48 protein-coding genes (1 of these 48 running past the window's edge) are annotated in these 57,671 nt (G+C 72.3%); 24 read left to right on the top strand and 24 right to left on the bottom strand.

The window, feature by feature from the left end:
* A protein-coding gene (glgA, locus tag EAD96_RS09075) for a glycogen synthase (RefSeq protein WP_120570690.1) crosses the window boundary here: on the bottom strand, positions 1-151 show its beginning. The gene continues 1,043 nt to the left of window position 1, outside the view; 151 of the gene's 1,194 nt are visible here — the first part of the coding sequence; the start codon lies at positions 149-151; its stop codon lies beyond the left edge, outside the window.
* A 94-nt stretch (positions 152-245) separates the two neighbouring features.
* Here glgA and glgC point away from each other — a divergent pair, with 94 nt between their 5' ends.
* From glgC to EAD96_RS09055, 4 genes are all read left to right on the top strand, one after another.
* Positions 246-1,478, top strand: coding sequence for a glucose-1-phosphate adenylyltransferase (gene glgC, locus EAD96_RS09070; RefSeq protein ID WP_091423661.1), 1,233 nt, complete (start codon positions 246-248; stop codon positions 1,476-1,478).
* A 36-nt stretch (positions 1,479-1,514) separates the two neighbouring features.
* Entirely contained in the window at positions 1,515-3,158 is a 1,644-nt protein-coding gene (pgm, locus tag EAD96_RS09065; RefSeq protein ID WP_121683935.1) for a phosphoglucomutase (alpha-D-glucose-1,6-bisphosphate-dependent), read from the top strand.
* Between the two features lie 87 nt (positions 3,159-3,245).
* Complete coding sequence (locus EAD96_RS09060) at positions 3,246-4,118, top strand: GNAT family N-acetyltransferase (RefSeq protein WP_121683947.1); 873 nt, start codon at positions 3,246-3,248, stop codon at positions 4,116-4,118.
* Complete coding sequence (locus EAD96_RS09055; RefSeq protein WP_121683934.1) at positions 4,115-5,167, top strand: DegT/DnrJ/EryC1/StrS family aminotransferase; 1,053 nt, start codon at positions 4,115-4,117, stop codon at positions 5,165-5,167. Before EAD96_RS09060 ends, EAD96_RS09055 begins: the two co-directional genes overlap by 4 nt.
* On the opposite strand, the gene EAD96_RS09050 is transcribed toward EAD96_RS09055, so the two are convergent.
* A complete protein-coding gene (locus tag EAD96_RS09050) occupies positions 5,136-6,065 on the bottom strand; it encodes an NAD(+)/NADH kinase (protein ID WP_121683933.1) in 930 nt (309 codons plus the stop codon). The two genes, EAD96_RS09055 and EAD96_RS09050, sit on opposite strands and share 32 nt — an antisense overlap.
* 364 nt (positions 6,066-6,429) lie before the next feature.
* On the opposite strand from EAD96_RS09050, the gene EAD96_RS09045 reads away from it, so the two are divergent.
* The 3 genes from EAD96_RS09045 (at position 6,430) to EAD96_RS09035 (ending at position 10,481) form a co-directional block, all read left to right on the top strand.
* Positions 6,430-7,674, top strand: coding sequence for an O-antigen ligase (locus EAD96_RS09045; RefSeq protein WP_233585574.1), 1,245 nt, complete (start codon positions 6,430-6,432; stop codon positions 7,672-7,674).
* 47 nt (positions 7,675-7,721) lie between these two features.
* Complete coding sequence (locus EAD96_RS09040) at positions 7,722-8,996, top strand: lipopolysaccharide biosynthesis protein (protein ID WP_158614783.1); 1,275 nt, start codon at positions 7,722-7,724, stop codon at positions 8,994-8,996.
* 168 nt (positions 8,997-9,164) lie between these two features.
* Positions 9,165-10,481, top strand: coding sequence for a glycosyltransferase (locus tag EAD96_RS09035; RefSeq protein ID WP_158614782.1), 1,317 nt, complete (start codon positions 9,165-9,167; stop codon positions 10,479-10,481).
* Positions 10,482-10,621: 140 nt separating this feature from the next.
* On the opposite strand, the gene EAD96_RS09030 is transcribed toward EAD96_RS09035, so the two are convergent.
* Positions 10,622-11,263, bottom strand: a complete 642-nt coding sequence (locus tag EAD96_RS09030) for a sugar transferase (protein WP_121683929.1) — start codon at positions 11,261-11,263, stop codon at positions 10,622-10,624.
* Positions 11,260-12,549, bottom strand: a complete 1,290-nt coding sequence (locus EAD96_RS09025) for a glycosyltransferase (RefSeq protein ID WP_121683928.1) — start codon at positions 12,547-12,549, stop codon at positions 11,260-11,262. Before EAD96_RS09025 ends, EAD96_RS09030 begins: the two co-directional genes overlap by 4 nt.
* 336 nt (positions 12,550-12,885) lie before the next feature.
* On the opposite strand from EAD96_RS09025, the gene EAD96_RS09020 reads away from it, so the two are divergent.
* From EAD96_RS09020 to EAD96_RS09005, 4 genes are read left to right on the top strand one after another with little or no spacing between them, the layout of a single operon-like run.
* Entirely contained in the window at positions 12,886-13,614 is a 729-nt protein-coding gene (locus EAD96_RS09020; RefSeq protein WP_121683927.1) for a sugar phosphate nucleotidyltransferase, read from the top strand.
* Entirely contained in the window at positions 13,611-14,525 is a 915-nt protein-coding gene (locus EAD96_RS09015; protein WP_121683926.1) for an NAD(P)-dependent oxidoreductase, read from the top strand. The genes EAD96_RS09020 and EAD96_RS09015 overlap by 4 nt, the downstream gene beginning before the upstream one ends.
* A 3-nt stretch (positions 14,526-14,528) precedes the next feature.
* Positions 14,529-15,845 carry a nucleotide sugar dehydrogenase gene (locus EAD96_RS09010; RefSeq protein ID WP_121683925.1) on the top strand — a complete coding sequence of 439 codons (1,317 nt, stop codon included), beginning with the start codon at positions 14,529-14,531 and terminating at the stop codon, positions 15,843-15,845.
* Positions 15,845-16,858, top strand: coding sequence for an NAD(P)-dependent oxidoreductase (locus EAD96_RS09005; protein WP_121683924.1), 1,014 nt, complete (start codon positions 15,845-15,847; stop codon positions 16,856-16,858). The genes EAD96_RS09010 and EAD96_RS09005 overlap by 1 nt, the downstream gene beginning before the upstream one ends.
* A 62-nt stretch (positions 16,859-16,920) precedes the next feature.
* Here EAD96_RS09005 and EAD96_RS09000 read toward each other — a convergent pair whose 3' ends face one another.
* Positions 16,921-18,165 (bottom strand): glycosyltransferase family 4 protein, encoded by a 1,245-nt coding sequence (locus EAD96_RS09000; RefSeq protein WP_121683923.1) that lies wholly within the window; start codon positions 18,163-18,165, stop codon positions 16,921-16,923.
* 92 nt (positions 18,166-18,257) lie between these two features.
* Positions 18,258-19,388 carry a DegT/DnrJ/EryC1/StrS aminotransferase family protein gene (locus EAD96_RS08995; RefSeq protein ID WP_121683922.1) on the bottom strand — a complete coding sequence of 377 codons (1,131 nt, stop codon included), beginning with the start codon at positions 19,386-19,388 and terminating at the stop codon, positions 18,258-18,260.
* A 218-nt stretch (positions 19,389-19,606) separates the two neighbouring features.
* On the opposite strand from EAD96_RS08995, the gene EAD96_RS08990 reads away from it, so the two are divergent.
* Complete coding sequence (locus EAD96_RS08990; RefSeq protein WP_121683921.1) at positions 19,607-20,638, top strand: DUF389 domain-containing protein; 1,032 nt, start codon at positions 19,607-19,609, stop codon at positions 20,636-20,638.
* Positions 20,639-20,641: 3 nt separating this feature from the next.
* On the opposite strand, the gene EAD96_RS08985 is transcribed toward EAD96_RS08990, so the two are convergent.
* From EAD96_RS08985 to EAD96_RS08975, 3 genes are all read right to left on the bottom strand, one after another.
* Positions 20,642-21,724 carry a GNAT family N-acetyltransferase gene (locus tag EAD96_RS08985; RefSeq protein ID WP_121683920.1) on the bottom strand — a complete coding sequence of 361 codons (1,083 nt, stop codon included), beginning with the start codon at positions 21,722-21,724 and terminating at the stop codon, positions 20,642-20,644.
* 68 nt (positions 21,725-21,792) lie between these two features.
* Positions 21,793-22,224 carry a hypothetical protein gene (locus tag EAD96_RS08980; protein ID WP_225853079.1) on the bottom strand — a complete coding sequence of 144 codons (432 nt, stop codon included), beginning with the start codon at positions 22,222-22,224 and terminating at the stop codon, positions 21,793-21,795.
* A 17-nt stretch (positions 22,225-22,241) separates the two neighbouring features.
* Positions 22,242-24,689: a Tex family protein gene (locus tag EAD96_RS08975; protein WP_121683919.1), complete on the bottom strand. Its 2,448-nt coding sequence runs from the start codon at positions 24,687-24,689 to the stop codon at positions 22,242-22,244.
* Between the two features lie 101 nt (positions 24,690-24,790).
* Between EAD96_RS08975 and EAD96_RS08970 the strand changes: the two genes are divergently transcribed.
* Positions 24,791-26,302: a deoxyguanosinetriphosphate triphosphohydrolase family protein gene (locus EAD96_RS08970; RefSeq protein ID WP_121683946.1), complete on the top strand. Its 1,512-nt coding sequence runs from the start codon at positions 24,791-24,793 to the stop codon at positions 26,300-26,302.
* Between the two features lie 49 nt (positions 26,303-26,351).
* On the opposite strand, the gene EAD96_RS08965 is transcribed toward EAD96_RS08970, so the two are convergent.
* The 5 genes from EAD96_RS08965 to EAD96_RS08945 all read right to left on the bottom strand — a co-directional run bounded on the left by EAD96_RS08965 (position 26,352) and on the right by EAD96_RS08945 (position 31,662).
* Positions 26,352-27,497 (bottom strand): MBL fold metallo-hydrolase, encoded by a 1,146-nt coding sequence (locus EAD96_RS08965; protein WP_121683918.1) that lies wholly within the window; start codon positions 27,495-27,497, stop codon positions 26,352-26,354.
* A 124-nt stretch (positions 27,498-27,621) separates the two neighbouring features.
* Positions 27,622-28,566 carry an SDR family NAD(P)-dependent oxidoreductase gene (locus tag EAD96_RS08960; RefSeq protein WP_121683917.1) on the bottom strand — a complete coding sequence of 315 codons (945 nt, stop codon included), beginning with the start codon at positions 28,564-28,566 and terminating at the stop codon, positions 27,622-27,624.
* The gene (locus EAD96_RS08955; protein WP_091423722.1) at positions 28,563-29,747 is read right to left on the bottom strand and encodes a zinc-dependent alcohol dehydrogenase; all 1,185 of its coding nucleotides are present in this window, start codon (positions 29,745-29,747) and stop codon (positions 28,563-28,565) included. The genes EAD96_RS08960 and EAD96_RS08955 overlap by 4 nt, the downstream gene beginning before the upstream one ends.
* A gap of 74 nt (positions 29,748-29,821) precedes the next feature.
* The gene (locus EAD96_RS08950; protein WP_121683945.1) at positions 29,822-30,397 is read right to left on the bottom strand and encodes an isoquinoline 1-oxidoreductase; all 576 of its coding nucleotides are present in this window, start codon (positions 30,395-30,397) and stop codon (positions 29,822-29,824) included.
* 65 nt (positions 30,398-30,462) lie between these two features.
* A complete protein-coding gene (locus EAD96_RS08945) occupies positions 30,463-31,662 on the bottom strand; it encodes an oxygenase MpaB family protein (RefSeq protein WP_233585570.1) in 1,200 nt (399 codons plus the stop codon).
* Positions 31,663-31,784: 122 nt separating this feature from the next.
* On the opposite strand from EAD96_RS08945, the gene EAD96_RS08940 reads away from it, so the two are divergent.
* A complete protein-coding gene (locus EAD96_RS08940; protein ID WP_233585568.1) occupies positions 31,785-32,591 on the top strand; it encodes an SDR family NAD(P)-dependent oxidoreductase in 807 nt (268 codons plus the stop codon).
* A gap of 204 nt (positions 32,592-32,795) precedes the next feature.
* A complete protein-coding gene (locus tag EAD96_RS08935; protein WP_121683915.1) occupies positions 32,796-34,658 on the top strand; it encodes a long-chain fatty acid--CoA ligase in 1,863 nt (620 codons plus the stop codon).
* Here EAD96_RS08935 and EAD96_RS08930 read toward each other — a convergent pair.
* A complete protein-coding gene (locus EAD96_RS08930) occupies positions 34,566-35,537 on the bottom strand; it encodes an oxygenase MpaB family protein (protein WP_120573863.1) in 972 nt (323 codons plus the stop codon). The genes EAD96_RS08935 and EAD96_RS08930 overlap by 93 nt on opposite strands.
* Before the next feature lie 153 nt (positions 35,538-35,690).
* On the opposite strand from EAD96_RS08930, the gene EAD96_RS08925 reads away from it, so the two are divergent.
* A complete protein-coding gene (locus EAD96_RS08925; RefSeq protein ID WP_091423732.1) occupies positions 35,691-36,908 on the top strand; it encodes an oxygenase MpaB family protein in 1,218 nt (405 codons plus the stop codon).
* A gap of 13 nt (positions 36,909-36,921) precedes the next feature.
* On the opposite strand, the gene EAD96_RS08920 is transcribed toward EAD96_RS08925, so the two are convergent.
* Together EAD96_RS08920 and EAD96_RS08915 are read right to left on the bottom strand one after the other, a co-directional pair.
* A complete protein-coding gene (locus tag EAD96_RS08920; protein WP_233585567.1) occupies positions 36,922-38,115 on the bottom strand; it encodes a TetR/AcrR family transcriptional regulator in 1,194 nt (397 codons plus the stop codon).
* A 63-nt stretch (positions 38,116-38,178) separates the two neighbouring features.
* Entirely contained in the window at positions 38,179-39,387 is a 1,209-nt protein-coding gene (locus tag EAD96_RS08915) for a TetR/AcrR family transcriptional regulator (protein WP_121683913.1), read from the bottom strand.
* Between the two features lie 162 nt (positions 39,388-39,549).
* On the opposite strand from EAD96_RS08915, the gene EAD96_RS08910 reads away from it, so the two are divergent.
* Positions 39,550-40,764, top strand: coding sequence for an acetyl-CoA C-acetyltransferase (locus tag EAD96_RS08910; protein WP_121683912.1), 1,215 nt, complete (start codon positions 39,550-39,552; stop codon positions 40,762-40,764).
* A 9-nt stretch (positions 40,765-40,773) separates the two neighbouring features.
* Entirely contained in the window at positions 40,774-42,921 is a 2,148-nt protein-coding gene (locus EAD96_RS08905; RefSeq protein ID WP_121683911.1) for a 3-hydroxyacyl-CoA dehydrogenase NAD-binding domain-containing protein, read from the top strand.
* A gap of 6 nt (positions 42,922-42,927) precedes the next feature.
* On the opposite strand, the gene EAD96_RS08900 is transcribed toward EAD96_RS08905, so the two are convergent.
* Entirely contained in the window at positions 42,928-44,874 is a 1,947-nt protein-coding gene (locus EAD96_RS08900) for a GMC family oxidoreductase N-terminal domain-containing protein (RefSeq protein ID WP_121683910.1), read from the bottom strand.
* Between the two features lie 32 nt (positions 44,875-44,906).
* Positions 44,907-46,058: an acyl-CoA dehydrogenase family protein gene (locus tag EAD96_RS08895; RefSeq protein WP_121683909.1), complete on the bottom strand. Its 1,152-nt coding sequence runs from the start codon at positions 46,056-46,058 to the stop codon at positions 44,907-44,909.
* 76 nt (positions 46,059-46,134) lie between these two features.
* On the opposite strand from EAD96_RS08895, the gene EAD96_RS08890 reads away from it, so the two are divergent.
* Entirely contained in the window at positions 46,135-47,625 is a 1,491-nt protein-coding gene (locus EAD96_RS08890; RefSeq protein WP_121683908.1) for an aldehyde dehydrogenase family protein, read from the top strand.
* A 1-nt stretch (position 47,626) separates the two neighbouring features.
* Here EAD96_RS08890 and EAD96_RS08885 read toward each other — a convergent pair whose 3' ends face one another.
* Positions 47,627-48,307, bottom strand: a complete 681-nt coding sequence (locus EAD96_RS08885; protein WP_121683907.1) for a GntR family transcriptional regulator — start codon at positions 48,305-48,307, stop codon at positions 47,627-47,629.
* A gap of 55 nt (positions 48,308-48,362) precedes the next feature.
* Between EAD96_RS08885 and EAD96_RS08880 the strand changes: the two genes are divergently transcribed.
* The 4 genes from EAD96_RS08880 to EAD96_RS08865 are packed head-to-tail and all read left to right on the top strand — an operon-like array spanning position 48,363 to position 52,482.
* Entirely contained in the window at positions 48,363-49,142 is a 780-nt protein-coding gene (locus EAD96_RS08880; protein WP_233585565.1) for an enoyl-CoA hydratase-related protein, read from the top strand.
* The gene (locus EAD96_RS08875) at positions 49,139-50,299 is read left to right on the top strand and encodes a CaiB/BaiF CoA-transferase family protein (protein ID WP_121683905.1); all 1,161 of its coding nucleotides are present in this window, start codon (positions 49,139-49,141) and stop codon (positions 50,297-50,299) included. The genes EAD96_RS08880 and EAD96_RS08875 overlap by 4 nt, the downstream gene beginning before the upstream one ends.
* A complete protein-coding gene (locus tag EAD96_RS08870) occupies positions 50,299-51,327 on the top strand; it encodes an LLM class F420-dependent oxidoreductase (protein ID WP_121683904.1) in 1,029 nt (342 codons plus the stop codon). The genes EAD96_RS08875 and EAD96_RS08870 overlap by 1 nt, the downstream gene beginning before the upstream one ends.
* Positions 51,328-51,348: 21 nt before the next feature.
* Positions 51,349-52,482, top strand: a complete 1,134-nt coding sequence (locus tag EAD96_RS08865; RefSeq protein WP_121683903.1) for an acyl-CoA dehydrogenase family protein — start codon at positions 51,349-51,351, stop codon at positions 52,480-52,482.
* Here EAD96_RS08865 and EAD96_RS08860 read toward each other — a convergent pair.
* From EAD96_RS08860 to EAD96_RS08845, 4 genes are all read right to left on the bottom strand, one after another.
* Positions 52,468-53,175 (bottom strand): TetR/AcrR family transcriptional regulator, encoded by a 708-nt coding sequence (locus EAD96_RS08860; RefSeq protein WP_121683902.1) that lies wholly within the window; start codon positions 53,173-53,175, stop codon positions 52,468-52,470. The genes EAD96_RS08865 and EAD96_RS08860 overlap by 15 nt on opposite strands.
* 137 nt (positions 53,176-53,312) lie before the next feature.
* Complete coding sequence (locus tag EAD96_RS08855; RefSeq protein WP_030499798.1) at positions 53,313-54,065, bottom strand: succinate dehydrogenase/fumarate reductase iron-sulfur subunit; 753 nt, start codon at positions 54,063-54,065, stop codon at positions 53,313-53,315.
* Positions 54,062-55,999, bottom strand: a complete 1,938-nt coding sequence (locus EAD96_RS08850) for a fumarate reductase/succinate dehydrogenase flavoprotein subunit (protein WP_120570662.1) — start codon at positions 55,997-55,999, stop codon at positions 54,062-54,064. The genes EAD96_RS08855 and EAD96_RS08850 overlap by 4 nt, the downstream gene beginning before the upstream one ends.
* A gap of 1 nt (position 56,000) precedes the next feature.
* Positions 56,001-56,732 (bottom strand): succinate dehydrogenase cytochrome b subunit, encoded by a 732-nt coding sequence (locus EAD96_RS08845; RefSeq protein ID WP_199733105.1) that lies wholly within the window; start codon positions 56,730-56,732, stop codon positions 56,001-56,003.
* Positions 56,733-56,767: 35 nt separating this feature from the next.
* On the opposite strand from EAD96_RS08845, the gene EAD96_RS08840 reads away from it, so the two are divergent.
* On the top strand, positions 56,768-57,671 hold a 904-nt coding region (locus tag EAD96_RS08840), incomplete at its 3' end, for a LysR family transcriptional regulator (RefSeq protein ID WP_147457856.1).

Genomic DNA, 57,671 nt, shown 5'->3' with positions numbered 1-57,671 from the left:
CCTTCTCGTCGCGGGGCGCGCCGAAGCAGTGCACCCGCACGTCGGCGAGCCGGCGCAGCTCGCGGGCGAGGTATTCCACGTGCACTCCGGCGCCGCCGTACACCTCCGGCGGGTACTCGCGGGTGAGCAGGTCGACGCGCATCGGTGCCATGCCCGCACCCTAGTGCAGAGCGCCACGTCGCACCGGGTGCGCAAGTGTGGGCGTCCGAGTGGTGAAGTCGGTTCGGGGTGGTTAGCGTCTGAGCATGGCTGCCAAGGTGCTCGCGATCGTCCTGGCCGGCGGGGAGGGCAAGCGCCTGATGCCCCTGACCACCGACCGGGCGAAGCCCGCCGTCCCCTTCGGCGGGATGTACCGCATGGTCGACTTCGTCCTGTCCAACCTGGCGAACGCCGGCTTCCTCAAGATCGTCGTGCTGACCCAGTACAAGTCCCACTCGCTGGACCGCCACATCACCAAGACCTGGCGGATGTCGACGCTGCTGGGCAACTACGTCACGCCGGTGCCCGCGCAGCAGCGCCGCGGCCCGTGGTGGTTCGCCGGCTCGGCCGACGCGATCTACCAGAGCTTCAACCTGATCAACGACGAGCAGCCCGACTACGTGATCGTCTTCGGCGCCGACCACATCTACCGGATGGACCCCCGGCAGATGGTCGAGGACCACATCGCCTCCGGTGCCGGGGTCACGGTGGCCGGCATCCGGCAGCCGCTCGCGACGGCCGACCAGTTCGGCGTGATCGAGGTCGGCGAGGACGGCAAGCGCATCCGCGCGTTCCGGGAGAAGCCCACCGACGCGGTCGGGCTGCCCGACGCGCCGGACGAGATCTACGCCTCGATGGGCAACTACGTGTTCACCACCCGGGCGCTGTGCGAGGCGGTCGAGCGCGACGCGGCGGACAAGACGAGCAAGCACGACATGGGCGGCAGCATCATTCCGATGCTCGTCGAGCGCGGCGAGGCGAACGTCTACGACTTCAAGGACAACGAGGTGCCCGGCAGCACCGACCGCGACCGCGGCTACTGGCGGGACGTGGGAACGCTCGACTCGTTCTACGACGCGCACATGGACCTGATCAACGTGCACCCGGTGTTCAACCTCTACAACTTCGAGTGGCCCATCTACACCGAGCAGCCGCCGTACCCGCCGGCCAAGTTCGTGCACGCCTGGGGCGAGCGGGTGGGCCGCGCGGTCAGCTCGATGGTCTCGCCCGGCTCGGTGATCTCCGGCTCGCTGGTGGAGAACTCGATCGTGGCGCCGAAGGTGAAGGTGCACTCCTGGGCGCACGTCGACGGCGCCGTGCTGATGGAGGGTGTCCAGATCGGCCGCCACGCGGTCGTCCGGCGCGCCATCCTGGACAAGAACGTCCACGTCCCGGAGGGCGCCGAGATCGGCGTCGACCTGGAGAAGGACCGCCAGCGCTACACCGTGTCCGACAACGGCATCGTCGTCATCGGCAAGGGCCAGCGCGTCGAGCCCTGAGCAGTCCCCACCGCAACACCCGAGGAGGATCCCGCAGTGGCCCACCCCCGTGCCGGCCAGCCCGCTCAGCCCGCCGACCTGGTCGACGTGCCCCGGCTGGTCACCGCCTACTACGCCGAGCACCCGGACCCGGACGACCCGGCGCAGCAGGTCTCCTTCGGCACCTCCGGGCACCGCGGATCCAGCCTGCGCAACGCGTTCAACTCCGACCACATCCTGGCCGTCACCCAGGCGCTCTGCGACTACCGCCGCGAACAGGGCCTGGACGGGCCACTGTTCCTCGGCCGGGACACCCACGCGCTCTCCGCGCCCGCCGAGGCCGACGCGCTGGAGGTGCTCGCCGCCAACGACGTCACGGTGCTGCGCGACAGCCGCGACGGCTACACCCCGACCCCGGCGGTCTCGCACGCCATCCTCACCCACAACCGGGGGCGCACCGGCGGCCTCGCCGACGGCATCGTGATCACCCCGTCGCACAACCCGCCGTCCGACGGCGGGTTCAAGTACAACCCCACCCACGGCGGGCCCGCCGACACCGACGCCACCAAGTGGATCCAGGACCGCGCGAACGCCATCCTCGCCGCCGGGCTCAAGGAGGTGAAACGCATCCCGTACGCGCGGGCGCGTGCCGCCGCCACCACCGGTGAGTACGACTTCCTCGCCCACTACGTCGACGACCTGCCCGCGGCGCTGGACATCGACGCGATCCGCGACGCCGGGGTGCGCATCGGCGCGGACCCGATGGGCGGGGCGAGCGTGGCGTACTGGGGCGAGATCGCCGAACGGCACCGCCTCGACCTCACCGTGATCAACCCGCTCGTGGACCCGACGTGGCGGTTCATGACGCTCGACGGCGACGGCAAGATCCGGATGGACTGCTCGTCGCCGAACGCGATGGCCTCGCTGATCGCCGCCCGGGACGACTACGCGGTCTCCACCGGCAACGACGCCGACGCCGACCGGCACGGCATCGTCACGCCCGACGGCGGCCTGATGAACCCCAACCACTACCTGGCCGTGGCGATCGGCCACCTGTTCCGTACCCGGGAGCAGTGGGGCCCGGCCGCGGCGGTGGGCAAGACGCTCGTCTCCTCCTCGATGATCGACCGGGTCGCGGCCGACCTCGGCCGCCCGCTGCTGGAGGTGCCGGTCGGGTTCAAGTGGTTCGTGCCCGGCCTGCTCGACGGCACCGTCGGCTTCGGCGGCGAGGAGAGCGCCGGGGCGTCGTTCCTGCGCCGCGACGGCGGCACGTGGACCACCGACAAGGACGGCATCCTGCTCTGCCTGCTCGCCGCCGAGATCATCGCCACCACCGGCCGTACGCCGAGCGAGCACTGGGCCGAGCTGGCCGACCGCTTCGGCGCGCCCGCGTACGCCCGGATCGACGCGCCGGCCGGCCGGGAGGAGAAGGCGGTCCTGGCGAAGCTCTCGCCGGAGCAGGTCACCGCCACCGAGCTGGCCGGCGAGCCGATCACCGCGATCCTCACCACCGCGCCCGGCAACGGCGCGGCGATCGGCGGCCTCAAGGTGACCACCGAGTCGGGCTGGTTCGCCGCCCGCCCGTCCGGCACCGAGGACGTCTACAAGATCTACGCCGAGTCGTTCCAGGGCCCGGAGCACCTGGCCCGGATCCAGGAGGAGGCCAAGGCGCTGGTCGACGGCGTGCTCGCCACCGCCTGACCGTTCGCGGAGCGTCCGCCGTTCAACCCGGGCGGGTTTCTGCCCGAAATCCACCTTTAGTGGGGGTCGGCGGCCTATGGTGTGGCCATGTCGGTCGTCCCGCGTCCCGCGCCTCTGTCCGATTCCGTGTCGCCCGCCTCCGACAGCCATGCCCCGGCTGCTTCGCCGAACCTTCACGTACGTCCGGCAGTGGTCGCCGACGCCGCTTGGCTGGCCTCGGTCAGCCAAGCGTCGTTCGTCCGCCACCTGCACGACTACCTGACTTCGGCCCAGCCCGGCGTCGGCCGGTTCTGGGAGGTCGTGCTGGCGCATCCGGCGTCGTTCCCCGGCCGCTGTTTCCTGGTGGCCGAGACCGACGAGGGCGATCGCCTGGGCTTCGCCGACCTGACACTCGTCGACCCGGGACTCGCCCACCTCTCCTACATCTGCGTCGTACGAGCCGCGCGCGGCCGCGGCGTCGCCCGTGCGCTGTTGCGGGCGTACCTCGATCGCCATCCCGGCGTCCGGGGAATGCGGCTGGACGTCTTCGCCGACAACGCTCCTGCCCGGGCCCTGTACGACCGGCTCGGCTTCACCATCGAGTCCACGAGCACGTGGTGGGTCACCGACGTCGCACCCGACCGGTCCGCTGCGTCCGCCGGTGTGCGGTTCGACGGTCTGCATGCCGCTCGTGCCTGGTTCGACACCTACGGCTTCGGCGAGCTCACGGCCGTCGTCGGGGACTCCGACGTGCGGTTCGGTCGCCCGAGCGCCCGGGTGCTGCGCTGCTTCGACGTCGCGACCCTGCGGCAGCCGGCCGTCGTCGCCGCCGTACTGCGCGAGTTCCCCGAGATCGATCGCGTGCTGGTCATGGCGTCCGGCGACGCCCCGCCACCCTGTGCCCTCGGTGACCTGCGCGCTGTAAACCACTCGTTGAGGATGTCCACACCCGAGATCCGCACCCGACTGGAGCTCACGTGACGAAGACGATCGCCAAGACCGCCACCGACCCGGGTGCATTCCACACTCCGAGCCTGTTCTACAGCGCGGCCCGGGAGGGGATGCGGGACCTGCTCGCGCAGCCCGAGGTGTGGCGAGGCGAGCAACGTGGCATCCTGTTGCCGTCGTTCATCGGCTGGTCGGCGCACGAGGGCAGTGGCGTCTTCGACCCGGTGACCGAACTCGGCCTCGACCCCGGCTTCTACGACCTGACCCCGGACCTCGCGGTGGACCTGTCGTCGCTGGAGACCCGGCTCGCCGAGGGCCGGTACGACGTGGTCGTCGCCATCCACTACTTCGGCCGTACCGAGCGGGCGATCGGGCGGATCCGTACCCTGACCGATCGACACGGTGCGCTGCTGCTGGAGGACCTCGCGCACGCCTGGTTCACCCATGCGCTCGGTGGTCCGGCCGGGCGCACCGGGGAGGTGTCGCTCTACTCCCTGCACAAGATGCTGCCGATGCCTGGGGCGCGCGGCGGGATGGTGACCTACCGCAACCCCGACCGGCTCACCGGGCAGCGCGAGACCGCGCCGGAGCTGGCGCGGTACGTGATCGACCACGACACGCCGGGCATCGCCCGACAGCGCCGGGAGAACTTCAGCGCCCTCACCGATCTGCTCGGCACCCTGCCGGAGATGGGTGACGCCTTCGAGCTGATGTGGCCCGAACTCGATGAGGACGACGTGCCGCAGACCTTGCCGGTGCGGATCCTCGGGGCCGGACGCGAGAACCGTGACCATGTCTACGCGGAAATGAACCGCGAGGGATTCGGCATGGTCAGCCTCTACCACACGCTCATCGAGCACCTGCGTGACCACCCGACGACGGCGCGTCTCGCGCGGCACATCATCAACTTCCCGGTGCACCAGGACATCGCGCCGGACGACTATCCCGCCCTGATCGCCGGCTTCCGCCGAGCTCTGAACTCCCTTCCCGGTCACCGCACCGTGATGGCGTCCGGGTTCGAAGGTGACGAGAGGGCGCAGGGCGCGGCCGTCACCGCGGCGGGGGCAGCTTCCGGCGGTTGAGTTGCTCCCGTAGCCCCTCCGGCAGGAGTTCGCGTAGCTGGTCGGGCAGCAACGGCAGATCGAGCAGGCTCAGTTTGAGCTGGTTGCGCTCCTGGTAGCGGCGCGGGTCGAGGCGGACGACGCGACCGGCGTCGCGGACGTACCGGACGTGCACCGAGCCCTCCGTCGCCGCCTGACGGATCAGCAACCCGTCCATCTCCACCGCCACCGGCGCGGAATCCGGGCGTAGTTCCAGGTGCACACTTTCGTGGGCGGAGAGCAGAACCGAACGGGAGATCCCGGCCATCGGCGCGGAGGGCGTCACCACCATCGCCTCGGTCGAGGGCGAGACCAACGGGCCCCCGGCGGCGTAGCTGTAGGCGGTCGAGCCGGTGGGTGTGCTCACCACCAACGCATCGCACCGGTAGTAGCCGTAGCGCTGACCGTCAACCGCCAGGGTGGCGGTGACGAAGCCCGCTCCGGGCTGCCGGACCAGGGCGATGTCATTGAACGCCACCACGTCGTCACCACAGACGTCGCAGGCCAGACAGGCGTGCGACTCGATCGTGAAATCCCGCCCCACCAGCCGTTCCAGTGCCCGGGGCAGGTCGGGCGGTTCCACCTCGACCAGGAAGCCCAGCCGCCCCAGGTGTACGCCGAGCACCGGCTTCGGATCGCGGACGGCCATCCGCAGCGCACCCAGCATGGTGCCGTCCCCGCCGATGCTGATCAGCGCGTCGCAGTGTGCGGCCAGGTCGCCGACGGGCACCGCTTCCACCGAGGCCGGCACCCGGTGCCGGTCCTCGCACCTGACGGCCAGGGTCTTGTGGTGCTGTGCCGCCCACCGTGCGATCGTCTCCACCACCTCGGAGACGTCCCGGGTGGGGTGCAGCACCAGCCCGAACACATAGCCCGCCACCCCTACAGCTCATCACACCGGTGGGCGGGCCGCCCGGCGTACCGGAAGGCGCGTGGGCGGCGAAGTGTGTCCGAACAGGCGACCTTCCGTACCCGTGCTCGGCTCCGACTCGTTGGACGCGAGGTGGAACGGGGACGAGTGGAGCGTCGATGCAAGTCATGATCATGGCGGTTGCCCGACTGCGGCATCGGCCGGACCTTGAGGTGCGCAGCCTGCGCGGACGGACGCCGAGGTGCGCGGTGGGGAGCCGGAGGTGACGGTGGCGCACGGCACGAGCCGGTCGGCCGCCGGCGTGATGAACCGCCCCGGACTGCCGTTCGAAGCGGGCCCGCGGGTGCGGTCCGGCTCAGGTGTCGGATCCTCCGTGGTGCGTGCCACGATCGTCGTGGCGTTGCTCAACTTCGACCAGTTCCCGCGCCTGATCGCCCGCGGGTTCGTGGTGACCGCGGTGCTGCTGGCGGTGCCGTTGATCCTCCACGAGGTCCTTCGTCCGGCCTCCCGGGCCCGCGTCGTGGTGTTCTGGGTTCTGGTGCTCTTCGGAGTGCTCGCGTTGCCGGGGATCACCCGCTCACCGGAATCTGAGTACGGCCAGCAGAAGTTCTTTCTGCTGGTGACCCTGACGATGGCCGCCGCCCTGGCGGTCGCGGTGCTGCGCGGACCGCGGGACGTCGAGATGTTCGCCGTCGTGTTCGTCGTGTCGGGCCTGGTGCTCGCGGTCGCGGCCCTGACGGGGGACTCGGAAGGCGGGCGGGCGAGTGGGTTCGGCTCCAATCCGATCTGGCTGGCCCGAGCTGTCGGGGCCGCGCTCGTGGCCCTCACCTGGCTCTACCTGCGCAGGCGTCTGTCGGCCTGGCCGGCGGCTCTCCTGGCCGCGATACTCCTCCTCGGTCTGATCGCGACCGGCTCCCGGGGGCCGCTGCTGGCCACCGTCGTAGCCATGTTCTTCCTCGTCCTGGCCGGACTGCGGCTGAAGATCCGGCAGGTTCGCCGTGAGTGGGTCGGCCTGACCCTGATGGGTGCCCTGGTGCTGGTCGTCGCCGCCCTGCCCTCACTGCTGCCGCCTCGGGTGTACGCCCTCGTGGTCGACCCGAGCGAGGAGCTGTTCGGTAGCGCGCGCGCAGGCATGCGCGAGGCAACCACGCCGATCATCGCCGAGAACCCGGGCGGAATCGGCTACGGCAACTGGGGTGACTACTCCGGCATGGCCGTCTACAGGTATCCGCACAACCTCTGGCTCGAACTACCGGCCGAGGCGGGGTGGCTGGTGGGAGGCGTCTTCGTCCTGGCCGTCCTCGCCGTGGCGTTCGGACTCTGGGTCGTCAGCCGACGTGAGCCCGCAGCAGGGCTCGTCCTCGGCCTGCTCGCGTTCTACGCGGTGGCGGTGTCGACCTCCGGCGACATCAACGGGGATCGACCGCTCTTCGTCGTGCTGGCTCTCGGCGTGCTCCTGCTCGCCGGAGCGCGAGCACGGGCCGCCGGCGGGCGGCCGGGCGCGGTCGGTGCCCGGCGGCAGGCCCGTGCCGGGGCATGGGGGTCGATGTCCCCGTCCCGCCCGCCGAGCGGGCGCGGGCTCTGGGAACACGCCGGCCGGGCGCGGGCTCTCGGTTGACCTGGCGCCGTTCCCGGTTGCCCACCATGTCGGGGGCCCGGCGCGGCGTGCTCAGCATCGCCGCCGGGTCGGCGGGCGGCCAGGTGCTGGCGCTGGCGGCCGCTCCGCTTCTGGCCAGGATCTACCGTCCGGCCGATTTCGGTCTCTTCGCCGTGGTCTCCGCGTTGGCGATGACCATCGGCACGGTGGCCGCGCTCCGGTGGGAGATGGCGATCCCGATTCCCGAGCGGGAGAGTGACGCCCGTGCGTTGGTGACCCTGGGCCTCGCTGCGGCCTGTGGGACGGGCGCCGTCGGGGCGTTGCTGGTGCTGCTCCTGCGTGACGAGGTGGCTCGGTGGTTCGACCAGCCCGATCTTGCGCCCTGGCTGTGGGTGGTTCCGCCCACCGCCGCGGCGATGGGCACGGTTCTGGTGCTCAACCAGTTCGCCGTGCGACACCGCCGGTACGGCATGATCGGTCGGCGCAACCTGTTCCAGGCCGTGGGCGTCGTAGCCACGCAGCTCGTGGCCGGCGTGGCGGGTCTGCGGTCCGGCGGCTTGGCGCTCGGGTTCGGGTTCGGGCAGGTGGTTGCCGCCGGGGTCCTGCTCCGGGGCGCGCGCCGGCGCGGCGCGGCGGCGGGCGGCGCGCGGTTCCGGGGCCTTGCGGCCGTGGCTCGGAGATACCGCCGGTTCCCCTTTCTCATGGCGCCGTCCGGACTCCTCAACATCCTGGGTACTCAGCTGCCGGTTCTGCTCATCGCCTCCTGGTACGGCAGCACGGTCGCCGGCTGGCTGGGCCTGACCCAGCGGGTGATCGCGATGCCGATCGCGTTGGTGTCCTCCGCCGTCGCCCAGGTCTACCTGGCCGAGATCGCGAGGGCCGCCCGGGAGCGTGCCGCGGACGGGCGGCGGATCTTCATCGGCGCGACGCGGAGACTGGCACTGATCGCTGTGCCCGGTGCGGTTGCCGTCGTGCTCGCCGCGCCGTCGGCGTTCTCCCTGATCTTCGGGCCCCAGTGGCACAGCAGCGCCGACTACGCACAGGCGCTGGCCGTCTTCATGGCGGCTCAGTTCGTCGCGTCACCGCTCTCCCAGACGCTGGTCGTGTTCGAACGTCAAGGTCTCCAACTTGCCTGGGACGCGGGCCGTGTCCTGGTGATCGCGGGCGCTGTCTCCGCGGTGGCGCTGGCCGACGGATCCGCGCTGATCGCCGTCTGGGCGTTCGGTCTCTCCGGAGCTGTCACGTACGGCGTCGGCTGGCTCATGTCGTTGCGTGTGGTGACGGTGGCGAGCCGAGCCGCGAGACGTGCCGCCTCGTCCCCCCGACTCGTTCCACAGAGCTGATGGACGGCGGGACGGCCCTATTTGAACCTTTTGCGCATCTCGACTCTGTGCGGCGTCGTTGATGCATGTGTCAGGTCTGGAAAAGGAGTGTGCCCAGATGCAGGGCTCGTACCACGGGCGGCCGGGGTGCCGGCCATGACCGATCGAGAACGGAAATCGGAGTCAGCGTTGCGCTTGCTGATCGTCTCCTACTACTTTCCGCCGGCGGAGTCGGTCGGTGCCCGCCGGCCCGGTGCCCTCGCCGCCTTCGCGCTCCAGCAGGGCTGGGACGTCCGTGTGCTGACCACCGTCGCCGCCGGGCAGGGGGACGAGCCCACCCTGGTGCCCGAGGACCGCGTGATCCGCGCCGAGCCGTCGCCCCAGCTTCCCAGGGTCAGGCGGATCGAGGCCGTGCCGGCCGACGGCGAAGTCGCCCGGCCGGTGCCGCGACTGACCAGGCTGAGGGCGAAGGCCAACCGTTCGCTCGTCCGTGCCGGCCTGGAACTGCTCGTCCCCGACCCACAGCTCAACTGGGTCCGGCCGGCCATCCGTGCGTTCCGCCGGTCGGCCGGAGACTGGCGTCCCGATGTCGTCCTGGTGTCGGCACCGCCGTTCTCCGGTTTCCTGGTGGCGGCCGCGATCGCCAACCGGCTCCGGGTGCCATGGGTCGCGGACTACCGCGACCTCTGGTCCGTGGGTAACGAGTACTGGGTGCGTTCGGCACCGCGACGGGCGGTGGACGAGAAGCTGGAGCGCCGCCTCCTGCGATCGGTGACGGCCTGTGTGACAGTGTCGGAGCCGTTGGCGGAGACGGTCCGCCGTACGTTCGGGGTGGACACGCATGTGGTCATGAACGGCATCGACCGGCGGCCCCCGCCTGCCGGATCGGTCGACGCCGCTCCTGTCGGCGGCGGCCGGGCGACTCTCACACTGGCACACACCGGATACGTCTACCCGGGGCGTCGGGATCCCGGCCCTCTGCTGGAGGCGATCGCGCTGCTGGGCGACGACGCCAGCCGGGTGCACGTGACGTTCGCCGGCGAGGACCACGGGATCGTCGATGTCGCGGCTGGACGGGCCGGCGTGCGTGAGTCGGTCACCAACCTCGGTTACGTCCCGCCGGAGAAGTCATGGCGGATCCAGGCTGACGCTGATGCGCTCGTCCTGCTCATGTGGAACGACCCGCGGGATGCCGGCACGGTGACCGGCAAGATATTCGACTACCTCCAGGCCCGGCGCCCCATCCTCCTCCTCGGGTACGAGGGCGGGGTGGCGGCGAAACTCCTGCGGGACAGGGGTGCCGGGGTGGTGTGCAACGACCCCGCTGCGATCGCGGCACGGCTTCGGGAGTGGCTCGCCGTGAAGGAGCGGACCGGACGACTGCCGGCGGTGCCGGCCGCCGCGATGGACGGCCTGTTCCGCGAGGACCAGCTCGGCTCTTACCTGGACATCCTCCGCGACGCCGCCGGGAGGGCGCACCACACGCGCCGCCCGCGGTCTCGCTGAGCCCACCCCGCCACCGATCGATCCCCGTGCCCTCACGGCTCGGGGATCGATCGTGTGCTCGTCGTCGGCCGCGGCCGAGAGAAGGGATCCGGTACGTGGACCGCGCCGCCGTGCGAAGGGCTGAGGGCCGATGCGGTGCCTCAGCGGACGCCGGTGAGGCGCCGTTCCTGGTCGAGGTCGAGCATCTGCGCCGACGGGTCGACCGCCACGCCGGAGGCGCGCAGGACCTTGCCCGCGGTCCGCGCGAGGATGCGCAGGTCGAGCCAGAGGGACCAGTCGAGAACGTAGCGGACGTCCAGTTCCAGTCGCTCGGTCCAGGCCAGGTCGTTGCGGCCGTTGACCTGCGCGAGCCCGGTGATGCCCGGCCGCACCTCGAAACGCTTGCGCTCCCGGTCGGTGTACCAGGGGTCGTAGCGCAGCAGCAGCGGCCGGGGACCGACCAGGCTGAGGTCGCCGCGGAGCACGTTGACCAACTGCGGCAGCTCGTCGATGCTCAACCGCCGCAGGGTCCGGCCGACGCCCCGGCAGCGGACCCCGTCGGGCAGCAGCCGGCCCTCCGCGTCACGGTCGTCGGACATCGTCCGGAGCTTGAGGACCCGGATGCGGCGCTCGTACCGGCCGGTGCGTTCCTGGCGGAAGAAGACCGGGCTGCCGAACTGGGCCAGGACGAGCAGCGCGGCGACCGCCACCACCGGCGCGGTCACCACGAGCACGACGAGCGCCACCGTGATGTCGATGAGCCGCTTGAGCCGCAGCTCGATCGACCGCCGGCCGGGGCTCACCGGGAGTGCCCCTTCCCGGCGGCCTGCGGGGCGTACTCCCCGGGTGGTCCGCCGACGCCCGCGGCGTGCTCGATGACCTCGGCCATCCGCACCGCGGAGATCCGGTTGTCGAAGTGCCGGTGCGACCGCTCGCGGGCGCGTACCCCGCGCTCGGCGAGACGCCCGGACCGAAACTCGGCGTACGCGTGCTCGATGGCCTGCGCCAGGGCGGCCGGGTCGTCCCGGGGGACCACCCACCCGCAGCTCTCGTCCACCGTCTCCGGCAGCCCGCCGGCGTCACTGACGATGCTGGGCACGTCCAGCAACGCCGCTTCGGGCGGCGCGCCGTGCCCCTCGCTCAGCGACGGGCTCACGCTGAGGTCCGCCGCCCGGTAGTAGGGCCGCACGTCGTCGGCGGTGTCGATCCAGCGGACGGAGTGGTCGTCGGCGACCCCGAACCGGCGGATCAGCTCCTGCCGGTGGTCCTCGCCGGCCTGGTCCGAGCCGCCTCCGACGAGCATCAGCACCGCCTCGGGGTGCCGGGACCGGATCTCCTGCCACGCCGCGAGCAGGACGTCGTGGCCCTTGAACGCGCGGTCCCGGTGCGCGGCGAGCCTCCGCGGGGGATAGACGTACGCCACCATGATCACGACGAACTGGTCCGGGCTCAGCCCGAGATCGGCCCGGCACTTCGCCCGGGCCTCCGCCCGCGTCGCCGCCGTGTCGTCCGGGAGGTCGGCGGTCGCCCAGGCCAGGTTGAGCCCGCTGGTCACGGCCGGCCGGCGCGACGCCGGTACGCCCAGCTCGCCGTAGAGGCGGGAGGTGTAGCGGGTGCCGCAGATGATCGTGCGGTCCAGCCGCCAGAGCATCCGCTCGACCATCCGGACCGCCCGTGACTCCAGGAACGCGGGGCCGGCGACGAACTGCACCCGGGCCAGGGGCAGGCCGATGGTCGCGAGCCGTGCGCCCAGCGTGGCCGCGTACAGGTGGTGGTAGAGCACCTGGGGCCGCAGGCGGCGGACGAGGCGGCGCAGCCGCCACAGCTCGGACAGCGTGGTGGGGCTGGGCCGGAAGCGGAACGAGAACGGCGACGCCACCGTCCGGATCCCGGCCTCGGCCAGGCGGTCGTTCAGGCGCCCGCCGGGTGGGCAGATCACCACCACCTCGTGGCCGCGATCCCGCAGGGCGCACGCCTGCGGGATGGTCCAGAGTCCGCCGTAGTTCGTCTTGACGATGACGGCGACGCGCAGTGCCGGTCGGCCGGTCGGGTCGTGGGCGGCAGCACCGGACCGGGGAGCAGGCTTCACGGGTTCGCCTCCGAGCGTTCAGACCCTCGTCACGAGTGGTACGAGGCTTATAGTCGCTTTGGCGTTAAGAACGATGCTCGCGCCATTTAGTAACCAAAGCTCCTATTTTTCGTTGCTCCTGCGGAGAGGCGCGCGACCGGTAGGAGCAGATGTGGAATTCGTCGTCACGGAGGGTGCCGGTTCCGTGGGGTCCAACCTGACGTGTGCTCTCAGGGAAACGGGCTCGGCCGGCGGGATCGTCGTGCCGGACGGTCCGCCCACCTGCGGTACCGGCACGGCGCCGCAGGCACGGGAGAGCTTGCGGACGGCCGCGGCCGGCGAGGCGGGGGGTGCGGCATGCACGCGGTGATCATGGCCGGTGGTCGGGGGACGCGGCTTCGTCCGTACACCACAGCGCTGCCGAAGCCGCTGGTGCCCATCGGTGACAGCTACGCGATCCTGGAGATCGTCCTGCACCAGCTCGCGGCGGCCGGGTTCAGCGGCGTCACGCTCGCGGTCAACCACCTCGGGTCGCTGATCCGCGCCTTCGTGGGAGACGGCCGGCGGTTTGGACTGCGGGTCGACTACACCGAGGAACGGGTGCCGCTGTCGACCGTCGGCCCGCTGTTCGGGCTCCGTGACCGCCTGCCCGAGCACTTCCTGGTCATGAACGGCGACATCCTCACCGACCTCGACTACGGCGACCTGCTGCGGACCCACGCCGCCGGCGGCGCGCCGCTGACAGTGGCGACCTTCCGCCGTCAGGTCAAGGTGGACTTCGGGGTGCTCGCCGTGTCCGACGGCCGGGTGATCGAGTTCGCCGAGAAGCCCACCCTCGACTATCGGGTGAGCATGGGGGTCTACGGCCTGGCGGCCAAGACCGTGGCGTCCTACCCCGCCGGCATGCCGCTCGGCTTCGACCAGCTCATGACGAGTCTCATCGAGCAGGGGCAGTACCCGGCCGACTACCCCTTCGACGGCTACTGGCTGGACATCGGCCGTCCTGAGGACTACGACGAGGCCAACCGAACCTTCGAGGCACAGCGGGACATCCTCCTGCCCGCCGGCCTCCGGGAGACGCCGTGACGAGTGTTCTGCTCTTCGGCGCCAACGGCTTCGTCGGCCGTCACGTCCATGCTGCCCTCGCCGGCGAACACGATGTCGTCTCTCCCCGTCGCGCCGAGTGTGACCTGCTCACGGCCACCGTGGGTGAGCTGGGCGCGCTGATCGGGGCGCACCGGCCCGTGGCGGTGGTGAACTGCACCGGCCTGCTCTCCGGAACCGATCACGACATGGTCGCGGCCCACACCCTCGTCACCGCCAAGCTCGTCGAGGCCGTGGCGGCCGCCGCGCCCCAGGCCCGGCTGATCCGGCTCGGCAGTGCCGGCGAGTACGGGATCGTTCCCGACGGCATTGCGGTGCCAGAGACCTGGCCGGGCGCGCCGGTGAGTGCGTACGGACTGAGTCACCTGGCCGCCACCCGGCTGATGGAGCTCGCCGTCGCGGCGAACCGCGTGGACGGTGTCGTACTACGGGTGTTCAACCCCATCGGTGCCGGTTTGTCGCGGGACAACGTCCTGGGTCGGGCGGTACGTCTGCTGCGGGCCGGACTGGCACACGGCGCCCCGGAGATCGCCCTGGGGCCGCTCGGCGCGTATCGGGACTTCGTGGACGTCCGGGACGTCGCTCGCGCCGTGGTCACCGTCGTGGCGGCACCGAAGACGCCGCATCCCGTCCTCAACGTCGGTACCGGCCGGGCGGTGCAGGTGCGCACGGTGATCAGGGAACTGGCTGCGGCGGCGGGCTTCACCGGCGGGATCGCGGAGGCGGCACCCGCCGAGGACAGCCACCGCTCCGCGGGCGTGACCTGGATGTGTGCGGACATCTCGCAAGCCCGGCGGCTCGGTTGGAGTCCTGCCTACGAAGTGACAGACACGGTGAAGGCCATCTGGGCGGAGGCGTCCGACCTTGACCGGACCGCACTGCCGAAGGAGTAGAGGTTGTATCAGCGGATAGGGGTCGTCGGACTCGGGTACGTCGGCGTGACGCTGGCTGCCGCACTGGCCGCGAAGGGGTACGAGGTCCACGGCGTGGACACCCAACCCCAGGTTCGGGAGTCCCTGCGCGCAGGGCGAGTCCATGTGTACGAGCCGGGTATCGAGGAGGTGTTCGCGGCGCACGTCGGGCGGTCCCTGCTCATCGAGGAGGAGTTGCCGAGCGACCTCGACGCCGTTGTCCTGTGCGTCTCGACCCCGGTCGACGAGACCACCCGCCGTGGCCGCTTGGAGCACCTCGCCGCCGCGGCCGAGACGGTCGCCCGGCGCTGCCGGCCGGAAACCCTGGTGGTGGTCCGGAGCACGGTGCCCGTCGGCGTCAGCCGGCGTGTCGTGCTGCCGCCACTGGCCCGGGCTTGGGGCCAGGTGCGCCTCGTCATGGCCCCGGAACGCACCATCCAGGGACAGGCCCTGCGTGAGCTGGTCGATCTGCCGCAGGTGGTCGGTGGGCTGGACGCCGACAGCCTCGAGGCGGGGCTGGCGTTCTTCGGCGGCCTCGCCCGGGAGTTGGTCCCGGTCTCCAGCCTGGAGGCGGCGGAGCTGGTGAAGCTGGCGAACAACTGCCACACCGACCTGATCTACTCGTTCGGCAACGAGCTCGCGCTCGTCGCGGAGAACCACCAGCTGGACCCGCTGGAGGTGATCCGGGCGGCGAACCTGAACTATCCGCGTCCGGACCTCAGCAAGCCCGGGTATGTCGGTGGGGGCTGCCTGTCCAAAGATCCGTACCTGATGGTCGAGAGCGCGGGGCAGCGGACGCCGCTCCTGGTCAACGCGGCCCGGCAGCTCAACGAGGACCTGCCGGTCCACGTCGCCGAGAACGTGGTCGAGCTGATCCGGCAGACGTGCCCCCGGCTCGCGGGAGCCCGGCTGGCCGTGCTCGGGTGGGCGTACAAGGGATGGCCGCCCACCGATGACATGCGGGGTACGCCGATCGCCACGATGATGCCGATCTTCCGGGCTGCCGGGCTGGAGGTGGTCGGTCACGACCCGATGGTCAGCGGTGACGTCATCCGCCGGTACGGCGGCGAACCGACCAGCCTCGACAAGGCGTTCGGTGAGGCCGATGCGGTGCTGGTCCTCACCGATCATCCCGACTACCGGTCCTTGCCGGTCGGCGCTCTGCTCGCGGGGACGTCCGTCAAGGTGCTGTTCGACTCGTGGCGCGTCCTCGACGAAGGCGAGGTCCGGGCGGCGGGCATCCGGTACGCCGGTATCGGCTATCGGATTCCGAAGGCCGACACCACGGCGGTGACCGCCTGATGCGCGCGCTCGTGCTCGGCGGGGCAGGCTTCGTCGGCCTCCACCTCGTGGAGCGGCTCAGTGCCGAGGGTTGCCAGGTCACTGTCGTCGACGACTTCTCACGCGGTTCCGACGACGAACGGGTGGCGGCTCTGCGCGCCCGTGCCGGCGTCGACGTCGTCTCCGCCGACCTGACGCGGCCCGAGGCCTGGGCACGGCTGCAGCCCGACGTCGACCAGGTGTATCTGCTGGCCGCCGTGGTGGGCGTGCGGAACGTCGAGGCGGACCCCAGCCGGGTGCTGCGTGTCAACACGCTCACCGTGGCCCATCTCGTGAACTGGCTGCGGCCCGGGCCGAAGGTCTTCTTCAGCTCGACGAGCGAGATCTACGCCGGTGGCGTCGATGCCGGCCTGGTGCCGGTTCCCACACCGGAAGATGTCCCGATCATGATTGCCGACGTGGCATCTCCCCGGATGTCGTACGCCATCAGCAAGCTCGCTGGCGAGGCCATGCTGCTGCACCACGCCCGTGCCACGGGCGTGCCGGTGGTCATCGGCCGATTCCACAACGTCTACGGGCCCCGGATGGGTGCCGACCACGTCGTTCCGGAAATGGCCCTGCGGGCGATGGAGGGTGAGAACCCGTTCCGGGTGTGGGGGGCCGATCAGTACCGCGCGTTCTGCTACGTCGACGACGCGATTGAGGCGGTCGTGCGACTGATGGGCGCCGCTGTCGAGGGCCCGGAGATCGTGCACATCGGGAACGACAGGGAGCAGACGAACATCGCCGATCTCGCTCGGCTCGTGCTCGACGTGGTGGGCGTCTCGGCCACGCTGCTGCCCATGCCGGCCCCGGACCGATCCGTGCGACGCCGGTGCCCCGATCTGGGTAACCTGCGGCGGCTGACCGGCTTCGAGCCGACCGTCTCCCTCACCGAAGGGGTGAGCCGGACCGTCGACTGGTACCGGGGCTGGCGGGAGACGATCACCATGCCTGGGCAGCCGACGGCAGCACGCGACCGCACGCCCGTCTGACCCGACGACAGGAGGCCGGCACTCGGAACGAGTGCCGGCCTCCTGTCGTCATGGCCGGATTATCAGGCCGGCCGGTTCTCGTGCCGGACGGACTCCGCGGCGGGGGCGGCGGGTTGCGGCAGCCTCGGCCGGCCCGACATGAGACCGCGGGCCGCCCGGTAGAACTCGGTACGCCGCGGGACGAGGCTGTCCTCGGCGAACTCCCGGGCGACCGCGAGGTTGCGCCGCGACGCGGCAACCATTCCCTCCCGGTCCGCCAGGGTGCGACGGAGGACCTTGGCGAGGTCGTCGGCGTCACCGGCGGTGAACAGCATCTCCGGGGGGAGTAGCTCGGGGATGCCGCCGGCCGTGGAGCCGACGGCCGGCAACGCGCGGGCCATGGCCTCGATCAGAGCCCGGGGGAGACCTTCGGTCCGGGACGGCATGACGAAGAGGTCTGCGCTGTCGAGCCGGTGCCGCAGCGCCTCGACGGTGGGAATCCACCCGGCGAACGTGATCCGGTCGCGTACCCCCAGGCGGGTGGCGAGTTCCTCCAGGGCGGGCTGGTAGCGACCGGGACCGACGTGGACGTGCCGTACCGCCGGTGTCGACGGTCCCAACAGGGAGATCGCCTCGATCAGCGTGTCGATGCCCTTGTACAGCTGCTCCAGCGAGCCGACTGACATGAGGGTGACCGATCCGTAGGGCGGCCGGTGAGTGCGGGGCTCCTGCACGTAGGCGGCGGGCGGCAGGTTGACCGAACTGATGCCGGTGGAGAGCGCCCCGGGCCGGGTCGGGTACCGGGCCTGCAGCGTCCGGCTCGTCTCGTACGACACGGCCACCGCGGACTCGCACTGCCGCTTGAGGTTGCGGGTGGTCCACGCGCGCAGGAAGGGCCGCAGCGGATGTTCCACCACTCCGGGGGCGAAGACGGCGTACGGGTCGCCGATGACCTCCATCGCATAGGGAAGACCGCGTCGCATGATGTGCCGGTGCATGTGGGTGGCGATCGTCGACGGCGTCCTCAGCAACACCGCCTCCGCGTCGGCGGCGATCCTGCGGACGGCCCGGTCTATCCGTGGCATCTGCCGTACGTACTGTCGCGGCCCCTGGTAGTAGGGAATGGGCGCCACCGACACCCGGTCACCGTCGACGCGGAGGGCGTTCGGCGGAACCTCCGCCACGTCGCGAGCCCGAGCCACGACCCGCACCTCGTCGAAGGCCTCCAGGTAGCGGCACCAGAGTGCGTAGTCGGTGCCGAAGGTGACCCAGAAGCGGTTGTCCGGGGTGCGGACGTAACGGCATTCCTCGGTGATGGTCAGCCTCACGTGTCAGTGTCCTTCCGATGGCTAGTGGTGCGGTGACGCGGACGACCACTGGGCCGTCCCCCGGAGGCCGACTTCTGCCGCCGGCCTCCGGCTCACGGATTGAGCAGGAATCGGCCGATGGTGTCGTCGATCAACTGCGCCTCGGCCTCGGTGGTGGCAGAGCCGCTGGGCAGAGCGAGCCCTTGGGCGAACAGTCGCTCGGCGGCGCCGGTGACGATGTGCCGTGCGTCGCGGAACACCGGTTGAAGATGCATCGGCTTCCACACCGGTCGGGTCTCGATGCCGTGCCGTGCCAGGTGCGAGGCGAGATCGGAGGCGTGCCAGCCGGCCTCCTGCGGGTCGACCACGATGACCGTCAGCCAGTGGTTGGCGTCGCCGTCGGCGTCGTTGAGCAGGCGCACACCGGGGCTCGCGGCGAAGAGCTTCGCGTATCGCTCCCGGGCCTGGCGGCGCTGGGCGATCATGCGGTCCAGCCGGCGCAACTGCGCCCTGCCCAACGCGGCGAGCAGGTTGCTCAGCCGGTAGTTGTAGCCGACCTCGGTGTGCTCGTAGTGGACGGCCGGCTGGCGCGCCTGGGTCGCGAGGTACCGGCAGCGCGCGACGAGTTCCTGGTCGTCCGAGACGAGCATGCCACCGCCGGACGTGGTGAGTATCTTGTTGCCGTTGAACGAGAAGGCGGCGGCCAGGCCGAACGATCCGGCCGGCTGGCCCGCGTGGGCGGCGCCCAGCGCCTCCGCGGCATCCGCGACGACCGGCACCCCCGCCTCGGCGCAGACCGGCAGCATCGACGTGTAGTCGGCGCAGGCGCCGAACAGGTCGACCGGCACCACGGCGGCCACCTCGGCGCCCTCGGCGTGCAGCCGGCTCAGCGTCTCGGCCAGCAGCGCGACGTCGATGTTGCCCGTGTTCGGATCGCAGTCCACGAAGACCGGCTCCGCCCCGGTGTACGTCACCGCGTTGGCGGTGGCGGCGAAGGTGAGGGTCGGTACCACGACGACCCTGCCCGCCCGGGCGCCGGTGCAGAGCAGCGCGAGGTGCAGCGCCGCCGTGCCGGAGCTGACCGCGACCGCGTGGCGTCTCCCGCTCCGCTGCGCGATCTCCTCTTCGAACGCGTCGAGCTCCGGTCCCGTCGGCGCCACCCAGCCGGACCGCAGTGCCGACAGGAGGTACGACTCCTCCAGGGGGCCGACGTCCGGGGGAGAGAGGAAAATCCGATAGCCCATGACGCTCCAATGCATTTGTGCGGCGTCACCGATGATTCCCCAAGAACACTCTCCTCGGGTGATTCTCCCGTCTATTCATATAATTGCTTGTGGAGCCGTAACCGATCCCATCGGAAATCGTTTATAGGGCAGTCTTCCGCCTTATCCGAATGTCACTCCCGATCGTTCCGCGCGCCCGGACGGGGAGAGGGATCGCGCCGGTTCGATAGCATCCGCCGGTGCTGCACTTGCGACTGATCGCGCCGTCCGAACGATCGGCGGCCGTGGCCGACCTCCTCGCTGCCGATCCCGGTGTCACCCACCTCGCGGTCCTCCCGGACGCGGCCCGGCAGCCACCCGGCGACCTGATCCTCTGCGACGTGGTGCGGGAGAGCGCGGACGGGGTGCTGCGCGGCCTTCAGGAGCTGGGTGTCGAGCAGAACGGTGGCGTCTCCGTCACCGACGTGGAACTGGCCCTGTCCGCAGCGGCCGAGAAGGCCGCCGACACCGTGCCGGGCAGCGGCACCGATGCGGTGGTCTGGGACGAGATCGCCGCGCAGACCGGCGAGCAGACCCAGCTCTCCGGCACCTACCTCGCGCTGATCATCGTCGCCACCGTCATCGCCGGCATCGGCGTCCTCCTGGACCAGCCCATCCTGGTGGTCGGCGCGATGGTGGTCGGCCCGGAGTTCGGGCCGTTGGCCGCTCTGTGCGTGGCCCTGCTGCGGCGCGACGGCCGGACGGTCCGTTCCGCCCTCCGTGCGCTGGTGGTCGGCTTCGTCGTGGCGATGGTGGTCACGGTGCTCAGCACCTGGGCACTGACGGCCGCGGGCCTGGTCGCCCGGGAGATGCTCGTCGCCGAGCGGCCCCTGACCGACTTCATCTGGCGCCCGGATGCGCTCTCCTGGCTGGTCGGCATGCTGGCCGGGATCGCCGGAATGCTCTCACTGACGTCGAAGAAGTCCGGCTCCCTGGTCGGTGTCCTGATCTCCGTCACCACGGTGCCGGCGGCGGCGAACGTCGCGGTCGCGCTCGCCTACGGTGTGTGGCACGAGGCGGCCGGCTCCGCTCTCCAACTCGTGATCAACCTGTGTGCCATCGTGCTCGCCGGTCTGCTCACCCTGGGCGTCCAGCGGTTCTGGTGGGGGCGGTACAGCCGCCCGGCCGGAACGTCCCGGGTGCCCGGCCGCCGCCGCCCGTCGGCCGGCGAGGCATTGCCTCCGACGCCGCAGTCGGACCCACCATCCGAGCGGCGGGACGCCTCCCGCTGACGGTCAGCGGCTGCCGGGCAACGCACATCGGTACTCGGGGAAGAAATCCGGAGACGCCGACCAGGCCGCGTCCCGCCGCGTCCCCTCCTGCTGGTGCGCTTCGCACAGTCGCCGGTACACCGGTTCGTCGAGGACGCGGGTACCGAGGTGGAACGGCACCAGCCCGTGCGGGGCGAAGGCCCGCTTGTACCGGAAGATCCCGTCGTCCGGGGCATACCCGCCGCCGAGGACGAACCGGATCCGGCCCTGGGCGCGTCCCCACCGGCAGATCTCGAACTTGAGCAGGTCGTTCGGGCGTAGGTCGAATGCGGCCTGCTCGGTGCCGCCGAGGTAGGAGTAGAGACTCAGCGCACTCGACAGCACCAGTTCGGTGGAGACGACCCGCCCGTCGTGCAGTGCGTGGAAGAACGCGAACTGCCCGGGCAGTTCGTCGATGATCGTCTGGAAGAAGTCACGCGGGAAGTAGTAGCCGCTCGTCGCCGCCCGCCGGTCCATTGTGCCCTGGTAGATCCGCAGGAAGTCGTCGAGCCGTGCGCCGTCGAGGTCGACCTCGACCGTCACCCCGTTCCGGCGGGCCTTGTTGACGTTCTTGCGCACCTTGTGGTCGAACTCGCGCCACATGTCCTCGTCGCTGGTGCGCAGGTCGCGGACCACGTTGACGAGCTTCTCCCGGACCGGGCCGGGCGAGGGAAGCCGCTCGTCGTCGAAGAGCGTGAGGCGGGTGACCTCGGACACCACGTTGCGGCGGGCGCAGAACACGTCGAAGGACTCCCAGAACCTCTTCGCGTCGAGTTCGTCGGCGCCCTCCTGGAAGGCGCCGCCGTAGCCGTACGGGCTGGTGACGTCGTGATACCGGCCCGGCGGCACGTCCAGGTGCGGCGCGTCGACCGGGCGGAGCAGGAACGGGTAGAGGATGAAACCGCTCCCGGTCCGGGCGTACGCAGCCAACGGCTGGTCCTCCGGGCCCGCGAAGAGCCTGAGGTAGGCCGGATGGGCGAAGACCTCCCGGCGGCTCCAGGTCTGGTGGAGGGCGGCCCAGCGCTCGCGGTCCGACGTGCTGCGGGCGTCCAGGATCTCAATTCGCATCGTCGTCACTGATGGTCAAACGACAGTGGGCCGGTGAGGTGTCGACGGCGGCGCGCGTCCGCCGCCGACTACCCCCAGGAGTCCCCGGCGGCGAGCCGTCGCCGCAGCGCGTCACGCAGCGGAACGGACTCGCCGTCGCGACCGCCCTTGCCCAGCACCAGGGGCGGCGGGTCCGGTTGTGGATCCACTCCGAACAGCCGGGCGCGCAGGCTCGCCGGCACGGTGAGCAGATGGAAGCGACCGTCCCGATCCACCGCCCGGGTGTGGGCCCGGTCGATGTACCAGCCGCTGATCCGGGTGCGGTAACGCGCCCGCCCGTCGTAGGAGCGGGCGGAGAGCCGGGTGGTGCGCAGCCCGAGGCGGATCGCCTCGGCGGCGAACGACGCCACCAGTGCCGCCGCCTCGGCCTGGTCCGCGGCGCGCTGCCGGGCCTCGGCCTCGGCGTGTGCCCGCACCGCGCGGCGCTGCCGCTCGCGCCACTGGAGGTCGTCGTCCGCCACGTCGCTTCCCCTGCCTCTCAGGCCAGGCCGGCGCGGCGCAGGGCCTCCGCCATGGCGTCGTTCACCGGCGCCGCCGCTCCGCCACCTCGTCCCTGCCGCTGCGACTGACCACCGCGCGAGCCGCCCCGCTCACCCTGGCCGCCACGTCGGGCGCCGGCGTCGCCGCGCTGCCCGCCGCGGTCACCCCGCTGCCCGCCGCCGTCACCGCGCTGCCCGCCACCGCGCCGGCCGCCGCGCTCCTCGCCGCCCGGACCCCCGGCCGCGGGACGGCCACCGGCCGGCGCCTCGTCGTCGAGCCGCAGCGTCAGCGAGATCCGCTTGCGCGGCACGTCCACGTCGAGCACCCGCACCTTGACCACGTCGCCGGACTTCACCACGTCGCGCGGGTCCTTGACGAAGGTGTGCGACATGGCCGAGACGTGCACCAGGCCGTCCTGGTGCACGCCCACGTCGACGAACGCCCCGAACGCGGCCACGTTGGTGACCACGCCCTCCAGCACCATGCCCGGCGTCAGGTCGCTGATCTTCTCCACGCCCTCGACGAACGTCGCCGTGCGGAACTCCGGGCGCGGGTCGCGGCCGGGCTTCTCCAGTTCGGCCAGGATGTCGGTGACGGTGGGCAGGCCGAACGTGTCGTCGACGAAGTCGGTCGCGCGCAGGCCGCGCAGGATGGCCGACCTGCCGATCAGCGCGCGCAGATCCTGCCCGGTGGTGGCGAGGATGCGGCGCACCACCGGGTACGCCTCGGGGTGCACGCTGGAGGAGTCGAGCGGGTCGTCGCCGCCGGGGATGCGCAGGAAGCCGGCGCACTGCTCGAACGCCTTCGGCCCGAGCCGTGGCACCTTCTTCAGCTCGGTCCGGGTGCGGAACGGCCCGTTGGCGTCGCGGTGCAGCACGATGTTCTCGGCCAGCCCGGCGCCGATGCCGGAGACGCGGGTGAGCAGCGGCGCGGAGGCGGTGTTGACGTCGACGCCGACCGCGTTGACGCAGTCCTCGACCACCGCGTCGAGCGAGCGGGACAGCTTCACCTCGGACAGGTCGTGCTGGTACTGCCCGACGCCGATCGACCGCGGGTCGATCTTCACCAGCTCGGCCAGCGGGTCCTGGAGGCGGCGGGCGATCGACACCGCGCCGCGCAGCGACACGTCCAGGCCGGGCAGCTCCTGGGAGGCGTACGCGGACGCGGAGTAGACCGACGCGCCGGCCTCGGAGACCACCACCTTGGTCAGCGTCAGCTCCGGGTGCCGCTTGATCAGGTCACCGGCCAGCTTGTCGGTCTCCCGGCTGGCGGTGCCGTTGCCGATCGCGACCAGCTCGACGCCGTGCGCGGCGGCGAGCGTGGCGAGCGTGTGCAGCGAGGCGTCCCACTGCCGGCGCGGCTCGTGCGGGTAGATCGTGTCGGTGGCGACCACCTTGCCGGTGGCGTCGACCACCGCCACCTTCACGCCGGTGCGCAGGCCCGGGTCGAGGCCCATCGTCACCCGCGCGCCCGCCGGCGCGGCCAGCAGCAGGTCACGCAGGTTGGTGGCGAAGACCCGCACGGCCTCCTCCTCGGCCGCCTGCCACAGCCGCATCCGCAGGTCCGCGCCCAGGTGGATCAGGATCCGGGTACGCCAGGCCCAGCGCACCGTGTCGGCCAGCCACCGGTCGGCGGGCCGCCCCTGGTCGCTGATGCCGAACCGGCCGGCGACGGCCGCCTCGTAGCGGCTGGGTCCGGGGGTCGCGTCGGCGTCCCCGTCGGCCTCCGGGTCCATGGTCAGCTCCAGCACACCCTCCTTCTCGCCGCGGAACATGGCGAGGATTCGGTGCGAGGGCAGCTTCGGGTACGGCTCGGCGAAGTCGAAGTAGTCGGCGAACTTCGCACCGGCGGTCTCCTGGCCGTCGCGTACCCGGGAGACCAGCCGGCCCCGCGACCACATCTGCTCGCGCAGTGTGCCGATCAGGTCGGCGTCCTCGGCGAAACGCTCGATCAGGATGGCCCGCGCCCCGTCCAGTGCGGCAGCGGCGTCCGCGACGCCCCTGTCCGGGTCGGCGAACCCGGCGGCGACCGTCTTCGGGTCCTGGGCCGGATCGGCCAGGAGCGTGTCCGCGAGCGGCTCCAGCCCGGCCTCGCGGGCGATCTGCGCGCGGGTACGCCGCTTCGGCTTGTAGGGCAGGTAGATGTCCTCCAGGCGGGACTTCGAGTCGGCGGCGAGGATCTGCGCCTCCAGCGCCTCGTCCAGCTTGCCCTGGCTCCGGATCGACTCCAGCACCGCCGCGCGCCGCTCGTCCAGCTCGCGCAGGTAGCGCAGCCGCTCCTCCAGCGTGCGCAGCTGCGCGTCGTCGAGCAGGCCGGTGGCCTCCTTGCGGTAGCGGGCGATGAACGGCACTGTGGCGCCGCCGTCGAGCAGCTCGACTGCTGCCCGCACCTGCCGTTCGGCGACGCCGAGTTCCTCGGCGATCCGCTGGTGCACAGACTGGGTCACGATTGTCATCCGCCTTCTCGGGTGGTTTCCGCCCTGCATTGTGCCGTTCGCCTCCGACCGCCTGTGCCCGGCCCGCCGTCGGCTGCGCTAGCGTGGCGATCATGGAGGCACCTGCGGATCCGCGGGCCCGGCGGCTGTTCGGTGGCAGCGCCCGGGCGCTCGGCGACCTGGCCGCCGGCCCGTTCCGGGCCGACCGGGACCGGATCGTCGGGTCGCCGTTCTTCGCCCGGCTGGGCGGCGTGACCCAGGTGATCAGCCCGGGCGGGTCCGGGCTGCTCGTGCACAACCGGCTCACCCACAGCCTGAAGGTGGCCCAGGTGGCCCGGGCGATAGCGGAGCGGCTGAACGCCGACCCGACTCACCGGGACCTGCTGGAGAAGCTCGGCGGCTGCGACCCGGAGGTGGTGGAGGCCGCCGCGCTCGCGCACGACCTCGGGCACCCGCCGTTCGGGCACCTGGGGGAGCGCGTGCTCGACCGGCTGGCCCGGCAGCGCCTCGGGCTGCCCGACGGCTTCGAGGGCAACGCGCAGTCGTACCGGATCGTCACCAGCACCGAGATCCGCGGCGCGGCGACCACCGGGCTGGACCTGACCGCCGCGGTGCGGGCGGCCATGCTGAAGTACCCGTGGACCCGCCTGGACCATCCCGACCCGCACCCGCGTCACCTGGACCCGGCGCCCCGGGGCGCGGCGGCGCCGCCGGAGGATCCGCAGAGCGGGTCGGTGAAGTTCGGCGCGTACCGCACCGAGCTGGACGACCTGCGGCAGGCGCGGGAGCCGTTCGCCGGGCGGATCCCGGACTGGCAGCAGACCCCCGAGGCGTCGGTGATGGACACCGCCGACGACATCGCGTACGCGATCCACGACGTGGAGGATTTCTACCGCGTCGGGGTGCTCCAGCAGGGCGCCGTGGCGGCCGAGCTGATGGCCTGGCAGCGCGAATGCGGGCACCTGCGGTCGATCACCGCGTCGGCGCTGGAGGGGGCGGGCCGGCGGCCGGGCGCGGCGATCGAGCGGCTGCGCCGGCAACTGCACCGCAAGGACGGCTGGATCGCCGACGACGAGGCGTTCGCCGCCGCTGTCGAGCACGTCCGCGAGGAGCTGGTGGAGGGGCTGCTGGCACTGCCGTTCGACGGCTCGATCGAGGCGGAGCAGTACGTGGCCCGGTTCTCGGCCCGCTGGTCCACCCGCTTCGTGGACGCCATCACCGTGACGCCGGATCCGGGGGTCCGCTCCGGGTACGTGCTGCTGGCGAAGCCGCAGTGGCACGAGGTGCAGGTGCTCAAGTTCGTGCACCACCGGTTCGTGCTGGCCCGCCCGGACCTGGCCCTGCACCAGCGCGGCCAGGCCCGGCTGCTCGACACGCTGGTGGAGGCACTCTGGGAGTGGCTGCTGGACCCGGACGAGGAGTCCCGGCTGCCGCGCCGGCTGCACGACCTGGTGGAGCTGGCCGAGGCGGAGCTGCACCCGCGTACCCCGGACCGGATCGGACGGGCCCGGGGCCGGGCGATCATCGACTTCGTCGCGCAGCTCACCGACGGTCAGGCGGTGGCGATGCTGGACGCGTTGTCGGGCCGCTCGGGCGCGCTGTGGACGGACGCCTTCGTGCTCTGATCCCGCCCGGAGCACGAAGGCGGCAGCGCCACCCGGGGACCGAGCCGGGTCAGGCGACCGACTGCCACCACCCGTCCACCGCGGGCGGCTCGTCCACCACCACCCGCTCGCCCGGACGCGGTACGGCGAGCCGGACGTCCCGCGCCTTCGCCTCGGCCCACAGCCGGTCCACCGGCTCGGACCAGTCGTGCAGCGCCAGGTTGAACGTGCCCCAGTGCACCGGCACCAGCAGTCCGCCGCGGACGTCGAGGTGCGCGGCCACCGCCTCCTCCGGGAACATGTGGATGTGCGGCCACGCCCGGTCGTACGCGCCGATCTGCATGAGCGTCACGTCGAACGGGCCGTGTTCGGCGCCGATCTCGGCGTACCCGTCGAAGTAGCCGGAGTCGCCGGTGTAGAAGACCTTCCGGTGTGTCCCGGCAATGGTCCAGGAACTCCAGAGCGTGCCGTCGCGGCGCAGCCCGCGCCCGGAGAAGTGCTGCGCGGCGGTCGCGGTGAGCGTCAGCCCGCCGGCCCGGTGGCTCTCCGACCAGTCCAGCTCGATGATCCGGTGCTCGGGTACGCCCCAGCGGGCCAGGTGGGCGCCGACGCCGAGCGGCACCACGAACGGCGCGGACTGGAGGTCGGCCAGCGTGCGGACGGTGTCCATGTCCAGGTGGTCGTAGTGGTCGTGTGAGATGAGCACCGCGTCGAGCGGGGGCAGCTCGGTCAGGCGTACCGGCGGCTCGTGGATGCGCCGGGGGCCGACCAGCCCGGACGGGGAGCACCTGTCGCTCCACACCGGGTCGAGCAGCACCCGGCGCCCCTCGATCTCGACGAGCGTGGAGGCGTGGCCGTACCAGATCACGTTCAGTTCGCGGGCCGGGTCGGCGGCCGGCGCGGCGCCGGGGCGCAGCAGCGGCACCGGGCTACCGGGCCGCCGCTTCTGCTTGCCGAAGATCAGCTCCCGGACGAGGTTGCGGCCCGGGTCGGCGACCATCGTGGCGCTGGCGCCGGCCGGGTTGTGGAACGTTCCGTCGTGGAAGCGCGGTGACCGGGCCGCCCGGTCCGCCCGGGCGCCGGTGAGCCGGCCGCCGAGCTGGGCGGGCACGTCCCGCGCCACCCAGGCCAGGCCGGCGACGGCGGCCAGCCCGGCGAGCTTCCACACCCGCCCGCCGCGCGTCCGGTCCGGTTCCCGCCCCGTTGGTTGCCGCATGTTCGTCCCTCCGCCGTGTCCCGTCGTACACGGTAACCACCCTCGTCGCGGTCCGCCCGCGCGACAGCCCACCCGCACGAGGGTCCGCCCGGGTGACAGCCCACCGGACGGTCCGCGGCGGCGGTCAGGGCAGCCGGCGGCGTACCGCGGACGCCACGGTCGCCGCCCGCCCGCCGACGGCTCGGACGACCTGGGACGCGTCGGGCACCCATCCGCCCCGGACCGCCTCGCCGGCCGGGTTGGGCGTGAACACGATGCCCTGGTGCGCGGCGACCGGCTGCCGGGTCAGTCCGGCCAGGCGCATCAGCGGTCCGACCAGCGCGTCGTACACGCCGGGCAGGACGGTGAAGCCGAAGCGCATGATCACGTTGAGCCGTCCCACCGACACCTCCCGGCGTGGCCGGTCGAGGCAGTGCGCGATGGCGCGTGCCACCCGCTCGGGGGAGGCGATCGGGGGCGGTGGGCGGCCGATCCGGCCCAGGTAGTTGGCCGCCTGCCGGTAGACGGGCGTGTCGACGCTGCCCGGGTTGACCAGGCAGATCGCGATGCCGGGCGTCTCCCGCGCCTCCTGCTGGAGCGTGCGGGCGAGTCCTTGCAGGCCCCACTTGGCGGCCACGTATCCGCTCATGTAGGGCGCGGTGATGTGTCCGAGCACCGAGCCGGTGAGCACGAGCGTGCCGCCGCCGGCGTCCCGGAACCGGCGCAGCGCCTCCCGGGCGACCGCGGCGGCGGCCAGCAGGTCGGTGCGGACGACCTGCTCGAACACCTCGGCCGGCGTCTCGTCGAAGCGGCCGTAGGCCATCACCGCGGCGGTGTGCACCCAGGCGTCGACGCGGCCGTACTCGGCCCGCGCCGCGTCGGCCAGCGCGGCCACCGCGCCGGGCTCGGTCACGTCCATCGGTACGGCGATCGCCTGCGCGCCCGCCGCCCGGCACTCGTCGCGTACCTCGTCGAGCGTGGCGGGGGAGCGGGCCGCGAGGACCAGCCGGTCCCCGCGGCCCGCCAGTTCCCTGGCGGTCGCCCGGCCGATCCCGCTGGTCGCGCCGGTGACGACCACCGTGCGGGTCACGGTGCGAGCACGACCTTGACGCAGCCGTCCTCCTTCTTCTGGAACATCTCGTACGCGCGCGGCGCGTCGGTCAGCGGCAGCCGGTGGGTCCGCAGGTCCTCCACGCCCAGCGGGTCGTCGTCGCGCTCCAGCAGCGGGATGATCTCGTCGACCCAGCGCCGTACGTGGCACTGGCCCATGCGCAGCTGGATGCCCCGGTCGAACATCTCCATCAGCGGCATCGGGTCCTGCTCGCCGCCGTACACGCCGGAGATCGACACGGTGCCGCCGCGCCGCACGGCCTTGAGCGCGGCGTGCAGCACCACGAGCCGGTCCACGCCGGCCTTGTCGGTCATCGCCTGGGCCAGCTTGTCCGGCAGCAGCCCGGCGGCGGTCTGGGCCATCTTGCCCAGCGGCGCGCCGTGCGCCTCCATGCCGACCGCGTCGATCACCGCGTCCGGGCCGCGCCCGTCGACCAGGTCGATGAGCGTGCCGGGCACGTCGTCGAGCTGGCTGACGTCGAGCACCTCGATGCCGTGGCGGCGGGCCATCTCCAGCCGCTCGGGTACCAGGTCCAGCCCGATCACCCGGCCGGCGCCCAGGTGGCGGCCGATCCGGGCGCTGAACTGCCCGACCGGGCCGAGCCCGAACACGGCGAGCGTGCCGCCGGGCGGGGTGTCCGCGTACTTCACCGCCTGCCAGGCGGTGGGCAGGATGTCGGACAGGTAGAGCCAGCGCTCGTCCGGGCCGCTGTCCGGGATCGTGATCGGCCCGAACTGGGCCTGCGGGACGCGCAGGTACTCCGCCTGGCCGCCGGGGATCGAGCCGTACAGCGAGGTGTAGCCGAACAGGGACGCGCCCTTGCCCTGGCTGGTCACCTGCGTGGTCTCGCACTGCGCGTAGAGCTGCCGCTCGCACATCCAGCACGAGCCGCAGGAGATGTTGAACGGGATGACCACGCGGTCACCCTTCTTGAGCCGGGTCACGCCGGACCCGACCTCCTCGACGATGCCCATCGGCTCGTGCCCGAGGATGTCGCCGGGCTTCAGGTACGGCCCGAGCACCTCGTACAGGTGCAGGTCGGAACCGCAGATGGCGGTCGAGGTGATCCGGACGATCGCGTCGGTCGGCTCCTCGATCCGGGGGTCCGGGACGTCCTCGACGCGAACGTCCCGCTTGCCGTGCCAGGTCAGTGCCTTCATGCCTGTCTGTCCCCTCTCCGGTGCCGTCCATCGGACTGCTACCCGGCAGGGGGCCGTTGAATCGGCGGTGGCGGTCACCGTGGCGTGAGGTCGACCGTCACGGCGATGGTGCTGGTGCTGGCCGCGGTGCCGGCGAGGGCGCCGATGTCGAGGCGGCGGCCGGTGCGGTCGGTGACGGCGCCGGCCGCGAGCCGCAGGCCGGCGACGGGCGTGCCGAGCGCCGCCGACGCGGCCTCCAGCAGCCGCCGCCGGGCCACCGCCACGGCGACCCGGACCGGGGTACGGGTTCCGACCGCCGGATGGGGTGCGCCACGCGTCCGGCCCGCTGCCGGCCGTGGCGGTGGCACACGGACGCGCCGGCGCGGCACGGACAGCCCGTCGGCGATCAGTTCGGCGGCCGAGGTGTCGCCGTCGTACCGGTCCGGCGGCAGCGTGAACGACACGGTCCCGTCCGGGCCGACCTCGACGGAGATCAGCGCCGCCCCGGGCAGGGCCGCGGCCGTCATGATCTCGCCGAGGCCGAGCATCCCGGCCACGTCCGGCGACGGCGTCCGGGCGGCGGCCGGGTACGCCGCGGTGAGTTCGGCGGCGGCCACGAGGACCGGCGCGGCCAGCACGTAGCCCAGGAACGGGGGGAGGGGCGCGGTCATGGTGCTCACCCGGGCGCTCGTCGCCGCAGCCGGGGACGGGAGGCGCACCGGCTGCGACGCGGTGGTCAGAACTCGCGGTTGCCGAGCGGGATCTCGATGTTGATGGACTGCCCCTCGGACAGGAACAGCAGGGCGAGCTTGCGCAGGAACTCGTCGAACAGCCAGTAGCACTCCGGTGCGAGCGGGAACGGCAGCAGCGCCTCCCGGACCGCGATGAACGGGCCCCAGCTCGTCCGCAGCAGCGTGTCCCAGAGCAGGTCGCGCGGGATCTCCAGCCAGTTGGCGATCTGGTTGCCGAGCATGAACCGGGTGAACGAGCCGAGGATGGGCTTGCTGAGCAGCCCGGCGTCGATCTCCTTGCCGAGGCCGAGCAGGATGTCGGCGAGCGCGTTGCCCTCGCGGGTGGGCGCCAGGATCGGGTCGAGGACCTCGCCGGCCTGGGAGTTCGCCTCGCTCCACGTGGCCGGGATGTACTCGTCCCTGACGCCGAGCATGTGCGCGGCCACCTGCCACAGGTGCAGGAAGGCGGTCGACTCGGCGGCGGGGATCGGCACCCGCCAGTCGGTCAGCTTCCGCATGACCGTGGTCGGCAGGCTGTGCCAGGTGACCATCAGGTCGCGCTGGCTGATCGGGATGTCCTCGGGCGCGACGTCGGCCCACTCGGGCGACTGCGGCAGGAGGTGACGCACGCCGGCGTGCGCCAGCCGGGTCTTGACGGCGGTCACGATCATCGAGCCGTCGGGCTGGTACGCGTTGGCGGTGCCGATGTCGTACCCGAGCTTGGCGGTCTTGGAGATGCGGTCCTTCATGTCCGCGCCGCCCTTGGAGTAGTAGACGGCGCGCGCCTCCTTCGGGATGACGGTGCTCATCATGCCGCTGGCCAGGCCGTAGAGCACGCCGAGGTAGAGGCCGCGCTTCTCGTTGAAGCGCACGGCGGTGGCCAGCTTGCCCTGGTCGACCCAGGACGGCAGCACGCGTGCGCGTTCGATGAACTGACGGACGTCCGCCGGGAGGCCGGACGGCAGCGGCTGGCCGTTCTTCGTCCACGTCCGCAGCAGTTGGTTGACCAGTGGTGCGTCGCCCCGGTCCAGGAGCGAGGCGACGAGCGGGTCGGCCTCCTCGTCCCACACCCAGCGGGGGTCCACGCCCGCCCCGGCGCCGGCCACCGATCCCTTGGGCGACCAGGTCCACGCCGATCGCGCCTGTGCCGGCGCGGCGACGCTCAGCGCGCCGAGCGCGCCCAGTGCTCCGCCGGCCTTCAACATCTTGCGTCTGCTTACCGGTTCCACGTTCACTCCTCGGGGTCGAGGCCGCTGATACGGTGAAACGAATGTTGCGCCCGTGTATCACATGAGAGCACGTGGTAACGGTGTCCACAAGGCTCACGATGACAACTGTCGATGGATCAAGAAGAGGGGAGCCCACCGTGGCGGTGGTCGAGGGCATGCTGTCGGGCAGGGTCGCGTGGGTGACCGGAGCCAGCCAGGGCGTCGGCGCGGCGATCGCCGAAGGGCTGGCGCGGGCCGGCGCGTCGGTGATCCTCCAGTCCCGGCGCCCGGACGCGCTGGACGAGGTGCGGGACCGGATAGCGGCCGGTGGCGGCACGGCGGCAGTGGTCGCCGGTGACGTCGCCGACGAGTCCGCCGCGGACGCCGTGCTGACCCTCGCGCGGCAGCGCTGGGGGCGGCTGGACGTCCTCGTCAACAACGCCGGCATCAGCCCGGCGCTGCACCGCAGCGAACGGCTGAGCCTGGGGGACTGGCAGCAGGTGATCGACACCAACCTGTCCGGGGTGTTCGTCTGCGCCCGCGCGGCCGGCGCCGTCATGGTCGAGCAGGGCGCGGGCAGCATCGTCAACATGTCCTCGGTGCACGGTCAGGTCGGTTTCCCGCGCCTGGCCGCGTACAGCGCCAGTAAGGGCGGCGTCGAGCAGCTCACCCGCACGCTGGCGCTGGAGTGGGCGGCGGCCGGCGTACGCGTCAACGCGGTCGCGCCCGGCTACCTGGAGACCCCGATGACGGAGGGCCTGCGCGGCCACGAGCAGTGGTCGAAGCGGCTGCGTGACCGCATCCCGATGGGCCGGTTCGGCCGCCCCGAGGAGGTCGTCGGCGCGGTGCTGTTCCTGGCCTCGGACGCCGCGAGCTACGTCACCGGCAGTGTGTTGCACGTGGACGGCGGCTGGACCGCGCAGTGAACCGCGGATCGCTTGGTTAGCCGGCGTTCGTCACCGCGTCACCGTCGCATGTCGATACAGCGCCAGATCACGGGCGATCCTTCCCAGAAAGTTAACCCTCGTTTACAGTGCTGCCATCGGCTGCGGAACCCGCGCGGGCACCACGGCGAGGGGTGCGGCCAGCCCTGCCACCACCAGGCCCGGTTGCGTGTGAAGGAGTAGCCCATGGACCCCGCCGACGTCCTCGCCGAGGACTGCGCCAAGAAAGCCGCCGACCTGACCGTCCCGGCGCTGCTGCACCGCAACGCCACCGAGCACGGCGACCGGCCCGCGCTGACCACGCTCGGCCGCGACGACACCCGCACCTGGGCGCAGCTGCGCGACGAGGTCGCCGAGCTGTCCGCCGGCCTGGCCGAGATCGGCCTGGAGGCCGGGCGGCACATGCTGGTCATGATGTCCAGCCGCGCCGAGCACTGGCTGGTCGACCTCGCCGCGGTCCACCTGGGCGCGGTGCCCTCCACGATCTACCCGACGCTCAGCCCCGACCAGATGCGCTACCTGGCGCGGCACAGCGCCGCCCAGGTACTCGTGCTGGAGGGCCCGGCCGAGCTGGAGCGCTGGCGGCCGATCCTGCCCGACCTGCCCGACCTGCTCCGGGTGGTGCTGGTGGACGATCCGGGCGAAGCGTCGACTGAGGCCGTGCCGCTGTCCCGCGTGCGTACCCTCGGCCGCACCGCCCGCGAGGCGGACCCGGACGCCTTCGAGCGGCGCTGGCGCACGATCCGGCCCGAGCAGCCGGTGACGCTGCTCTACACGTCCGGGACGACGGGCGACCCGAAGGGCGTCGTGCTCAGCCACCACAACGTGCTCCACCAGGCGGTGGCGCTGGAGGCGATGGTGTCCGTCCCGGACCACGCGCCGACTGTGGCCTACCTGCCGCTCGCGCACATCGCCGAACGGTTCCTCGGCATCTACAACCCGATCTACCGCGCCGGGCACGTGACCATCTGCCCCGACGCCACGCAGCTCGTCGCGGCGCTGCGTACCGTCGGTCCCGCCTCGTTCTTCGGGGTGCCGCGGGTCTGGGAGAAGATGGCCGCCGGCGTCCAGGCCCACCTGGCGGGCGCCGAGCCCGCGGTCCGCGCCGCCGTCGCCGCCGCGACCGCGGCGACCCTGGAGGCGTACGAGCTGCGCGCGGCCGGGAAGCCGGTGCCGGACGAGCTGGCCGCGCGGGTGGCGCAGGCCCGCGACACCGTGCTGCGACCGTTGCAGTCGACACTGGGCCTGCACAACATGGTCTGGCCCGGCAGCGGCGCCGCCCCGATCCCGGTGGACGTGCTGCGGTTCCTCGCCGGGCTCGGCGTCGACGTGCTGGAGGTGTGGGGTCTGACCGAGACCACCGGCACCGCCACCCTCAACACCCCCGACCGCTTCCGCACCGGGACCGTCGGCCGTCCCAACGTGGGCATGGAGGTGCGCCTCGCCGACGACGGCGAGGTCCTCGTCCGGGGTCCGCTCGTGTGCTCCGGCTACCTGCGCGAGGACGGCACCGTCGAGCCGGTCGTCGACGCGGACGGCTGGCTGGCCACCGGCGACGTCGGGACGCTCGACGACGACGGCTTCCTCACCATCACCGACCGCAAGAAGGAACTCATCATCACGTCCAGCGGGAAGAACATCTCGCCGGCGCAGATCGAGAACCTGCTGCGGGCGCACCCGCTCATCGGTCAGGCGGTGGCGATCGGCGACCGGCGGCCGTACGTCACGGCGCTGATCGTGCTGGACGAGGAGGTGGCGCCCCAGTGGGCGCGCACGCACGGCGTCGCTGACCCGCAGCTGCCCGCCCTGGCCTCGGACCCGGTGCTGCTGGCCGAGATCCAGGCCGCCGTGGACGCGGCCAACGCGCGGCTCGCCCGGCCCGAGCAGGTCAAGACGTTCCAGGTGCTGCCGTCGGCGTGGACGCCGGAGTCGGGCGAGCTGACCCCGACGTTGAAGCTACGGCGCCGGGTCGTCGTCGACCGGTACGGCGACCGGATCGACGCCCTCTACCGGCCGGGCGACGCGGTGGCGGAGCCCGTCACGGAGTAGCGCCGGGTCGATGCCGGGCGGGGGTGGCGGCGCGCCGAGGTCGGCGGGCCGGTACCCCCGCGGGTAGCCGGGATAGGTGCGGTTGCGCGGCGCGCGGGTCAGCCGGCTCACCGTCCGCGCGGGCAGCAGCCGCACCACGGCGGCCCGGGCGCGCAGCGCGCCGCCGACCAGCGCGGTCAGCGGTCGCGGCGCGGCCGGGAGCCCGAAGGCGGCGCGCATCTCGGGCGGCAGCAGCGCGCGCACCGCGAGCCGCGCGGCCGGGCGCAGCGGCGCCGGGTACCAGGACGCGAACAGGTCCAGCGTGTACGCCGCGACCCGCTCGTTGCTCGGCGTACGGCGGAACGTCTCGCGCTCGTACGCGTCCTTGAACGCCCGGAACGCGGCGAAGTCCGCCGGGACGTCCCGGATGCCCATGCGCGCGCCGACGGCGCGGTAGTAGTGGAACGCGGCCAGCCGCTCGTGCTCGTGCAGCGGGCGCCAGCCGTAGCGGTCCAGCCAGTCGATCGGCTCGTAGACGAACGTGGACAGCACGTAGCGCATGTCGTCGTTCGTGATCGCGTACCGCCCGTGCGCCCGGTTGACCACCCGCAGCGCCTCCCGGCCGCGCGGCGAGTCGTACCCGTGCTCCAGCAGCTCGGCCATCAGCAGCGCGGTGTCGTCGTAGCGCTGCTGCGCCCGCAGCCGGAACTCGCCGGTCGCGTCGAGCAGCGCGGAGATGCCCGGCACGCAGAACGTGCGCAGCAGCGCCAGCTCCAGCGCCCGCTGGTAGTCGAAGGGGAACTCGTACCCGGCGGAGAGCCGGTAGATCTCGTGGTGGTCGCGTACCGGGTCGAGCGTCTCGATCCGGCGCAACCAGCGGTACCGCCCGTCACGAGCCATCGCGACCACCTCCACCGTCCACCCTTGCCCATGCAGTCAAGCTCCTCTATGTTAATAGAAAATCACATCCCCGGATAACTCGAAACCTGCTTGTGCGCACCTCACGGGCCGGTGTTCAGGGCGATGTCCGGTCGAAACCGGGAAGTGGTGCTAATGGAGAATCTCAGTAGACGAAGCGTCCTGACGCTCGGTGCCGCGCTGGGACTGGTGGCGGTGGCGGACACCCCGAAGGCGTGGGCGTGGTCGTCGTCCGGCTCGATCGCCGGGACCGACACGGTCACCGACCCGTGGGACGTCTGGGACGACGACACCGACCCGCTCGTCGCCTCGCTGCTGGACGCCGGTCAGATCCCGGCGGTGAACACCGCGTTCGCGTCCTGGATCCGCAACGGCGACGCGCTGCCCGCCGGCCTGCCCCCGGCGCTCACCACCTACCTGCGGCGCGTCAACACGCTGCCGTCCTGGGCCGACCAGGCCAAGCTGGACCGCGCCGCCCAGTTCAACAAGCGCATGAGCATGTACCTGTTCCTGCTCTACGGCCTGGGCAGCGGGATCATGAGCACGGTGATCCCGCGCGAGGCCCGCAACGTCTACTGGTCCGAGGGCGGCGCGGACATGAAGTCGCGCGCCGCGAAGACCTTCACCTACGGGTACGACCTGAGCGCCCCCGACGCGTTCAAGGCCACCGGCAGCTTCGTGGTCACCTCGCACAAGACGCGGCTCACCCACGCGGCCGTACGGCACCTGCTGCCGCAGTCCGCGCCGTGGCGCGGCGTCACCGACCACCCGATCCCGATCAGCAACGGCGACATCCTCATCACCTTCCACAGCCTCGGCACCTACGTGCACCGCAAGCTGCTCGACTGGCGTCGCTGGGGCCTGCGGATGTCGGCCGCGGAGGAGGAGGCCTACCTGCACATGTGGCAGGTCGCCCTGCACCTGCTCGGGGTCCGCGACGAGTTCATCCCGAACAGCTGGGCCGCCGCCGAGGAGCAGTCCCGGTACGCGCTGAACCCGCTCCTCGCGCCGACGCCCGAGGGCATCGACCTGGCCGACATCCTGCTGAACCTGACGTCCTCGGTGGACCTGGGCGTCACCCGGGGATTCCAGCGGGAGTTCGCGCGCTACGTGCTCACCGACCGGATCGGCGACTGGCTGCGGCTGCCCCGCGACTACATCTCCCGGGGTGTGATCGAGGCCGGCTGGCCGACGTACGTGATGTTCCGCGAAGGGCTCTCGCCGCTCATGCCGGAGACGTTCGGCCTGTTCGACAGGTTCATCCGCGGGCTGGCGATGCTGTTCCTCAACAACGGCTCGTCCGCGTCGCACACCCCGATCACGATCCCGGTCATGAACCGGCCGGGCACCTGAGGCGCGTGCGGCTTCACAGCGTCAGGGCGCCGGTGACCAGCGCGGTCACCGCGTCCCGGTGGCCGGGCGAGTCCTGCCAGCGCAGGGCCCGCCCGGCCTCCACCGCCACGCCGAAGCCGGCGTGCACGAGCAGCCGGGCCTGCCGCCGGTCCAGGTCCGGCCGGACCGCCCGCAACTGCTGCTCCCAGACCGCGATGTGCTCCCGCTGGGCGAGGATGAGCGGACGCCGGACGTCGTCCGGAAGCCCGGCCACCTCGGCCTCGGCGACGCTGTTGAGGGTGTTGTGCTCGAAGCAGTAGGCCACGTACGCCGCCGCCAGCGCGACCACCGCCTGACGAGGATCGGCCGCCCGCTGGAGGCTGCGGTCCACGGCCTGGGCGAGCAGTTCCGCCGCCTGGAGGCAGGCGGCCACGAGGATGTCCACCTTGCCGGGATAGTGGCGGTAGATGGCGGACGGCGCGAGCCCCACCGCCTGGGCGATCTGCGCGTTGGTGACGGTGGCGAAGCCGTCCCGGGCGAACAGCGGCACGGCCGCGGCCAGGATCTCCGCGCGCCGGGTCCGGGGCACCGGCTGGGCGGGCAGCTCGACCAGCCGCGCCGTCCCGGCGGCGGTCGTCGGGTCGGTGGCCACCACCCGCATCGCGGACCGGAGCACCAGATCCTCGATCCGGCGCTGGGCGATCGAGGTGTGGTGCATGGTCACCGAGCCGATCACACCGAGCGCCGCCACCGCCCGCAGCCGCTCGTCGGGCAGCGGGTACTCCCGCCGTACCATCTCGGTGACCCGGCCCACGACGTGGCCGAACTTCGCGCGGAGCAGGTGGCGGTCCGCGCGCCCGAGGTAGCGGGCCTCCCACCGGTAGATGCCGCCGGAGGCGCGGTGCGCGACGGTGACCCGGGTGAGGGCCAGCAGCACGTCGGCCAGCGCCGCGTCGGGCGGCCACTCGTCGACGACCCCGACCAGGTTGTCCACCATGACGTTGGCGCACTCGGCGAACAACGCGTACTTGTTCGGGAAGTGCCGGTACAGCGCCGGCGCGCTGATGCCGACCGCCGCGGCGATCTCCTCCATGGACGCGCCGTGGTAGCCGCGCTCGCTGAACACCTGCCCGGCCGACTCCACGATGACCTGCCTGCGGTTGCGTGGCCGGGTGGCCGCGGCCGGCCCGGTGGTCACCGGACCGTCCGGGCGGACGCGGACGGGCACAGGACCATGGGTGTCAGTCAACCACAGCGGTTCACGCCGCCCGCGCCCTCGCGATGACGCCGCTCAGGCGTGCAGCACGGCGAGCGCGAGCCGGGCGGTCCAGGTGTCGTAGCCCGCGGTGCGGTCGAAGCGGCCGAGCCGTCCGACGTCGGTGACCACGTTCAGCGCGGCGTGCACGAGGACGCGTGCGTCGCCGGCCGGCAGGTCCGGCCGTACCGCCCGGACCAGGCCCACCCACTCCTCGACGTGCAGGCGTTGCGCGCCGCGCAACTCGTGGCGGTCCCGGTCCGGCAGGTTGTTGTTCTCCGCCAGGTACACCGCGACCAGGTCGCTCTGGCCGAACGCGAAGTCGACGTAGGCTCGCACCACCCGGTGCAGCGCGTCGGCCGGGTCGCTCGCGTCGGCGATCGCCGCGGTGGTGGCACCGGTCAGCCGGTCGGTGGCCCGGTAGTAGGCGGCCGCGAGCAGGTCGGCCTTGCCGGGGAAGTAGCGGTACACGCTGGACGCCTGCATGCCCGCGGCGCGGCCGATGTCCTCGACCGCGACGGCGTGGTAGCCGTGCCTGTGGAACAGCCGCATCGCCTCGATCAGCAGCAGCTCGCGGCGCGACGCCGGGCGCACCGGGCCGGTGGCGGGCGTGTCCTCCGGCGCGGGACGCCGCCGCGGCGGCACCGCCGGCGCGTCGGTCCGCAGCAGCGTCCAGGCGACCCGGGTGAGCAGGTGCTCGGTGTCGGTGCCGGTGGCCGCGGCCCGGTACGTGGTAACGCTGCCGAACGCGCTCAGCGCCGCGTTCACCAGCAGGTCCGCCTGCCCGGCGGTCAGCTCGGGACGCAGCTCGCGCAGCGGCGCGGCGACGCGGCCGACGAGCGTGGCCATCGACGCGCCGAACTCCTGCCGGTGCTCGGGCGTCAGGTAGCGGCCCTCCCACTGGTACAGCCCGGCCACCCGCCGCCTGCTCACCGCGACGTCGGCGAGCGCGCGCAGCAGTTCGTCGAGCAGCCCGTCGGCGCTGTTCGCCGCCGGCTGCCCGGTGGCGGCGAGCAGGGCGCCGACGACCTCGCGGGTGGCGTGCACGAGGATCGCGTACTTGTTCGGGAAGTGCCGGTAGACGGCCGGCCCGCTGATGCCGACGGCGGCGGCGATCTCGTCCACCGAGACGCCGTGGTAGCCCCGCTCGCAGAACAGCTCGGCACCGGCGAGCGCGATCCGGGCCTTGCGGTCCTTGGGCCGTCTGACCGGTGCCGGGGCGGTGTCGCTGGCTGCTCGTCGCACCGCTACACGTTAGCGTCCCCTCGCGTGGATCCGGTGGCGCCCCTCGGCGGTTTCCGTCGCGGGGCCGGAGCCGGACAGCGTGGAACGCTTCTTGACAAGCGGCGGCAGGCTCAAGAAAAGTTAGGCGAAATTCGCATGCGGGTGAGCAATGAGGAGCTTGGCATGACGACCGATGCGTTCATCTACGACGCGTTGCGCACGCCGCGCGGGCGGGGCAAGCCGACCGGAGCGCTGCACGGGGTGAAGCCGGTTTCGCTGATCACCGGCCTGATCGAGGAGACCCTGCGGCGGATGCCCGGCCTCGATCCGGCGCTGATCGACGACATCGTGCTCGGGGTGGTGTCCCCGCTCGGCGACCAGGGCGCCGACATCGCCCGGACCGCCGCCGTCGCCGCCGGCCTGCCCGACACGGTGGCCGGCGTCCAGCTCAACCGCTTCTGCGCCTCCGGCCTGGAGGCGGTGAACATCGCCGCGCAGAAGGTGCGCTCCGGCTGGGAGGATCTCGTCCTCGCCGGTGGCGTCGAGTCGATGTCCCGGGTGCCGATGGGCTCCGACGGCGGGGCGTGGGCGCTCGATCCGGAGGTCAACTACACCACCGGGTTCGTGCCGCAGGGCATCAGCGCCGACCTCATCGCCACCATCGCCGGCTTCGACCGGGAGACGGTCGACGCGTACGCGCTCCAGTCGCAGGCGCGGGCCGCGAAGGCGTGGGCCAACGGCTACTTCGCCCGGTCCGTGGTGCCGGTCCGCGACCGCAACGGGCTCACCGTCCTGGACCGGGACGAGCACATCCGGGCGGACTCGACGGCGGAGAGCCTCGCCGCGCTGCGCCCCTCGTTCGCCGAGATCGGCCAGAAGGCGGGCTTCGACGCGGTCGCGTTGCAGAAGTACCACTGGGTCGAGCGGATCGAGCACGTCCACACCGCGGGGAACTCCTCCGGCATCGTCGACGGTGCCGCGCTCGTCGCGATCGGCAGCGAGGCGGCCGGCACCGCCGCCGGCCTCACCCCGCGTGCCCGCGTCGTGGCCACCGCGCTCAGCGGCGCCGACCCCACCATCATGCTCACCGGCCCGGCCCCGGCCGCCCGCAAGGCGCTGGCCAAGGCCGGTCTCGGCGTCGACGACCTCGACCTGGTGGAGATCAACGAGGCGTTCGCCGCGGTGGTCCTGCGGTTCGTCGCCGACCTCGGCCTGAACCCGGACATCGTCAACGCCAACGGCGGGGCGATCGCGATGGGCCACCCACTGGGCGCGACCGGCGCCATGATCCTCGGCACGCTCGTCGACGAACTGGAACGACGCGGCGGCCGCTACGGCCTGGCCACGCTCTGCGCGGGCGGCGGCATGGGCATCGCCACCGTGATCGAACGAATCTGAGGAGCACGAATGGCCAACACCATCCGGTGGGAGCACGGCGACGACGGCATCGTGCTGCTCACCCTCGACCACCCCGGCCGCTCGGCGAACGTGATGAACGCGGAGTTCGGCGCGAGCCTCACCGCCACTGTGGACCGGCTCGAAGCCGAGCGCGACCGGATCACCGGCGTGATCGTCACCTCGGCCAAGAAGACGTTCTTCGCCGGCGGCGACCTGGAGACCCTGGTGCGGCTGACGCCCGCCGACGCCGAGGCGTCCGCCGCCGACGCGGCCGCGCTCAAGCACGCCGTACGCCGGCTGGAGACGCTCGGCCGGCCGGTCGTCGCCGCGATCAACGGATCGGCCCTCGGCGGCGGGCTGGAACTGGCGCTGGGCTGCCACCACCGGGTCGTGCTCGACGACCCGGCCGTCGAGATCGGCTTTCCCGAGGTCACGCTCGGCCTGCTGCCCGGCTGCGGCGGGGTGGTGCGTACCGTCCGGCTGCTCGGCGTCACCGCCGCGCTGACCGACTGGCTGCTGCGCGGCCAGCGCCGCCGGCCGCAGGACGCGCTCGCGCACGGGCTCGTCGACGAGGTCGCCGCCGACCGGGACGCCCTGATGGCCGCCGCCCGCGACTGGATCGCCGCCCACCCGGACGCGACCCAGCCGTACGACCGCAAGGGCTACCGGATGCCCGGCGGCACCCCGTCCAGCCCCGGCCTCGCCATGCAGTTGCCGGCCATGCCCGCCCTGCTGCGCAAGCAGCTCAAGGGCGCGCCCTACCCGGCGCCCCGCAACATCCTCGCCGCCGCCGTCGAGGGCGCCCAGGTCGACCTGGACACCGCGTTCGCGATCGAGGGCCGGTACTTCACCGAGCTGGCCACCGGGCAGATCGCCAAGAACATGATCAAGGCGCTCTTCTTCGACCTCCAGGCCGCCCGGTCCCGGGCCGCGGGCGGGGACCACGAGCCGGTGCGCAGCGTCGCGGTCGTCGGCGCGGGCATGATGGGCGCCGCCATCGCGTACGTCTGCGCCCGCGCCGGCATGCGGGTGGTGCTCAAGGACGTCACCGCCGAGGGGGCGGCGCGCGGCAAGGCGTACTCGGCGGGCCTGCTCGACAAGGCCGTCGCCCGGGGCCGGACGACACCGGCGGAGCGCGACGAGTTCCTGGCCCGCATCCACGCCACCGGCGACGTCGCCGACCTGGCCGGCGTCGACCTCGTCATCGAGGCGGTCTTCGAGGACCCGGCGCTCAAGCACAAGGTGTACGCCGAGATCGAACAGGTCGCGCCGGACGCGCTCATCGCCTCCAACACCTCCACGCTGCCCATCACGCTGCTCGCCGAGGGCGTCAGCCGGCCGGAGGAGTTCGTCGGGCTGCACTTCTTCTCCCCGGTGGACAAGATGCCGCTGGTCGAGGTGATCCGCGGGGAGCGGACCGACGAGACCACACTGGGCCGCGCCCTGGGCGTCGTCCGCCGGCTGCGCAAGACGCCGATCGTGGTCAACGACAGCCGGGGCTTCTTCACCAGCCGGGTCATCGGGACGTTCACCAACGAGGGCGTGGCGATGCTCGCCGAGGGCATCCCGGCGGCGACCATCGAGCAGGCGAGCAGCCAGGCCGGGTATCCCGCGCCGGTCCTCGCGCTGATGGACGAGCTGACCCTGACCCTGCCCCGGAAGATCCGGCAGGAGACGGCCGCGGCCACTGTGGCCGCCGGAGGCACCTGGACGCCGCACGCGGCCGACGCGGTGATCGACCGGATGATCGACGAGTGCGGCCGGACCGGGCGCTCCGGTGGCGCCGGCTTCTACGACTACCGCGACGGGAAGCGGGCCGGGCTCTGGCCGGGCCTGCGGGAGCAGTTCGGCGGCACGAACCTGGACACGCCGTTCGAGGACCTCAAGGAGCGGATGCTCTTCATCGAGGCGATCGAGTCGGTGCGGTGCCTCGACGAGGGCGTGCTGACCTCGGTGGCGGACGCCAACGTCGGCTCGATCCTGGGGATCGGCTATCCGAGCTGGACCGGCGGCGTCCTCCAGTACGTCAACCAGTACGACGGCGGGCTGCCGGGCTTCGTGGCCCGTGCCCGGGTGCTGGCCGAGCGCTACGGCGAGCGGTTCGACCCGCCGCCACTGCTGACGGCGATGGCCGAGCGGGGCGAACGGTTCGAGTAGCGGCGGTCAGAGCGCGGCGGCGAGTCGCTGGGCGTTCATGTACGCGATGGCCTCCACGGAGATCATCGGGTTGACGCCCAGCGACCCCGGGAAGGTGGACGCGTCGGCGAGGACCAGGTTGGGCACCTCCCACGTCGCGCCGTCCGGCCGGGCCACCGACGTCGCCGCGCTGCCGCCCATCCGGGCCGCGCCCATGATGTGCAGGGCGGCCATGGTGACCTGCCCGGGCGCGGTTCCCAGTGTCTCGACGTGCCGGACGAACTCGTCGACGGAACCCGTGCCGCGTTCCCAGACCGGGCCGCGCTGGTGTCCGGACCAGAGCCGCAGCGCTCCGGCCGCCTCGACGATCCGGGCCGCGCCGGCGATCCCGGCCCGCAGGTGGGCCGCGTCGTAGGGGGAGAGGCGGTAGTGCACCACCGGCTCGCCGTCGCGGCCGACCCGGACCTCACCGCTGTCGCGGTCGCGGGTGATCACGCCGACCCCGCCGAGGTGCGGCAGCGCGCGCATCCGGTCCAGATGGGCCCGTCCGCCCGTCCAGCTCATGAACGACACGGCGGTGGCCGGGTTGGTGGCGGCGGTCTCGTAGATGACGCCGTAGCCGCGGCCGTCGAGGTCGGCGTGTTCGGTGGAGTACCGGGTCTGCATCCCGCCCTCCCACGGCCGGACCTCCTCGGCGAACACGCCCCACACGCCGGTCGCCGGATGCAGGTGCAGGTGCCGGCCGATGTTCGGGTTGGTGAGCCCGGAGCGGCGGAGCAGTGCGGGTGTCTGCACGCTGCCGGCGGCGACCACCACGGCGCGGGCGCGTACGGCGACCGGATGGCCGTCCGCGGTGTGGCCGGTCACGCCCGTCGCCCGGCCCGCTTCGACTGTCACGGCCCGCACGTCGACGCCGACGACGAGCCGCGCACCGGCGCGTTCCGCGTCGGCCAGCCAGGTCTTCGTCGCGGACCGTTTGGCACCGATCCGGCAGCCCAGGCCGCAGCGCCCGCACTCGACACCGGTGTCGCAGCCGTCGACGTTGCGGGGCATCTCGTCGACGTGCCAGCCCAGCCGGTTCAGTCCGCGCTCCATCAGCGCGTCCCGGGAGGAGATCCGGCCGTGCTCGCGGTTGACGCCGAGCCGCGTCCACACCGCGTCGAGGCAGCCGTCGTACTCGTCGGTGGCGAACTGCGGCACGCCGAGCGCGGCCCACTCCTCGCGCACCCGGGCCGGGGTGGGGAACGACGTGGTGTAGTTCACCACTGTGCCGCCGCCGAGGCACTGCCCCTGGAGGAGGCTGAGCTGGCCCTCGGCGGTGGCGGCGGGGCCGGGGGCGTAGAGCCGGGACAGTCCGGACAACTCCCCGCCGTCGAAGTCCCGGTCGTCGTAGTAGCCGCCCTTCTCGACGACGACCACGTCCAGGCCGTGCCCGGCGAGGACCGCGGCGGCAGTGCCGCCGCCGGCGCCGGATCCGACGACGACGACGTCGCAGTCCAGTGTGGCCGGCGCGGAGGGGCGGACCGGGGTCAGCGGCGGCGCGGGCGCGTCGGCCCGGACCCCGAGCGGTCCGGGATAGCCGATGGCGTCCCACACGGGCGAGTGCCCGGCCGGCCCCGGCGTCAGGTAGTAGGAGAGGGTGGCGGCGCCCTTGAGTGCCTGGAACAGCGCCCGTTTGGCGGTGACCCGCGAGTGGGCCAGCGCGAGCAGCGTCCTCTCCCGGCGTTGCGGCGACTGCCGGGAGAACGGCTGCGCGCAACCGCCGAGGACGAACTGGGTGACCGGGGAGTCCCACCGGTCCAGCAGCCGCAGGAACTGCCGGACCTCGGCGGTGCGCGGATTGTGCAGGACGAGCGCGGCCATCACCTCGGTCGCGCCGAGCCGGCTGGCCGAAGGGATCCCGGCGCCGTCACCCGGCGCGAACGTGTCGCAGATGCTCGCCAGGGCGGCGCGCTGGCGGTCGGACAGGTGCACGGTGCCTCCGATCGACCGAGGGGCCGGGTGGGTCAGGACATCTGCTCGGACAGGCCGTACGTCTTGGCGATGATCTCGCGCTGGATCTCGCTGGCCCCGCCGTAGACGGTGGACACGATCGACGAGCGGACCAGGCGCTCCATGTCGAACTCGGTGGTGTAGCCGTAGCCGCCCATCATCTGCATCGCGTCCAGGGCGACCCGGCGGGCGGTCTCGGTGGCCTTGAGCTTCGCCATCGAACTCTCCCGGGGCAGCACCGTGTCCGGTGCCCTGTCGACCTTGGCGGCGGTGTCGTAGACCAGCAGCCGGGCACACTCGATCTCGGTGGCCAGGTCGGCCAGCCGGTGCCGGAGCACCTGGAACGATCCGATCGGCCGGCGGAACTGCCGCCGGTTCCGGACGTACTCCACGACGTCGTCGAACGCCCGCTGCGCGGTGCCGAGCATGACGCTGGCGAGGATCAGCCGCTCCATGTTGAGCCCGGCCATCAGTTGCCGCCAGCCGTTGTCGACCTCGCCGACCACGGCGTCGGCGGGCAGCAAACAGTCGGTGAAGTAGAGGTCGTTCACCTCCCGGCCGCCCATGGTGTCGATGCCGGAGACGGTCAGGCCGGGCGCCGAGGCGGGGACCAGGAACATGGTCAGGCCGTGGTGGTCGCCGGCCCGGCCGGAGGTGCGGGCGACCAGCAGGATGTGCTCGGCGAGGTGGGCGTTCGAACACCACGTCTTCTGGCCGTTGACGACGTACCCGTCGTCGCGGCGCTCGGCGCGGCAGCTCAGGTTCGCCACGTCGGAGCCGGCCTCGGGCTCGGACATCGCGACCGCCTCGATGACGCCGCGGGCCACTCCGGACAGGATCAGCTTCTTCTGCGCCGGCGTGCCGAACCGCTGGTAGGTGGCGGCCACGATGATCGAGGTGGTGAAGCCGCCGATCGGGGCCATCGCGCGGGCCGTCTCCTCCAGGAACAGGCACAGCTCCGTCATGCCGGCGCCGCCGCCGTCGAACTCCTCGGGCAGGGACAGGCCCAGCCAGCCGAGGTCGGCCATCTTGCGGTACAGCTCCGGGCTGTGCGGTTCCCGGCCGCCGTTCGTGAGGTTCCGCCGCTGCTCGCGGGTGCCCACCTCGCGGCGGCAGAAGTCCCGCACCGCCTCGACCAGGGATCGTTGCTCGTCGCTCCACTCCACCGCGGTACCTCCAGCGCGTCAGCAGGGATTGACAGCAAGGCTAGACTATCGAATATCAAATGTCAGGAGGCTGTCGATGACGTCCCTCGTGGAGCACCCTCGCCGGCTGCGCGTCGTCGACCCGGTGACGGGTGAGCACCGCGCCGACTACGAGATCGCCGACGACGCCGCCGTGCGCGCCGCCGTGGCACGGGCCCGCGAGGCGGCCGGCTGGTGGGCCGCCCTGGACGCCCGGCAACGCCGCCGCCACCTGCTGGCGTACAAGGCGGCGGTCGCCGGCGGCATCGAGGAACTGGCCGGGATCGTCCGGAGCGAGACCGGCAAGAGCCTCGCCGGGGCGCAGCTCGAGGTGATGCTCGCCGTCGAGCACCTGGACTGGGCGGCCCGGCACGCCGCGCGGGTGCTCAGGCGGCGCTCGGTCTCCTCCGGCCTGCTCGCGTTCAACCAGGCCGCCTCCGTCGAGTACGTGCCGTACGGCGTGGTCGGCGTGATCGGTCCGTGGAACTACCCCGTCTACACGCCGATGGGCGCGGTGTCGCACGCGCTCGCGGCCGGCAACGCGGTGGTGTTCAAGCCCAGCGAGTTCACCCCCGGCGTCGGTGTGTGGCTGGCCGAGCGCTGGCACGAGCTGTTCCCCGACCACCCGGTCCTCCAGGTGGTGACCGGTGACGGCTCGACCGGAGCCGCGTTGTGCCGCGCGTCGGCCGACAAGATCGCCTTCACCGGGTCGGCCGCGACCGGTCGCGCGGTGATGGCCGCCTGCGCCGAGAGCCTGACCCCGGTGGTGATCGAGGGCGGCGGCAAGGACGCGCTGATCGTCACCGCCGACGCCGACCTGGACGCGGCCGCGCGGGCGACGGTCTTCGGCGGCCTGGGCAACGCCGGGCAGACGTGCGCCGGCGTCGAGCGCGTCTACGTCGAACGGTCCGTCTACGAGCCGTTCCTGGCCACGCTCACCGAGCTGGCACGGCAGGTCCGGCCGGGCGCCGAGCCGGACGCGCCGTACGGGCCGATGACCACGCCAACCCAGCCGGACGTCGTCCTGCGCCACGTCACCGACGCGCTCGACCGGGGCGGTCGGGCGGTGGTGGGTGACACCGCTTCGGTGCGGCCCCCGTTCGTGGAGCCGGTCGTGCTGACCGAGGTGCCCGAGGACAGCACCGCCGTCACCGAGGAGACGTTCGGCCCGGTGCTCGTGGTCAACCCGGTGGCCGACGCCGACGAGGCGGTACGCCGGACGAACGCGACCAGCTACGGGCTCTCCGGTTCGATCTTCACCCGCGACCGCCGCCGTGGCCTGGCGCTCGCCGGGCGGCTGCGGGCCGGCGCGGTGTCGGTCAACTCCGTGCTGGGGTACGCGGGCGTGCCGTCACTGCCCTTCGGCGGTGTGGGCGACTCGGGGTTCGGCCGGGTCCACGGCGCGGACGGCCTGCGCGAGTTCAGCCGGGCGCGATCGGTGACGTGGCAGCGGTTCCGGCCGCTGATCGAGGTGATGACGCTCCAGCCGTCCGCCTCCGCCATGAAGCGCTCGCTGGCGATGTTCGCGTGGCGTCATGGCCGCCGGTGACTCACTCGTTCCACACGCCCAGTCCGTCGAGGTGCTTGACCAGCCGTTCCGCGCCGTCGGTGAAGTGCCGGGCCATGACCGGCCGGACGGCCTCCGGGTCGCCTGCCGCGAGCGCGTCGAGCAGCGCCTCGTGATCGGCGATCATGCCCGCCCGCCACTCGGGGTCGGCGGCGTAGAAACGCGACGGCGTGTAGCGGGTCACGGTCCGCAGCAACCAGGACAGCTTGCGCGCGTCGGCGAGCCGGTTGATCCGGCGGTGGAACTCGTATTCGAGCTGCTCCACGCGGCTGACCTGCCGGGCCTGGGCGGCGCGGCGCAGCCGCTCGTGCTGCTGCCGCAGGTCGTCGAGCTGGTCCGGGGTGATGCCGGTGGCGACCCGGGCGGCCAGCTCACCGGCGATGTGGCCCTGGAGGCTGAACACGTCGATGATGTCCTGCCGGGACAGCGGCGCCACCACGTGCCCACGGCGCGGTTGCAGCTCGACCATGTCCTCCGCGCGCAGCATCAGCAGCGCCTCGCGTACCGGCGTGATGCTCAGCCCGGTCTCCTGGGCGACCTCCTCCAGCCGGATACGTTCGCCGGGGCGCAGCTGACCGGACATGATCCGGTCGCGCAGCAGACTCGCCACGGTCTCGGAGAGCTGGGGTTGAGAGACGTTCTGGATCCTGCCGCGGTCCGCCACCAGTTGAGGGTATCAAATGTCAAATGTCACAACAGGAACGCCGGTCGGTGCCGGCTTGCGGGCCGCCACCAGCGGCGGCGTACGCACGATCTGGTTCGACCGGCCCGACCGGCGCAACGCGATGACGCTGGAGATGTTCCGCGACTACTACGCGGCCCTGGTGGCGGCGGACGCGGACCCGGAGGTACGGGCGGTCGTGGTCACCGGCTCCGGTGACTGGTTCTGCTCCGGCGCCGACCCGGAGGCGCTGGCCGCACTGCTCGACGAGCGCAATCGTGAGCTGCTCGCCGGCGAGTTCGGCTTCCCGCCGCACCTGCCGCTGACGCTCGGCACGCCGATCGTCGCCGCGATGAACGGCGGGGCGGCCGGTCTCGGCCTGGTCCACGCGCTCTACGCCGACGTGCGGTTCATGGCGGCGGAGGCGCGCCTGTCCACCACGTTCAGCCGGCTCGGCCTCGTCGCCGAGTACGGCAGCGCCTGGCTGCTGCCCCGGCTCGTGGGCGTCGGCGCCGCGCTGGACCTGCTGCTGTCCGGCCGCAAGGTCGACGCGGTGGAGGCGTTCCGGATCGGGCTTGTGCAACGCGTGCTCCCGCGCGACGAGGTGCTGGCCGAGGCACAAGCCTATGCCGCGGCCCTGGCGCAGCACTGCTCACCGGCGTCCATGGCGGTGATCCGTCGGCAGGTGTTCTCCGGCCTGGAGACCGGCGCCGCCGAGGCCGCCGCCGACGCGATCCGCCTCATGGTCGAGTCGCTGGCCGGCGCCGACTTCGGCGAGGCCCTGCTCGGCCGGGCCCAGGGCCGCGCACCCCGCTTCGCCCCACGGGCCGGCGCGTGAGCGGCCCGCTCGCCGGCGTCCGGGTCGTGGAACTGGCCGGGATCGGCCCCGGCCCGTTCGCCGCCATGCTGCTCGCCGACCTCGGCGCCGACGTGGTCCGGGTCGACCGGCCGGAACCCGGCGCGTTCGCGGCCGGCGACCCCGGGCGGAACCTGCTCAACCGGGGCAAGCGTTCGATCGTGGTGGACCTGAAACACCCCGACGGCGCCGAGGTGGTCCTCGCGCTGGCCGGGCGGGCCGCGATCCTGATCGAGGGCTGGCGTCCCGGCGTCGCCGAGCGTCTGGGCGTCGGACCGGCCGCGGCGCTGGCCCGCAACCCGGGGCTGGTCTACGGGCGGATGACCGGCTGGGGACAGGACGGGCCGCTGGCCCGCGCCGCCGGCCACGACATCGGCTACATCGCGGTGGCCGGGGCGCTGCATCCGATCGGCCGCGCCGGCGGGCCGCCGCAGATCCCGCTCAACCTGGTCGGCGACTTCGGCGGCGGCGCGCTCTACCTGGTCGTCGGCATCCTGGCGGCGCTGCACGTCGCCGGCGCCACCGGGCGAGGGCAGGTCGTCGACGCCGCCATCGTGGACGGCGCGGCCCACCTCACCACCCCGTTCGCCGGGCTGCTCGCCGAGGGCGCCTGGCGGCCCGAGCGGGGCCGCAACCTGCTCGACGGCGGCGCGCCGTTCTACGACGTGTACGCCACCGCCGACGGCGGGCACATGGCGGTCGGCGCGCTGGAGCCGCAGTTCTACGCCGAACTGCTGCGGCTGCTCGGGCTGGCCGACGCGGACCTGCCGGACCGGCACGACGTCACCGGATGGCCGGTGCTGCGCGCCCGCTTCGCCGAGGTGTTCGCCGGGCGTACCCGCGACGAGTGGACGGCCGTGTTCGACGGCACCGACGCCTGCGTCGCGCCGGTGCTGTCGCTGACCGAGGCGCCGGGTCACCCGCACCTTCACGCGCGCGGCACGTACGAGGAGCACTTCGGCGTCCGGCAGCCCGCCGTGGCGCCCCGCCTGTCCCGGACACCCGGCCGGGTCGGCGGCCCGCCGCCCGCGCCGGGCGCGGACACCGAGCCCGTCCTCACCGACTGGGGGCTGGACGAACACCTACCGCGGTGGCTGGACGGCGGCGCCGTCGGCCGGAAGCAGGGAGCAGCGCACTGATGCGTATCGGGACGACACTGGCGTACGCCGCCGATCCCCGCGGCGGCGCCGACGACGTGGCCGCCTGGGAACAGGACGGCCTGGACGTGGTCTGGGTGTCCGAGGCGTACGGCTTCGACGCGCCCACGGTCATGGGTTACCTCGCCGCCCGCACGAGCCGCGTCCACATCGGCTCCGCGATCCTGCCGATCTTCTCGCGTACCCCGGCCCTGCTGGCGCAGACCGCGGCGGGCCTGGACGCGATGTCCGGTGGCCGGGCCATCCTCGGGCTCGGCGCGTCCGGGCCGCAGGTGATCGAGGGATGGCACGGCGTCGCGTACGACCGGCCGCTGGCCCGCACCCGGGAGGTGATCGAGATCTGCCGGCGGGTGTGGCGGCGCGAGACGCTGACGAACGACGGCCTCTACCGGCTGCCGCTGCCGCCCGGCGAGGGCACCGGGCTGGGCAAGCCGCTGAAGATCCTCACCCACCCGGTCCGCGACCGCATCCCGATCCACGTGGCGAGCCTCGGCGACCGGAACGTCCGGATGACCGCCGAGATCGCCGACGGATGGCTGCCGTTCCTCTACGACCCGCGGCGCGCGGGCGACGTCTGGGGCGCCGCGCTGGCGGCCGGCCGGGCGAAGCGGTCCGCCGATCTGGGGCCGCTGGAGGTGGTGGCCGGCGGGCCGCTGGCCATCGGCCCGGACGTGACCGGGCTGCGCGACCTCGCCCGGCCGCTGATCGCCCTGTACGTGGGCGGGATGGGCGCCAAGGGCCGCAACTTCTACCACGACCTGCTGTGCCGCTACGGCTACGCCGCCGAGGCGGACCGCATCCAGGAGCTCTACCTGGACGGTCGCAAGGCCGAGGCCGCCGCCGCGGTGCCGGCGGAACTGCTGGAACGCACCAGCCTGATCGGGCCGGAGAGCTATGTGCGCGACCGGGTCCAGGAGTACCGCGACGCGGGCGTGACGATCCTGAACGTCGCGCCGCTGGGCGAGGACCCCCGGCGCCTCGTCGCCGCCGTCGCGGACATGGCCCGGTAGCGCGGGGGAGGGAGCCGACACATGGACCGCACCGTCTTCACCGCCGACCATCTCGCGTTCGCCGAACTGGTGCGCGCGTTCATCGACAAGGAGATCACCCCGCACCACGAGCGCTGGGAGTCCGACGGCATCGTCGACCGCGGCGTGTGGCGGGCCGCGGGCGCCGCCGGCCTGCTCGGCTTCTTCGTCGACGAACGGTACGGCGGCGCCGGGGTGAGCGACCGGCGCTTCCACGCCGTCCTGACCGAGGAACTGGCCCGGGCCGGTGCGAGCGGGCCGGCGTTCGGCCTGCACAACGACATCATCGGACCGTACCTGACCGACCTGACCACCGAGGAGCAGAAGCAGCGCTGGCTGCCGGGTTTCTGCTCCGGCGAGATCGTCACCGCCGTCGCGATGTCCGAGCCGGGCGCCGGCAGCGACCTGGCGGGCATCACCACCACGGCGGTACGCGACGGCGACGACTGGGTTCTCAACGGGCAGAAGACGTTCATCAGCAACGGCATCCTGGCCGACCTGGTGATCGTGGTCGCCCGTACCGATCCCGGCGCCGGACGGCGGGGGATCAGCCTGCTCGTGGTCGAGCGCGGCATGCCCGGGTTCGAGCGCGGCCGCAACCTCGACAAGCTCGGCCAGAAGGCGCAGGACACCGCCGAGCTGTTCTTCGCCGACGTCCGCGTACCGGCGGCCAACCTGCTCGGCGCCGAGGGCGAGGGTTTCGCCTACCTGATGCGCAACCTGCCGCTGGAGCGGCTATCGATAGCCGTCGCGGCGCTCGCGGGCGCCGAGACGGTGTTCGCGCAGACGCTCGACTACTGCCGGCAGCGCCAGGCGTTCGGCCGTCCCATCGGCAGTTTCCAGCACAACCGGTTCGTGCTCGCCGAACTCGCCACCGAGCTGCGCCTGGGCCGGGTCTTCGTGGACCAGTGCCTGGTCGCGCCGGACCTCACCACGGAGACGGCGGCGATGGCGAAGTGGTGGTGCACCGAGTTGCAGAAGCGCGTCGTGGACCGGTGCCTCCAGTTGCACGGCGGCTACGGCTACATGCGCGAGTACCCGGTGGCCCGCGCCTACCTGGACGCCCGCGTCCAGACCATCTACGGCGGCACCACCGAGATCATGAAGGAGGTGATCGGCCGGTCACTCGGCCTGTGAGCCGGGCTCCAGCATGGGTACGAGGAACCGCCGGGCCATCTCCCGCAGCGCGTCGGCGTCGTCGAGGTCGACGACGTGGCTCGGGGTGAGCAGGAAGGAGCAGGACAGGCGGGTCATCAGCTCGGCGGCCACCTCCACGTCCACTGTGGCGGCGATGGTGCCGGCGCGCTGCTCGCGGCGCAACTGCCCGGCGACGAACCGCTGCACGGTCGCCAGCGTCCGCCCGCCGTCGCTGATCATCGAGGGGATGAGCACGTCCGGTTCGACGCTCATCAGCCCGCCGATCAGCGGGTTGCGGCGGATCGCGTCCAGCGCGCTGACGAAACCCAGCACCACCCGGTCGCCGACTGTCTCCGCCTGCTGGATGTCGACCAGGAACCGGTCGAAGTAGCGCCGGAACTCGCGGCGGACCACCTGCTCGACCAGCCGGTCCTTGGTGGCGAACCGGCGGTACGCGGTGATCCGGGAGACGCCGGCCCGGCGGGCCACGTCCTCCATGGTGGAGCGGCGGATGCCCATCCGGCAGAACTGATCGTAGGCGGCGTCGAGGATCCGGGTGGCCACCTCGTCGGTGTCGTCGGCGCTGTGCAGCGCCTCGGTGAAGGCGCGTTCCAGCAGCGACTCCGGCGGGCCGGCCGGTTCGTCGTGACCGGCACCGGGGGAGGACGCCTGCGCCGGAGCGGTCCGGGCCATGGGTGCCCTCCCGGGAGAGACGGTGACGCGGTTGGCGCTTCACCGTACCAATCGCCGGGGCGTACCCCCGTGCGAGCGCGACCGCCGCGCCCTGCGGATGCGGGACGCGGCGGTCGCGTGGGTCGGGCCGTGTCCGGTCAGGAGCCGGCGCGCTTGGCCGTCGCCTTCAGGTAGTCCCGGTTGAGCCGGCCGATGGTGTTCAGCGGGATGCCCTTCGGGCAGGCCGCCGCGCACTCGCCGATGTTGGTGCAGCCGCCGAAGCCGGCCTCGTCGTGCGCGTCGACCATGCCGATCACCCGGGTGTAACGCTCCGGCTGGCCCTGCGGCAGCAGCGAGAGCTGGGTGATCTTCGCGGCGGTGAACAGCATGCCGGAGCCGTTCGGGCAGGCCGCCACGCAGGCGCCGCAGCCGATGCAGGCCGCCGACTCGAACGCGGCGTCCGCGTCGGCCTTCGGCACCGGCACCGAGTGCGCCTCCGGGGCGCTGCCGGTCGGCGCGGTGACGTAGCCGCCGGCGGCGATGATCTGGTCGAAGGCGTTGCGGTTGACCACCAGGTCCTTGACGACCGGGAAGGCGCGGGCCCGCCAGGGCTCGATGTCGATCGTGTCGCCGTCGGAGAACTGCCGCATGTGCAGCTGGCAGGCGGTGGTGCCGCGCTGCGGGCCGTGCGCCTCACCGTTGATCATGAGGCTGCACATGCCGCAGATGCCCTCGCGGCAGTCGTGGTCGAACGCGACCGGCTCCTCGCCGTCGAGGATCAGCCGCTCGTTGAGCACGTCGAGCATCTCCAGGAAGGACATGTCCGGGGACACGTCCTGCACCGGGTAGGTCACCATCCGACCCTTGTCCTCGGGGCCGTGCTGGCGCCAGATGCGCAGGGTCAGGTTCACTTGTAGCTCCGCTGCGTGGGGTGGACGTATTCGAAGGTCAGGTCTTCCTTGTGCAGCACGGGCTCACCGGTGCCGGTGTACTCCCAGGCCGCCACGTAGGCGAACCGGTCGTCGTCGCGCTGCGCCTCGCCGTCGGGCGTCTGGTGCTCGGCCCGGAAGTGGCCGCCGCAGGACTCCTCGCGGTGCAGGGCGTCGATGCACATCAGCTCGGCCAGCTCGAAGAAGTCGGCCACCCGGCCGGCCTTCTCCAGCGACTGGTTGAGGCCCTCGCCGTCGCCCGGGACGCGCACCCGCTGCCAGAACTGCTCGCGCAGCGCGCGGATCTCGTCGATCGCCTTGCGCAGCCCGGCCTCGGAGCGCTCCATGCCGCAGTGCTCCCACATGATCTGGCCCAGCTCGCGGTGGAACGAGTCCACGGTGCGGTCGCCGTTGATCGCCAGCAGCCGCTTGATCCGGTCCTCGACCTCGGTACGCGCCGCGACCGCATCGGGGTGGCTGGCGTCGACCTTGTCCAGCGGGCCGGAGGAGGCCAGGTAGTTGGCGAGCGTGTTCGGCAGCACGAAGTAGCCGTCGGCCAGGCCCTGCATCAGCGCCGAGGCGCCGAGCCGGTTCGCGCCGTGGTCGGAGAAGTTGGCCTCACCGATCACGAACAGGCCGGGGATGCTCGACTGGAGGTCGTAGTCGACCCAGAGGCCGCCCATCGTGTAGTGCACGGCGGGGTAGATCCGCATCGGCACCTCGTACGGGTCCTCGCCGGTGATCCGCTCGTACATCTCGAACAGGTTGCCGTACTTGGCCTCGATGGCCTTGCGGCCGAGCCGGTTGATCGCGTCGGCGAAGTCCAGGTAGACGCCGAGGCCGGTCGGGCCGACGCCGCGTCCGGAGTCGCACACGTTCTTCGCGGCGCGGGAGGCGATGTCGCGGGGGACCAGGTTGCCGAAGGACGGGTAGATCCGCTCCAGGTAGTAGTCCCGCTCGTCCTCGGGGATCTCCCGCGGGCTGCGCTGGTCGCCCTTGGCCTTGGGCACCCACACCCGGCCGTCGTTGCGCAGCGACTCGCTCATCAGGGTCAGCTTCGACTGGTGGTCGCCGGAGACCGGGATGCAGGTCGGGTGGATCTGCGTGTAGCAGGGGTTGGCGAAGTACGCGCCCTTGCGGTGCGCCCGCCAGGAGGCGGTGACGTTGCAGCCCTTGGCGTTCGTGGAGAGGTAGAAGACGTTGCCGTAGCCGCCGGAGGCGAGCACGACCGCGTCGGCCATCTCGGTGCTGATCTCGCCGGTGACCATGTCGCGGACCACGATGCCGCGCGCCCGGCCGTCGACGAGGACCAGTTCGAGCATCTCGTGGCGGGCGTTCATCTCCACGTTGCCCAGGCCGATCTGCCGCTCCAGGGCCTGGTACGCGCCGAGCAGCAGCTGCTGGCCCGTCTGGCCCCGGGCGTAGAAGGTGCGCTGCACCTGGGCGCCGCCGAAGGAACGGGTGTCCAGCAGGCCGCCGTACTCGCGGGCGAACGGGACGCCCTGGGCCACGCACTGGTCGATGATGTTGACGGACACCTCGGCCAGCCGGTGCACGTTCGACTCGCGGGAGCGGAAGTCGCCGCCCTTGACCGTGTCGTAGAACAGGCGGTGCACGGAGTCGCCGTCGTTGCGGTAGTTCTTGGCGGCGTTGATGCCGCCCTGCGCGGCGATCGAGTGGGCCCGGCGCGGGCTGTCCTGGTAGCAGTAGGACTTCACCCGGTAGCCCTGCTCGGCCAGCGTGGCGGCGGCGGAGCCGCCGGCCAGGCCGGTGCCGACCACGATCACCGTCATCTTCCGGCGGTTGGCCGGGTTGACCAGCTTCATCTCGAAGCGGTGGCGCTCCCACCGCGTCTCGATCGGGCCGTCCGGGGCCCGGGTGTCGGCGATCGGGTCGCCCTCGGTGTAGAGATCCATGTCAGGCCACCAATCCGGTGATCACGGCGAACGGGACCAGCAGGTAGCCGCCGACGAGCGCGACGGCGAAGACGAGTGCGGCGATCCGGGCCCGGCGCTCGCCCTTGGGCGTCTGCTGGCCGAGGCTGCGGAACGCGCTGAAGGCGCCGTGGCGCAGGTGGAAGCCGAGGGTCACCAGCGCGAGGGTGTAGAAGAGCGTGACGTACCAGCGCTCCGGCGCGAAGTCCGCGACGACGTTGCCGTACGGGTTCGACGGGTCGCCCTGCGGGTTCAGGTGACCCGTGGTCAGGTCCAGGATGTGGTAGATCACGAAGAGCAGGATGATCACACCACCCCAGCGCATCGTGCGGGCCGCGTAGTTCACGTGGATCTTGCGGCGGTGCGCGTACTTCACCGGCCGGGCGGCCCGGGACCGCATCGCGAGCATGGTGGCCGCGCCGATGTGCCCCAGGACGGCCAGGGTGAGCACCGTGCGCTGGATCCACAGGAACCACGTCGTCGGCAGCAGCGGCGTGCCGATGTCGCGCAGCCAGTGCGCGTAGTGGTCGAACGAGGTCTCGCCCGTGAAGATCTTCAGGTTCCCGAGCATGTGCAGGATCAGGAACAGCACAAGGATGATGCCCGTCACCGCCATGACGGCCTTGAGGCCGACGTTCGAGCGGATGGGCGACCGAGTTTTCGTGATTACCACGCGGTCGACGCTAGGAGCACTTCGATCAGGCGTCCAATGCATCGAAATCGCAGTGTTGATAGCCGTAAGCTATGTAGATGCAGCTCCATCAGCTTCGGTACTTCGTAGCGGTCGCCGAAGTACGACATTTCACCCAGGCAGCCGATCTTGTCGGCATAACCCAGCCCTCGTTGAGTAAGCAAATTCACGCCCTGGAGACCGACCTGGGGGCCCCGCTGTTCGAGCGGGTAAGGGGCAACATCACACTCACCGCGGCCGGCGAGGTGCTGCTGCCGCTGGCCAAGCGGATCCTCGCCGACGTGGAGACCGCCACCCGCGAGGTGCAGGAGCTGGTGGGGCTGCGCCGCGGCCGGGTCCGGCTCGGCGCCACGCCCAGCCTGGCCACCTCGCTCGCCCCGCCGGTGCTGCGCCGGTTCCGCGACGCGCACCCCACTGTCGACCTGCGCGTGGAGGAGGGCGGCTCGCAGGATCTCGTCCGGGACCTGCTCCGCGGCGACCTGGACCTCGCCCTGATCATCATGCCGTCGGCCGGCACCGACCCGGGGCTGCGCGCCGACCCGATCCTGCGGGAGAGTCTGGTGGTCGCCTCGGTCGACCCGCTGCCCGGCGCCTCGGCCACCGGGGAACTGCGCATCACCGACCTGCGCGACCAGCCGCTCGTCATGTTCCGCGAGGGCTACGACCTGCGCGACGCCACGCTCCAGGCGTGCCGGGCAGCAGGGTTCGAGCCGACCCTGTCGGTCGACGGCGGGGAGATGGACGCGGTGCTCAGCTTCGTCGAGGCCGGGCTCGGCGTCGCGCTGGTGCCGGGCATCGTGGTGGCCCGCCGCCCCGGCATCCGGGTCACCCGGCTCGTGCCGCCCGGCGTCCGCCGGACCATCGCGGTGGCCCGCCGCCGCGACGTGGTGCCCACCCACGCCGGGCGCGAGCTGCGCCGCATCCTCCTGGAGTACGTCCACGACCTGTCTCTTCTACACATCT

Origin of the sequence: Micromonospora sp. BL1, assembly GCF_003667485.1 — a bacterium.
GTDB classification, from domain to species: domain Bacteria; phylum Actinomycetota; class Actinomycetes; order Mycobacteriales; family Micromonosporaceae; genus Micromonospora; species Micromonospora tulbaghiae.
The sequence above is the reverse complement of the archived record's forward strand: the minus strand, read 5'-3'. Positions and strand labels throughout refer to the sequence as shown.

Coding starts and splice junctions, on each gene's coding strand:
- glgC (WP_091423661.1), top strand. CDS start 246: ATGGCTGCCAAGGTGCTCGCGATCGTCCTGGCCGGCGGGGAGGGCAAG.
- EAD96_RS09060 (WP_121683947.1), top strand. CDS start 3,246: ATGTCGGTCGTCCCGCGTCCCGCGCCTCTGTCCGATTCCGTGTCGCCC.
- EAD96_RS09020 (WP_121683927.1), top strand. CDS start 12,886: ATGCACGCGGTGATCATGGCCGGTGGTCGGGGGACGCGGCTTCGTCCG.
- EAD96_RS09005 (WP_121683924.1), top strand. CDS start 15,845: ATGCGCGCGCTCGTGCTCGGCGGGGCAGGCTTCGTCGGCCTCCACCTC.
- EAD96_RS08995 (WP_121683922.1), bottom strand. CDS start 19,388: ATGGGCTATCGGATTTTCCTCTCTCCCCCGGACGTCGGCCCCCTGGAG.
- EAD96_RS08985 (WP_121683920.1), bottom strand. CDS start 21,724: ATGCGAATTGAGATCCTGGACGCCCGCAGCACGTCGGACCGCGAGCGC.
- EAD96_RS08970 (WP_121683946.1), top strand. CDS start 24,791: ATGGAGGCACCTGCGGATCCGCGGGCCCGGCGGCTGTTCGGTGGCAGC.
- EAD96_RS08965 (WP_121683918.1), bottom strand. CDS start 27,497: ATGCGGCAACCAACGGGGCGGGAACCGGACCGGACGCGCGGCGGGCGG.
- EAD96_RS08955 (WP_091423722.1), bottom strand. CDS start 29,747: ATGAAGGCACTGACCTGGCACGGCAAGCGGGACGTTCGCGTCGAGGAC.
- EAD96_RS08950 (WP_121683945.1), bottom strand. CDS start 30,397: ATGACCGCGCCCCTCCCCCCGTTCCTGGGCTACGTGCTGGCCGCGCCG.
- EAD96_RS08945 (WP_233585570.1), bottom strand. CDS start 31,662: ATGTTGAAGGCCGGCGGAGCACTGGGCGCGCTCGGCGCGCTGAGCGTC.
- EAD96_RS08940 (WP_233585568.1), top strand. CDS start 31,785: ATGACAACTGTCGATGGATCAAGAAGAGGGGAGCCCACCGTGGCGGTG.
- EAD96_RS08935 (WP_121683915.1), top strand. CDS start 32,796: ATGGACCCCGCCGACGTCCTCGCCGAGGACTGCGCCAAGAAAGCCGCC.
- EAD96_RS08930 (WP_120573863.1), bottom strand. CDS start 35,537: ATGGCTCGTGACGGGCGGTACCGCTGGTTGCGCCGGATCGAGACGCTC.
- EAD96_RS08925 (WP_091423732.1), top strand. CDS start 35,691: ATGGAGAATCTCAGTAGACGAAGCGTCCTGACGCTCGGTGCCGCGCTG.
- EAD96_RS08910 (WP_121683912.1), top strand. CDS start 39,550: ATGACGACCGATGCGTTCATCTACGACGCGTTGCGCACGCCGCGCGGG.
- EAD96_RS08905 (WP_121683911.1), top strand. CDS start 40,774: ATGGCCAACACCATCCGGTGGGAGCACGGCGACGACGGCATCGTGCTG.
- EAD96_RS08890 (WP_121683908.1), top strand. CDS start 46,135: ATGACGTCCCTCGTGGAGCACCCTCGCCGGCTGCGCGTCGTCGACCCG.
- EAD96_RS08870 (WP_121683904.1), top strand. CDS start 50,299: ATGCGTATCGGGACGACACTGGCGTACGCCGCCGATCCCCGCGGCGGC.
- EAD96_RS08865 (WP_121683903.1), top strand. CDS start 51,349: ATGGACCGCACCGTCTTCACCGCCGACCATCTCGCGTTCGCCGAACTG.
- EAD96_RS08860 (WP_121683902.1), bottom strand. CDS start 53,175: ATGGCCCGGACCGCTCCGGCGCAGGCGTCCTCCCCCGGTGCCGGTCAC.
- EAD96_RS08850 (WP_120570662.1), bottom strand. CDS start 55,999: ATGGATCTCTACACCGAGGGCGACCCGATCGCCGACACCCGGGCCCCG.
- EAD96_RS08845 (WP_199733105.1), bottom strand. CDS start 56,732: ATGCATTGGACGCCTGATCGAAGTGCTCCTAGCGTCGACCGCGTGGTA.